Source organism: Bacillus cereus group sp. Sample62 (assembly GCF_036851315.1).
GTDB classification, from domain to species: domain Bacteria; phylum Bacillota; class Bacilli; order Bacillales; family Bacillaceae_G; genus Bacillus_A; species Bacillus_A wiedmannii.
The window spans coordinates 173,014-230,684 of record NZ_JAFLPK010000002.1; the positions used below are offsets into that span (position 1 = coordinate 173,014).

Here is a 57,671-nt window from a genome sequence, read left to right on the forward strand (position 1 = left end):
TTTTGTTGACCTTTTTGCATGACATTCACCGTATCTTTTGTATCTGTTTGAATCAATTGTATTAAATGATTAATTTCATTTGCGGATTCTTTCGACTTCTCTGCTAAATTCCTTACTTCGGCTGCAACTACTGCAAACCCTTTTCCATTTTCTCCAGCACGCGCAGCTTCAATAGCAGCGTTTAATGCGAGAAGATTGGTTTGTTCGGCAATGTTAGTGATAGGTTCTTCCAGTTAATTTTTCATTAGAGAAGATTTGAATAATTGTACCTACTTTTATTGTATTTCCCACAAATTTCTCCTCCGCACTTAAATATGATACTTACTATTTTGTTGATTATTATAATCATTTGATTTTTTGTCCTAATAGCACCTCTATAAGGGTATTTATTCTTTTATCTTGCACACTATAATAAGTTTCGTATCCCTTTCTATTGCTAGCTAGTATTTTTTGTGATTTCATTATGGCTAGATGTTGAGATGTGGTAGACTGTGGCCTTTCTAAAAAGTCTGCTATTTGATTTACATTGCATGGACCTCTTTTAGTAAGTTCTATTATTATTTTGATTCTTATTGAATGTGATATTGCCTTTAAAAGGTTAGCGTATTCTTTGTAAATAGACATTTAAATTTTTCTCCCTAACGTGTATTTCTATTGCTGTTTAAATAAAAAATATAAAACTATATATAATGATTAATAACTTTATAAAAATATATTATAGAATGTTAACATTTTTATAAGTGAAATTGTGCTTGCCCTTTATCAAGTAGAGGATGAAAAAGCGTTGGTATTGTAAAGTAAGAGCGAATTTTAATAATTACTTCAAGGTATTTACTGATTCCTTTTCTATAAATAAAGAGAGGTCTTAAACCTTAAAGAACTTTTAATTTAACACCTATAAAATATGGTTATAAAACAAAATCCAACTATAAGGATAATGGATATTGTAATAAATTGATTGTAGTATCTTTGCAATTATTGTATTTATTTGAGGGGATGATATTATCCCCTTTAGGTAGACAGTGTGAAAAAGACCATGTATGATATTATCCCCTTTAGGTAGACAGTGTGAAAAAGACCATGTATACACATGGATGTTACACTATTACGTGGAGGGGATTTTTCATGGCGAAAAAAGGTACAACATTTAATACATACTCAAATGAGATAAAGTTATCAGCTGTTCAAAGTTATTTAAACGGTGAGGGAAGCTACGATATGATAGCGAAAAAATATCAGATTAGAAGCTCTACACAACTTAAAAATTGGGTGAAAAAATATAAAGAACGTGGTGAAATTACAGATACTCGCGGGGAAAATAATAAAACGAAAGGTATACCGAACCCTTTAAAAGGCAAACGGATCCATTTTAAAACTGTTGAAGAAGAGCGTGATTACTATAAGGCTCAGGTTGAATATTTAAAAAAGCAGTATCCAAATCTGTAAATGGGGGCGTACTAAAATATAAAGAACGATATCATATCATTGAATTACTAAAGAGAAAATATCCTGTTATATGGCTTACTAAATTTGCGGGTGTACATCGCTCAAGTTACTATAAGTGGGTTCATACAAAAAGTATGAACAACATGCGACTAGAATCCGATAAACGATTAAAAAAGGTAATTCAATCTATTCACGTAAAGCACAAAGAATATGGATATCCACGTATGAAAATCGCTTTAGAAGAAGAGGGATATTTTATAAATCACAAAAAGGTATATCGATTAATGAGTGAGCTTAACATTCAGTCTATTATTCGAAAGAAGCGTCGCTTCTTTAAAGGGAATTATTCTAATACTTTTCCAAATGTTTTAAACCGTGAATTCAAAGATCGCCAACAAAATGAAGCGCTTGTTACAGACATTACCTACCTACGATTTCAAGAGGGCTTCCGCTATCTTTCTGTTGTACAAGATATTTATAATAACGAAGTTGTTTCTTGGAAAATTTCCAAGCGTAATGATAATGAACTTGTATTAGATACAATTGAAATGTTGGCACAAAAAAGAGATGTGCGTGGAACCATTCTCCATTCAGATCAGGGGTTCCAGTACACATCTCATGCCTACAACAAACGACTTTTAGATTTAGGTATCATTGGCAGCCACTCTCGCAAAGGAAACTGCCATGATAATGCCTGTATCGAGTCATTTTTCTCCCATTTTAAATCGGAGATGTTGTATTTGAATCATTTTAAAACAGAAGCGGATTTAATACAAGCAATTGAAGAATATATTTACTTTTATAACTATAAACGTTTCCAAAAACGACTCAACCATCGAGCTCCGATAGAATATCGAATCTCGATGGCTGCTTAGTCTTTTTAATGCTGTCTACTTGACAGGGATAAGACCAGGGAAAATTATAGTCCATTGTATCTACAAGAAAAATATTCTAAAAGACGAAAAGATTATAAGATTGCTGCGGAATCATTTAAAAACGTAAGTGATAGTTTGTTATCAATTGATACAGATGATTTATTAGAAATAATGACCTATAAAGCTAAAAAATTCAAGATAAAGGATATCTCCAAGTTAGAAGTAATGCTTGAAGGTGTAAAGGAACATGGAGAAGCAGTAAAGCTTGTTCAAAATTATAAAGCGATAATTAGTGAAATGAAAAATAATATGGATATAAAGGTAGATTTATGGAAAGAAATTTTCAAAGAATATTTCTCTGAGAGCTTTATTGAAGAATGGCGACGTTTTTGTAAAAATCGAAATCATGTTGCACACAATAAATTATTAGATCTCAACGCATTTAATAAAATTAGCGAAAATATTAGTAATGTTGAAGGGTATTTGGATGGAGCTAAAAAAGAATTTGATAAGGAATTATCTGAAGAGGAAGAAACTGAAGTATTAGAATATATTGAGGAGGAAGAGTATAAAAAAGAATTGCATGAATTGTATATTATGGAACAAGAAGCAGGAGTTTCAATTTTAGATGCAAATATGATATTTGATAAATTCGAAGAAGTAACTAATCAATTTATAGAGGACATTGATGATACATATTATTTTAGAAATGATATAAAAATTGAAAAGAATAAAATGTCAATTGCAGAGTCAGAACAAGACATCCTGAAGATTTCTAGTAAGATTAATGATGATATTTTAGAAGTTAAGAGTAAATTAAATATCGAAGAGGTACAACAGGGGGAAAGTGAGGTATTACTGAAATTAATTATAAACGGGAAAATGATAGAAGAATGTAGCTTAAAATATATAAATGGAGGAGCAGAGTTTCAGAGCGATCTGGGATATTATCTCCCTACATCATATAATGAGTTTTCTCAAAAAGGATTCGAGGAATTTGTAGAACATATAAGTGAATTCATAGAAGACTATTTTCCTGATTTAAAAGAGGAAATGGAGATTGAGATGTATATTGCTGCAAAAGATGGGGGGAATAACCCAGTTGCTGATTTCTCCTGTGAAGAATGTGGAGAAGAATATGTATGTGTTAATGACGATATAGGAGAACAGGGTATGTGCTTAAATTGTGGAGCGAAACATGAAGTTTCTACGTGTGAAAGATGTGAAGTAACATATAATCAAAATATTGATGGTGAAGAATATCTATGTGAAAATTGTATGGAGCATTATTTAGGTGAATAGGGAATTTGATGATAAGTTCAAAAAAATGCTCTACAAATTAATAGGTGTAAATAATTTAAGGGGAATTTTGTTTCTTATAAAATTAATAATCAGTTCTAATTGGTATCAGCAGAAAATTTGTCAATATAAATACGAGAATAAATGTAATTTAAGAGATAGAGAAAAGGAAATAGAGATATCACCTTTAAATTTTTCGAAGTTGCTAACTGGTAAGATAAAAAGATTAAGTGAGGAAACACGTAATAAATTAGGTAAATGGATTGAAAGATAAAAGGTAGTTAATCTGTTGTAATGCGGGTACATAAATATATTAATATAATCGGGCTTAGTCAAAATAAAGGTTAGGCCCTTTTGATTTTAGTTAGTAATCGTATTAAATACTCCATATACACTTTTTACAAGTGCTTTCTAAGCCTTGAAACATTAAATGATTTTCTTTATCCTATTAAAAGGAAAGGGGGGGTATATGGATACAAAAACAGTATTAACAATTATTGGCTCATTTTTAGCAGCATCTACCGCACAATTAATAAGTCACATTCTTACCCTAAGAAGAGAAAAGAAAAACTATAAGAAAGCATGTTATCAAAACTTATATTCACCAATAATTTTTAAATTAACCGATTATATAAAATCTGAGTCATATTATGATGATTTTTATGAACTGAACACTACTTACCAAAAACCTTCTGATATTTTTCATGAAGTAATGCAACACATTGAAAAGAATCTAGTTTATACAAGTGTGGATATTATTAATATCTATCAAGTGTGGAAAAGAGATTACTCGCATCCTTCAAGTAAAGATGAATTACCTAGCAACGTGAAACTAGAGAATCAAATGGATTTAAACATTTCATTTGCTAATATTTTTTTTGCACAGTTTTTAAAGATTAACAAGTCGTTAAAGTTTAAGCACAAAATAGTTAATGAGGAACTAAGAGCGCCTTATTTTTTCACTCACTTTTTCTTATTAATTAAGGAATGTACAAGGCCTTATTCTGTAACATTCGAGGAAATATTTTCTATATATGATTTAATAGAAGCTATCTTATTACCAAATAACAATTATACAGAGAGAATTATTTCTATTAGGAATAATTTAGACAAAGTTCAATCTACAAATCTTTATAAAAATGATGATCGGGTTCATGAAGCGTATCTTTCTGCGTACGAACTCTTATATGAAATCGTAAATGAGATGGCAATCATTAGTGAAGAAAGAGCAACAGATTTTAAAGATTTTCTCGACTCTCAGATTCAAAAGTAGTTTCCTTAGATGAAAAGGTTAAGAGATTAGAAGAGCAAATTTATAATATAGAAAAAGAGGCCTTTAAAATGCCTCTTTTTCTATGTGTCGTCTAACATTACTTAGAAGATGTACTTCTTGCCAAAATGCTGAGAACTGATATGAAATACATTGGAAATAGCAGACTTTTCACCATTGAGAACCTAAATTCATTGCCCCCATTGATTTTTATAGTAAAATTTGTAAAAATGTGGGAAGTATTTTTCTTCTACGATTTCCCTTGGTACACCAAGAGCATTCATTAAAAATGTAATTATTTCTTCTTTTTCCTCCTTGTTTCTCTTATGGAAAAGTATTGCTTGAGAGAATCTTCTTTCAAGTGCTTTCAGTAACTGTATTGGTGTCAAGAGTTCAAGATCCTTTGTATGTTGAATAGCTTCTTCTTTATAATCAGAAGCCTTTCGTTCAGACGCTGCACCATGACTACGATTTGGGCGGGATTTAGCTAATATTAACCGTAAATAAATGCTTTCTGACTTCGCTTCTTCAACTTGTTTTTTACTAAACCAATGGTCAACATCAAACTTTTTGTCTTTTAGTTCTGTTGTTGATTGAAGTGTAATCTCCATTAATTTGATAAATTGGTCTTTATAATTATCATATGAACATAATGCCCATACTTCAGGAATTAGTAATGGACTACTAATATTATCAAAGTTAATTTTTGCAATTTTATTATCATTATAGTATTCCACACACGTTTGAAATTCCTTTGCGTATAATTCTAATTTTTCTCTAGTAGCAGCAACTGGAACGCCCCAACATAATTGATCTGTGGCTGATAAAAATACTCTTTCTCCTTTTGTATTCATTACTTTACCTGGGGGCTCAACTACTCTACTAAGAATATTTTTTGTTTGTAGTGCATAATACTCTTCTAATAACATATTTTTCACTCTCCTCATTCGGGATTATTCGACAATTTTTGGGTATACCCTTTATTTTAAGTTATATTTAGTAGTAAGTACGGATATGTAATAAAGTATTACGTTTAAAGCCCAATAGTTTTTTAAGATTGGAAGAACCAGATTTATAAATTAGAAAATATCTTGCTATCATTATATTTAATGTGTAATATATAGTTATAATGTTAGTTTAATTGATTCCGTTTATTCCCACACCTTTTTTTGTGTTGTGGTTGAGTTGTAGAAGCAAGTTGCGTCTTGTTTCAATTTTGAAAGGGCTTCTTTGAGCCGATTAGTGTATATAGCTTATTTTGCTATGCACATATTTAATCGACTTGAAGAAGCCCTTTTTGTGTTGTTTTCAAGTTTGCAGGCTGGGTTATGAATCATAACAAATTACAAAATAGAGGAGATATGAAAATGAAGAAAGATTGTAGACACTTACAACTAGTACCAACAGTAGAGGAACATAAAACACGAATGGAAAAAAATCAGAAATCATATGCTGCGTCAGCCATGTCATCTGAATTCAGAGCAAGAGTGAATCAAATGAGAGGATGTTTTGAAGCTGAAATTATATTACCAGATGGGAAATTTCAATACTTTAAACCAGATACTCTTAATGAAAAGGTGGCCATTCAAGAAATCGCTTTATACATTGAAGGCATACAGGAAGCAAAAGAAGGCTACGTAATCTTATGGCGCTTTGTCGGGCAACAAAGTTTTTACCATGGTACAAAGATCGTAGCTGAACCGAAGATTCGTACATTCCTACGTAAACTGAAAGACTATTTTTTTGATTACGAAGAAGTTGTATATGAACCTGAAAAATAAGAAGGATAGAGGGAAATGAAAATGAAAAAAGATAACACTTGGACAGAATTAGATGATCCAAAAGAGCAGGAAACAAGAAAGCAATCCCAAGAGCCGGATGATATTTTTGCTGGTATGGATGAGCTATCGGAGATTAAAGATGAAGAACTACCATTTTAAAAAAGTCGAGGTAGTTTATAGAGGGTAAAAGGAAGAACTAAGTGATGTATTTACTTGGATCTTCCTTTTTTTATTGTAAAAAAAGAACTTGGAGGGAACTATTATGCGGTGCGAGACGTTCTCGAGTAAGTAATGCGGGAGCATAGGCGACAACGAGGACTATTCTTAATTGTAGAAACATCGAAAACAATAAAGAGTAGGATAACTGTTCAGGCGAGTGAGAGGAATGAAGGAGTAACGCCCCGAAACTCTCCCAGTGAGATTCCCAACTGCATACACTCGGCAGAGTGAGATGTTGGAAGCAGGGTAAAACATGCGGTTACGGTTCGTAGTGTCTATATGGATAACCGAAAGCCAGCAGGAATAATAAACCGGCTGGAACTAACTAAGTACCGTATGCTGTCAACCGACAAGGTGAGAATGTGTAAACACTGACGAACTTGCGAATGTACACCTCGATAGGTTTACGGGTCAGAAATGATTCGGAGTCTGAAAATAAGACTTGTCTAATGGATTGGAAACATCGCATAGTGACCAATCCTAACGTTGTTACAGGCAACGGAGCTAGACACGGGGTAAAGCAAGCACCTAAATCGGAGATTGAAAGATCTTTAAAACAACGATAGTCTGAACGGAACGTCGAAAGCCACTAACGTTGGGTCTATGACTCTATCGGCGGATATAGTTGAATACGAAACGGGTAACCGAGGGAAGTATTCTTAATAGTGGTGAGAGTAGTGGCACGACCGTTGAAGATTCTGTAATGGAATTGGAGGAACAGCCACAAGCCTATTTGTAGGAACTGAAATTTCATCTAATCTTGCATGGATTCTGGTAAGACTCAAAAGGTCACCAAATCAATATGAGAGTAGGTGATAGACCATGAATGATAGAACTAAGTCCACGCCAAAGAATAAGAAACTAAGACACAACGAATACTACGGTATCCAAACTTTCTTAGATAACTTATACCAGAAGGCAACAAAGAAAAATTCTTTTTAAAATTTAATGCCTATCATTATATCAGATGAAAATATACTCCTCGCTACCATCATCAAGCCAAGTGTCCATACACTAATACACGCGACCAATATAGAAACCATAAACCAATTCCTCAATAAATTAAAACTCAACGAGGAACAGTTAGGCAAACTTAATAAATTGCGGAAATTAGTCAAAAATGAGGAAATCTGTATGTAATCACAAAATGAAGTGGATATGGAACATGAACAACTAGCGTTGTTTGCTTAGAGCTTATCATTATTAGATGAAAAGAAAACTACAATATAGGTGGACCGCGGTATGCCGTGAAAGTGGCACGTACCGTGCGGATCGGGGGAAAAGTTGGAGATAACCTCAAAGACTTACCTATCGACAATTTTAGGAAATGATTTAGCGGCGGGATTTTATCCAACACCACTAACAGAAGGGAATCATTTAATACAGTTATTACAAATGGAATCAGAGCGAGCTTATGCTTGCTTTGATCCATGTTGTGGAGAAGGTACAATTTTACGAAGTTTTGCGGATGCGGTGAAACAAGTTGGTATACAACTTGATACATATGGTGTGGAATTAGATGCAAATCGATATAACAAAGCAAAAGAGCAATTAGACGTAGTGATACGTTCTAGCTTTGAAAGTATGATGATTAGTCATGACTATTTTCCACTTATCTTTTTAAACCCACCGTATAATACAGAGCTTCGGACGGAAAAAAAGAAATCAGAGAAAATGGAATTTAACTTCTTAAAGCGTGCACACCATTATTTACAAGACGGTGGCATTATGGTGTATGTCATTCCATACGATCGTTTTGCTCGAGATGAAATTAGCTACTTTTTAGCTAAGAATTACGAGGAAATCGGATTAATGCGTTTTGGTGATGAAAATGAAGAATTTGAGCAATTTAAGCAATGTGTCTTTATTGGCCGTAAGCGTGCAGCTACGAAAAATGATACATATTTTAACGATCGATTCGCTAATTTTTGTGAGAACATGTCAGAACTTGATTTTGTTAGAGAACATGTAAATACATTAGCGCAAATGGTAAATCGTAAAAGTTGGGTTATACCTGAATTGCGACATCAAAACAAATTGATTTTCACATCTCGCGTGGATTATAAAGATGCTTATGAAGGTGTAGGCAAATCAGAGGGGATCTTAACATTAAAGAAACGATTAAATAGAGGAAATGGTTACTCACTTCAAGCTGAAAAAACAGCTGCAGAGAGAGCAAAAATGCCAATTGCTTCTGGACAATTAGGACTATTGCTGATAACAGGTGTGGCAGATGGATTGCTAGGTGAAGGTGATACACTCCATGCGGTTCGTGGTTCTGAAAATGTGTTTTTTGAAACTTCATTCGAGAAACTGGAAACAACAACGAAAGAAGTTGTATTACAAAAACGCCGCGCGAAATTTATCATCGCAACACCAACCGGTGAAGTCAAAGAACTTGTCTAGGAAAGGAAGAGAGATATGTCTGTACTGTTAGGGATAGGAGCACTATACATTGTATGGGAGTTTAGCAATCGTATATTTCGTATTGCTATTGTACTTACAGTCATTTGTTTATGTGCTTCTCAATTAGGTGCAGGTACATATCTGGAAGTATTAGAGCAATTCTCTGTGTTTCAAGGTGCAGGTGATATGCTACATGCGGCTGAACAATCATTACCAGAGTGGAAACAGTTTATAGATTTTTAACCAATAAATTGAATGAGTAGGACATGAAACGTATCGAATAAGATGCGTTTTTTATTTTAGGAGGGAAATTTATGTTACAAGAAATAATTAAACAAGATACATTTGACCAGGAACAAACACCAGCGATGTTGCAATTGGAGACAGGCACTGCTTCACATTCAGCTTTCTGCTTTGCTATGGCAGTTAATCATAACAACCAAATGCAATTTGCAGTGTTAGGTGCGAATGACAGTACATTAAAGTCATTCAGAGCAGCCATATCAATGGGGACTCGTCGTTTGTATTTTGGAGAGGGACAAAAAGAAGAATTACATTATGTATTAGGCAAAAAAATGAATGTAATCTCGACTGGACAATTTGAGTTTATAAATACACAAACAGTAAATAGAAAAAAGGCAATTATTACGTTTTCTAAAGAATTAGAAGAAAAGTATATTGTTGCAATTGATGAAGCACCAGAAATGCAAGTAAGAGATTTCTTAATGGCTCCTCCATACGGTCTCCCAATCTTAGAAGAATGGGCGAAGCCAATATACGAAGAGATGCTGACTAGAAAGTTATTACAACCATTAGATGTGTATTTTGATAAGAATGAATTTACTTCTCTATCTATTGCGCAGGTAGTGCTAAAAGAAGAGGATTGTAAAGAGTTTTTATCAGAAATGATACGCACTGGAAAATGTAAATTCCCACAAGATGGTACAGGTGAAAAAATCAATGAAATTAATGATTTAAATGAATATCTATTGGAGTATTCACCTGTCATGCTTGATAAGGTAACGAAATTAGATGAGCCTTTACATCAACCGATGAAAGAACAGGCATTATCTCATTTTGATACGTACCAAAGACCATTATTCCCTGTACAGGCACATGTAGCAACAGGTGCAGCAAAAGCGTTACAAGTACAAAAAGGAATCATTATACAGGGGGAAATGTCGAGCGGAAAAAGCGCAATCATGACAGCGACAGTAGATGGATATTTCCATTTAACCGGAAAAAAAGGGTATCGTACCTGCGTATTTGTTCCACCGACTCTTACTGAGAAGTGGGCAAAAGAAGAAATACGACACTTAATACCAGACGCAGACGTACATCTGATTAAACGTACGGAGGATTTAATTCGCATTCATCAATCTTGGATTCAGGCAGGAAGACCAAAACCAGAAAAACCAACCTTCTTTGTCATTAGTTTTACAACGATGCGAGGAGACTCAATTAAACAAATGCCATTACCTTATAAACAAATTGCACTTTCCAAGAAATCGAAGGAAGATGTGCAAAGATATTATAAGAATGGCTACTACTGTCCAGATTGTGGTGCTAAGTTACGTAAAAAAACGTCTTCTATTATGGTTCAACAAGCTAATGGTGATCAGAAAGAAGTCTGCCAGTATAAAGATTTCACAGGAAGTGACTTAGATTCAAAAACAAATAAAAACAGTGTATGTGCTGATTGTAATTCAAACATTTGGAGTCCAAAAGTAAAAACGAAATATGCGAGTTTTAAAGATTGGACCAAATATGAAAATAAATTAGTGCAAGCAATAAAAGAGGGAAATAAACCGTTGCAAAAGCAACTAGAGCTAGAGAATCGTGTCAAGCCATATGAAGCGAAACAATCAGGACGAGCATATCGAAAGGTAGCTACCGTTGAGTATATTCGTCGAAAAATGAAACACTTCTTTGATGCTTTAATTTGTGACGAAGTCCACGAATTAAAAAGTGAAACAGCGCAAGGAACTGCACTAGGAAGTTTAGCAAAGGTTTGTAAGAAAGTTGTAGCTGGAACAGGTACATTATTCGGTGGGCGCGCGAGCGACGTATTCTATACTTTATGGCGTTTATTCCCACAAAAGATGGTGAAAAGGGGCTTTGAATATAGTTCTTTAATGGAGTGGAATGAAACCTACGGAAACATAGAGAGAACGTATTATCATGACGGTGAAGTGGTATCCAACGTTGCTTCACGTGGTGCACAAGGGATGTTAGATAAAACAAAAGTTGTTCCTGGTATTTCACCATATGTGTTTACTCAATTCTTAATGGATACAACCATTAATGTACGCTTAAAAGATGTTTGGCCAAATCCTGTAGAGTTAATTAATGTACCTACGATTCTTGTCGAGATGTCGGAAGAACAAAAAAAGGCTTATGAGCATATGAAAGGGTCTTTTGAGAAGGCGATTGAAGGGGCGAAAGGTACACCAGATGTTGGGAAACTATGGCTCTCTTATATTCGTACAGGAAATTCGTATCCAGATAATATGAACCACTATCCAAACTATCACTTAGATAACGCGGAAAAAGAATTGGTTTGGTCCAACGAGGAATTCAGATTTGATGAGGATTGTATACAGCCGAAGGAGAAGAAGTTACAAGAAATATTGCAAACTGAAATCTCTGAAGGCCGTCCAACCATCATTTATGTATCTGATACAGGATCTACAGTGAAAGAACGAGACATTCAGCCTCGTTTACAGAAGGTTGCAGAGCAAGTACCTGGTGCAAAAGTATCTATTCTTCGCACGAATACAGTTGCTCCGCCAAAGCGCAGTGCATGGTTAAAAGAGCAAGTAAGTAGCGGTGTGAATGTAATCATCTGTTCACAAGAATTAGTTAAGGTAGGATTGGACTGTGCGACAAGAAGTTGCTAACAGATAGTGCTTCATAAGAAGTCATCTTAGTCGTTAGAGATGTTCCCGCCCAAAACTGCTTTTCGAGTAATCGAATTGTTGGGTTGCATGAGGGTTAAATGCTTAATGGAGGACTTTACACAGAAGCTCAACAGAGCTAGGGAAAGATTGAGAAGGTATAAGCGAAGCTGAACCTTTGTAGACTCCGTCACCGACAGCAGACGTACTGTGGTAGAAAAAGTCTGTAGAAGCGGATAGGAAAAGTTCTACGGTCGAGGGACTGTGCGACGACCCATAGATCCGCCGGAGGAAAGAAGGATGCCTAACCCAATCGTATCTATCGTTAGTGAAACTTGGTAAGCCCTATGTATTCCTCTCATTCGAGGTAGGAGAATCGTAAGAGACTTACAACATACAGAGGGTAAAGGATTGTGGAAAAAGCGAATGCCAACAGAACGAAAGTTCAGACGAAAGCTCATTTGTATAAGTCGTTGGATAGGGCAATACCCGAACTGAAAGGTTGCTGACTTCCACATGGTCTTCAACACGAAAGAAAGCGAAAAGAATAATCCTATAGAGAGGGAGATATGTTATGAAAACTAACGAGAGTGTTAAGTCGGCTGTTTCCCCACTAGTGGAGAATTGGCACTCAATTAATTGGGTGAAAATTCAACGCTATGTTAGGAAACTTCAACAACGAATCTATCGTGCCGAACAGTTAAACCAAACAAGGAAAGTAAGAAAACTTCAAAGATTACTTTTAAGAAGCAAGGCTAATCTACTTCTAAGTATTAGACGAGTCACTCAAGAGAATAAAGGTAAAAAGACAGCAGGTATAGACAGTTATATCTCTAACACGCCTCAAGAAAGAGTTGATTTATTCAACAAATTAAGCAGATATAGTGTTAGAAATATCAAGGTTAAACCAGCTAGAAGAACCTATATTCCTAAGAAGAACGGTAAACTTCGTCCACTAGGTATTCCAGTTATAGTTGACAGAGTATATCAAAATGTATTCAAAAACGCATTAGAGCCACAATGGGAAGCAAAATTTGAAATGACCTCTTATGGATTCAGACCTAAACGCAGTACGCATGATGCAATGAGTGATTTATTCACTAAATTAAGCAAAGGTAGTGCTAAGGGATGGATTTTTGAGGGGGATTTTGAAGGTTGCTTTGACAATTTGAATCATGATTACATTATGGGTTGTATTAATAACTTCCCTAATAAATCAATAATTCGAGACTGGCTCGAAAGTGGATATGTAGACAATGATGTATTCAATGAGACAACAAAAGGAACGCCACAAGGTGGAATTATCTCACCATTGTTAGCAAACGTGGCACTACATGGAATGGAGAAAGAAATCGGTGTTAGATACATCCATACAACACGACAAGGAGATACATTGTACTCAAATTCAGTCGGTGTTGTTAGATACGCTGATGACTTTGTAATTGTCTGTCCTACAGAAGAAGAAGCATATGGCATGTACGATAAGTTAGAACCATACCTGAACAAACGTGGATTAAATCTTGCGAAAGACAAAACAAGAGTAGTACACATTAGTAAAGGGTTTGACTTCTTAGGATTTAATTTCAGACAATATCCAACAAAAGACGGAATGCGCTTGTTCATTAAGCCTTCCAAAGATAGTGTCAAACGAGCTAAACAAAAGATTAAAGAAATATTCGAATGGGGTAAAGGTAGAGAAACGTCGGTCCTAATTGATAGATTAAATCGTGTCGTTAGAGGAATAACGAACTATTGGTCTCCTACGGTTGCCAAGAAGATCTTCAGAGATATAGATAGTTATATTCTGAAAAGAACGCTAATTTACTTGAAACATAGACATCATCGTAAATCAATTAAATGGATTAGAAAGATATATTTCAAACCCGACCATACTGGTGTGAGCAAGGACAAATGGATTCTTACGTGTCCACATGATAATACAAAACAACTCATGAAAATGAGTTGGGTAAAAATCGAAAGACATATTAAAATCAAACAATATAACAGTCCATTTGACGCTTCACTAAAAGAGTATTTCGAGCGACGAGATAAAAAAGAGTTCGATAAGGAGAACACTTTAGCGAAACAAAAACTTGCTAAAAAGTCTAAATACAAATGTAGGGTCTGCCATGAATCGCTTGTTGGAGACGAACCATTAGAAGCAAATCATATAATACCGAAAATTATAGGTGGTCGTGACACTTATGAGAACCTTGAGTTACTTCATAAGTCTTGTCATAAAACACATCATGCATTATTAGAGAGATATGGTAACGGTAAGCAATTACCAAAAGTTCAGTCTTACCTTAAAAGAAATAATGTGGATGTAAACAGTAAACAAGCGGTCAAATATATGATGGATGCATTTAAGAAGTTTGCATACTAATTGTCTTCGGATGAAAGAGGGCTTGAGCCGGATGTGCTGAAAGGTACAAGTCCGGTTCTTAGGGGGGAAAGAGATGGTAACATCTTTGACCTACCCGACTGCTGGCCACGCCAACAATAATTTTCTACCAACTATCATTTAGCTTATTTACGTTAAACCAGGCTGCAAGAAGACACTGGCGTATTGGACAAACTAAGCAATGTAGAACCTTCTACCTGGGCTACAAAGAAACATTCCAAGCTCAGATGGCACAGTTAATTGCTCAGAAGAATAAAGCTGCTGAAGCAATGAATGGTGATGCAACAAGCGATGGACTGAATGCAATGCTTGGTGATACAGGAGATCTACAGACTCTATTAATTCAAAACATTAAGAGTGGAAATCAATTAAAAGGTTCAACAGAGGAATGGACAAAAGCAGCATCTGATGAATCGAAACGCGTCCTTGCGAACATCGGTAATGTCATTACACCTGTATTTGAATCAATTGAAAATCAATTTACGAATTGGGTGGAGAAATTACCAGAAACGATGGACGTAGCATTTATGAAAGAGCCTCAATTTGTACAAAGGGCCGTTGAATGTATTAAAAAAGAGCAAGTACCTGGAGTTCGAGTGAAGCAGAATGTACTTGAAGTAGATGGAGAGATAGAGGATATCATTCGAGCTTTAACAACACTGAATACTGATAAGCGTATGCTTGTACAAAAACAAGATATCACATTCTGGGATTCAGTTATTGTTGAAGTGGATTCCTCAAAAAAGAAAGAAAAACGAAAAAACAAAGTAATCGATGGACAGTATGAGTTTGATTTATTTGGATGATCGAGAGGGGAATATTATGTTTACGAAGATTTTTATTGGTCTATTTTGTTATGTGTTTTTGGTAGTTCGTAATTCAAGGAAAAAATTTCTAATAGAAGAAGCCAAGAAAAAAGAAATGGAAAATAAACCGGTGGAACGCCCTGTTTATTGGTGCCCAAGAGAAAATAGACCTATTGGAAGGGAACAAGAGCGTGTTACTGTTCCAACAAAAGAAATCACCTTAGAAAAGGATGTAGCAAATATTTATGATTTAGTTGCTACATCTGTTCATAAAAATCTGGGTGAGGAAGAGAGTAACAGGTTAAAACATGAGGATATAGAAGAAGTGGAGTATGCTGATGCTTTTCATCATACTCCTACTCCTGAAGTTGTTTATGATATTCCTTTTCCAAGTGATGAGGATATACCAGAAGAATTATTAGAATATGAGAACATGTATTCACAACAAGAATATGTTTCAATTCCACCGGAAACGGAACACGTTTTTCCTGTTCAACAAGGAGTAGCTGATGTTGAAGATATGGATTTTGTGAGGTGGACTGCAAAAGTAATAGAACAAGAACAAGGACTAGCACGTGTCATAAATATGTCTAATAAAAAGCGTTATTGGATTCATACAGAGGGAGAGATATTACCGAAAAATCAATTACTGTATATGAAATTAGAGGTCAATTCACCTTATTCTTATACACTAGTTGAATGGAGTAATAGACAACTAGGGAATATATAATTCTATTTCCTAGTTGTATTTTCTTAGTTAAATAGCATGAAACACAGCATTTTCTCACTCATTTGTACAAGAATAAAACATTTTTTTATTTTTGTACAAATGAGTGGGACAGAATGATTCACCATATAAGGATATTCGACTATAATGAGACATTGTACGTCATTGTAATATTGAAATGTTTTGAGATTCAAGTGATTAACAGTCTTAAAACAGGGGAATTGAGAACTCTTCGTAATATTACAATGCTTAAAATAGATTAAATCCATACATGAGGATTAAATGAAGTAAGAAATATTTTGAGTTGAAAAAATAACAATTTTGAAAGGTGAATGTAAATGAATATTAATTCCATAAGTAACAATGTAGTAGAAAAATTAGAACAAACGGTGCGCTATGAAAAGAAACAAGTCCAGGTATTACGTGTAAGTAAAAGTAGTTCTAATATACACGCTTACATGATTTTCCCGGAATTCTCAGAGGTTAAAATTTCAAATACCGAACTGGATGAATATATAGAAAACCTGTCAACAAGCGTGAAGTATGTCATTGATCGCAAGTTGAGTCAACAAGAAATTGAAAAACAAAATCATTCTTTCATTATGACGTGTGAAGTCGAGGAAGATGGTGTGATAGATGATGAAACGATTCATTTTAATACGACGTATGTAAAACCACCAACAATTGCAAATAAAGTATTTAAGTTAGTATGTGGATTAGGCAATCGATTAGATAGCTTAAAAGAATTACATATTACAGTATTAAATAATAATATTAATCGAATTGAAATTGAGTTTTACAATGAAAATGAAACATATGTGGCAGTAGAAAAAGAAGAAATTGCAAATGCAATTATGGGGGCATATACAAAAGCAAATATCTATTATGCAGCAGATCTTTTTTATGCTGCGGAAGGAAATGAAATCAAATTAAAGAGCATCAAACCAAAATTAGCGGGTGATGTGTGATGAAACAAGATAAAGGAATGATAGGAGTCTTATGCACGCTTATTTTAATGATTTTATTACTTGTACCCTTACAAGCAGCTCAAGCTTCTGTAAAAGTAGATTTTAATGAGTTAAAAGGAAATGATGTTTCGTCATCATTTAAAAATGGACTAAATAATCGGACGAAAACAACAGAGAAAGATGATTCCTTTGGATCATCAATCATACAAAAGATTGAAGGATTGTATGCACCGGCTTTTAAAGTAGGAGTCAATATCTTTTCTATATCATTCGTATTAGGCGTTATTGTCATGGTTATGGCATTAATTACAAAGAATGGTCAATGGATGAAGTGGGCAACTGGAAGTATGATTTTCTCATTTATCAGCATGATGTCGATGAGACTAAGTGTATACTTCTTGTTTAGTTCCGATGTATTTTCGTTTATGAACATCTTTACGGATTTTTTAGACCTGTTTAAAGCAACAGCACTTATTTTCACACCATTTATGTTAATCGCAGGTATTCGTTTAAGAAGAATTCATGAGAGTACAAAACAGCCCGAATATTACCGTTGGGCCAACCGTGTCATAACAGGATCTTGTTTGCTGTGTATGTTAGCCGTACTCGCTCCATGGCTATTTGCTAATATGTAAAGAATTATATATAAAAATAGAAAAGGTACTGAATTTACATTCAGTACCTTTTATCTACCCATTAGGTTCTTTCTTTCATATTCTTCAAATACTTCTTCTGAAATTGGTGATAGTATGCCGCTCAAATACACAGCGGTATATAAAAAGTATTGCTCATCCCTTGTTTTAATTGTATGGGTACCGTGTTCCTCATTGTTTGGAATAATTCGTTCAATTTTGAGTTGTTTTTTATCACAAATGATCTCTTGTACTCTATATAAATTATGTATCGGTAAACGATCAATATACAAACAAAGGTACTCTAGTAGAAGTAGAATAACAGTCATTTGTAGAATGAAAGCAATTTTTAATAGAGTTGGTATGGATGCAAATAATACTAGAAATATAGAGACCAAGAAAATATTTAATTTTGAAAACCACTTTTCGTGTTGATTTAAAGAAATAATACTTTTCTTATTCTGAAACACCTGGAACCTCGTTATAAGAAAAATAATTGCAAAGATTCCTTCATAACTAAACCAGGTTTTCCACTCCGTATCAGTAAGTTCTAGCAATATATATATGATACCGGTAGATACGATCAATGGTACCAGCTGTACCAAACTAAATAGTATGGTATGTTCTAACATTCTTTTCTTGTAGATACGATTAGTAATTGAATCCAAGTTTCTTAACTCCTTCTGCAATTTTCATGATGACACCACCAATAAGAAGATGGTATTCGCCAATTCCTTTTTCATTTACGTACCAACACATATAGTGCCGGATACCTTCTTTTGCACCATGGTCATGTAAAGGAAAAGGAGATGCGTATTTTTTAGATGACATATTATTATCACCGAAAGGTACCTGTTCTGCAAGTGCAAAACGTTTCTTCGAATCATTTATAATCCAACAACCATAGTTTACTGACCCATACCATATTGCGTCTTTATGGATTGGATCAATAGCAGGTTGTGCTGGATAGCTTTCATCTAGCATTTGCGCTTTCTCTTCACGAAGTTGTTGATGAATGTGTGAATTCAATGGATCTTCCGTTCCGATTTCATAGGTTTCCTCAAAGTTGCCACACTCATAAGGGACAAGGGGGTTATCTGAATCAGCTGCTAATCGTAGACTGCAAGAATCTGATTTTGAAAGATAATACACACAGTCTTTGCAGGTGAAATAGTTTGAAAAAGCTGAATCTGTTTTTGGTTCTGGTTCTGTTACGGTATTATCTACTACAAGTTTTAACATATCTATCACAATCCTTTATAGGCTATTTCAAAATTTAATATAGACGTATCATATCATGCTTATTTTTAAATGTAAATATTTTCCATTTAAAAATACCCTAATTTATTTTGAAAGGAATGTTTGTTTTGAAAAGAAATCGAGAATATATTGCTTTGCGAAATTCTATATTAATAGGCTGGTTACTGACATGCATCGTAATAGGCCTATCTATCTATTTTTCTTCTGTTGTTTATTTATTAATCGGATGTTTCATTCTATCGTTAAAATACGGATTAATGGGTACTGTGAAAAATGTGGAAAAACGTTTGCCTACCTGGGCTAACTTTGGCGTCATTGAAAAACCAGTAAATAGAAGGGTGACCAGACCTTTTCAGTTTCGAGGTGGGCTCCTTGTTTCATTAGCATTAGGATTCGTAGAGATGGTGATAAAAGGCTTATGTATCTCATATTTTATTTTAGGATTAGAAACGCATGTATATCGTTTAATGCGCAGAAACGCAAGGGTGTAAAAAGGGGGTTTCTATTATGAAAGTATTAATATTTGAATTAGTTCTCATTGCGATTCTGATTCCGTTAAATATAGTTGTGAAAAAACATGTACCAAAATGGAAGGGGAAAGCTGGAGAAAAATTAGTGAAACGTATATTGAACAAATTGGATTCCGAAAGTTATTGCGTGTTACATGATGTTACGGTTCATACGGAGTATGGTGATACAACGCAAATTGATCATATTGTTATCGCGGAAACCGGTGTATTTGTTATAGAGACGAAGAACTACGAGGGATGGATCTATGGAAATGAGAAATCTGCAAGGTGGACACAGGGTATTTTTAGAAAAAAATCCTCTTTTCAAAATCCATTTCGACAAAACTATAAACATATAAAAGCAATTGAATGGGTGATGGAACAACAGCTGCCTTGTATCTCTATTGCAGCATTTCATCCAAAATGCAGTCTAAAAAGAGTAAATGTTCAATCTAAAGATAAACATGTCCTGTATTATAACGATCTACAAAAATGTATTGAATCATATACTGAAACGCAACTAACAAATGATGAGGTCCAGCACATCTACCAAACAATATTGCGAGCGAACATTATGGATAAGGATATTGAAAAGAAACATGTGAAGTATTTACATAATAAGTTCGCTAAACAATAAGAAATGGGGAAAGAGAGACATGTTATATGTAATAGGATTTATTATAATTTCTGTAGTAGCTATTCGTCTTAACATGAAGTATTACAAGTTAAAAGGAGATCAAAAAGATTTTGTGAAAAGAGTAAATAAATAGTTGTGAACATTTATCTTAACATATAAAAAAGGCCCAGTTGATTGGTCTTATCCCTGTCAAGTAGACAGCATTAAAAAGACTAAGCAGCCATCGAGATTCGATATTCTATCGGAGCTCGATGGTTGAGTCGTTTTTGGAAACGTTTATAGTTATAAAAGTAAATATATTCTTCAATTGCTTGTATTAAATCCGCTTCTGTTTTAAAATGATTCAAATACAACATCTCCGATTTAAAATGGGAGAAAAATGACTCGATACAGGCATTATCATGGCAGTTTCCTTTGCGAGAGTGGCTGCCAATGATACCTAAATCTAAAAGTCGTTTGTTGTAGGCATGAGATGTGTACTGGAACCCCTGATCTGAATGGAGAATGGTTCCACGCACATCTCTTTTTTGTGCCAACATTTCAATTGTATCTAATACAAGTTCATTATCATTACGCTTGGAAATTTTCCAAGAAACAACTTCGTTATTATAAATATCTTGTACAACAGAAAGATAGCGGAAGCCCTCTTGAAATCGTAGGTAGGTAATGTCTGTAACAAGCGCTTCATTTTGTTGGCGATCTTTGAATTCACGGTTTAAAACATTTGGAAAAGTATTAGAATAATTCCCTTTAAAGAAGCGACGCTTCTTTCGAATAATAGACTGAATGTTAAGCTCACTCATTAATCGATATACCTTTTTGTGATTTATAAAATATCCCTCTTCTTCTAAAGCGATTTTCATACGTGGATATCCATATTCTTTGTGCTTTACGTGAATAGATTGAATTACCTTTTTTAATCGTTTATCGGATTCTAGTCGCATGTTGTTCATACTTTTTGTATGAACCCACTTATAGTAACTTGAGCGATGTACACCCGCAAATTTAGTAAGCCATATAACAGGATATTTTCTCTTTAGTAATTCAATGATATGATATCGTTCTTTATATTTTAGTACGCCCCCATTTACAGATTTGGATACTGCTTTTTTAAATATTCAACCTGAGCCTTATAGTAATCACGCTCTTCTTCAACAGTTTTAAAATGGATCCGTTTGCCTTTTAAAGGGTTCGGTATACCTTTCGTTTTATTATTTTCCCCGCGAGTATCTGTAATTTCACCACGTTCTTTATATTTTTTCACCCAATTTTTAAGTTGTGTAGAGCTTCTAATCTGATATTTTTTCGCTATCATATCGTAGCTTCCCTCACCGTTTAAATAACTTTGAACAGCTGATAACTTTATCTCATTTGAGTATGTATTAAATGTTGTACCTTTTTTCGCCATGAAAAATCCCCTCCACGTAATAGTGTAACATCCATGTGTATACATGGTCTTTTTCACACTGTCTACCTAAAGGGGATAATATCATTGATGGAGCCTTTTTTATACCTAATCAAAATAGTTAGCTTAATGTTTTTTTAATGGTTAAGTAATGTAGTTAGCAATGATTCACTATTAATATCCTCGCCCTAGTAAAAGTACTTACCTTTCAGGAGACTCATACTTCAAGTGTTTGCTATGTGGTGAGTAGTTCACGAAGATGTTCGAGCAAATTTAAATTGAAATTAAATTTTTATATAAATGGTATATAGGATACATTTTAATTGTATCTTGTTCATCTTTTTTTAGAGATTCATATAATCTTTTGGATTTTAACCTATTTTGTAATAAAACTTCACAAGCATAGTCTAAAATTTTATCATTTTTATTTTGAGCGTTTTCTTGGATGGTCAAGATATCGTTAATTTCATCATCTGATAGCTCATTACCTAGTCTAAGATTAATTTGATACAGATTAATTTTTTGTATGATATCCTTAGGATTCTTTAATAGGTATCTTTGGATAAGATCTTGTGCAATTTTTAAATATTTTTCGTCAGAATATTCATCAAAATAGCTAATATATTTTAGATGGGTATCTATACTATTAAGTGAATCAATATCATGGTGTTCATCTTGAAAAGAAAGTTCTAGAATTTCATATTTAAAGTTTGCAGCTCTTTCCATATTCTCAATACTCTGATTAAGATATAGACTTACTTTCCAAATTTTCTCCCTCCAATTAGCATCATCATAATCAATAACATGCCCATCTTTAGGAAGGAATGCACCCATTGTTTTAATTGCTTTAACACTGAAAAAGTCGATAGCAGTATAGCCATCAAATAACAATGTTACCATCACGTAATCAGAGAGTTCAATGTTACAAAATACCATACTGTTTTTATCTAAAGGAGGAGTAAAATTAATTAAATCATATTGCTTATTTTTAAATATATTAATAATTTTATTAAAAAGGATGAATAGATTTTCCTTCTCATCAAAAATATAGTCCTCACTAATTCCTATCTGTTTGCATATTTGAATAAGTTCTTCATGGATCTTTATATTTTCATCAATATCTTTAAAAGTTTCCTTCTCATTTAATGTAGTGTCAATTTCGAAAGAGGATAAAGGAATTTTATTATATGTTAATAGATATTTAAGTAACTTTAAGCTTTTTACATAGGATCCGAGAGTTTTTAATTTACTTAAATGCACCTTACCGTTTATTAATCTTAATTTGCCATCAACAAATTTTTTACTAAATTCAAATGTTAAAGAATTTTCAATTGTAAGACAAATAATTTCTTTACTTATTTTTAATACAGATTTTATACGGAGTGTTTCATTACCTATTGTTACTATTTCATCTGTTTCTTTGCGCATTTCTTGTAGTTGAAATATATCTATTGGAAAGTCTACATCATTTAATACACCATATACATATGCTTGTTCTTCAAATAAATCTACTAAAACATTATTTTGAACATGTCCATATTCAATTTTGTATTGTGAGAATGCTATGTTTTTAGCATCTTCTATAAATCTTTTTGACTGTTTTTCCAATGAGTTCAGAAAAGATTTACAGATATTCTCTAACTCTCCATATTCTAGTTTTTTAAAATTAACTGTTATAGATTTTTGTCCAGTTAATTCTATCTCATCTAATAGTTTCTTTAAATCTAATGGAGCTAGAGTTTTATAATACGCTTGACTTACATATGTTTCAGGGTGAATAGTAACTACAAAAAATAGTACCCCATTATCATTCTTGTAGTATACATCTAAATCTTCTTTACTTATTGAATGAGCAATTTTCTGCTGCTTTTTGATCTTCTTAAATTTAGTTGTACCTTTTATTTGTATTGGTACGGTGCCTATAAAATCTGTTTTCTTAATTTTATTTGTATAAATGTTAATATCTCCATCAAAGGAAAGTCCTTTGTCATTCCACTGTACATTACTTTGTAAATGAAAAGGGGGTTGTAGTATGCATTTATTTATTTCCAAACAAGCTAAGTGTTCAATAATTGTATTATCTAAAGGGTTTAATTTTTTCATACTTCTTTTTCTCCTCGTTAATTTATAAGTAAATCAATTATAGCAAGTATTGATACATCTTTCTTATCTAGTATAAATTTGAAACTAAACGGTTATATTGCGATAATGAGCAATATAACAGTGAGGTGACCTATTTGAGTACAGTTGTAAAAGTCATGAAATACCAAATAGTCTGTCCTGTAAATATAGAATGGAAGACGTTTGAAATATATTTACGTACACTTTCATATCATTTTAGAACTATTGGGAATAGAACTATACAAAAATTGTGGGAATATGATAATCAATCATTGAAGCACTTTAAGGATACTGGCCAATATCCAAGTGCCCAACAATTATATGGGTGTACTCAAAAAACCATAAGTGGATATATTTATGATCAGTTAAAAGAAGAATATCAAGATATTAATAAAGCCAATATGTCCACTACTCTACAGAAGACAATTAAGACCTGGAATAGTAGAAAAAAAGAAATTTGGAGTGGTGAGATGTCCATTCCTTCATTCCGAAACAATTTACCAATTGATATTCATGGAAACTCTATTCAGATAATAAAAGAAAAGAGTGGTGATTATATCGCAAGCGTATCTCTTTTTTCATCAAAATTTATAAAAGAAAACGATTTACCCAATGGTAAAATTTTAGTGAAATTATCGACAAGAAAACAAAATAGTATGAAGGTAATTTTAGATAGAATAATTGATAGTACATATGCCAAAGGCGCTTGCATGCTCCATAAACATAAAAAGAAATGGTATTTATCTATTACTTATAAGTCAAATATAAAAGAAGAACTTAAATTTGATGAAGATTTAATTATGGGCATAGATATGGGGAAAATAAATGTTCTCTATTTTGCGTTTAATAAAGGTTTGGTAAGAGGGGGAATTAGTGGTGAAGAAATTGAGGCTTTTCGAAAAAAAATTGAGCATAGACGTATAAGTTTATTACGCCAAGGTAAGTATTGTAGTGGAAATAGGATAGGGAAAGGCCGTAAAAAACGAATTAAACCAATTGAAGTACTAAATGATAAAATAGCCAAGTTTAGAAATGCTACGAATCATAAGTATGCCAATTATATAGTGCAACAGTGCTTAAAATATAATTGTGGCACTATACAATTAGAGGATTTACAAGGAATAAGTAAAGAACAAACATTCCTAAAAAATTGGACGTATTTTGATTTGCAGGAAAAAATCAAGAATCAGGCAAATCAATATGGGATTAAAGTGGTGAAAATTGACCCATCCTATACAAGTCAACGATGTAGTGAATGTGGGTATATCCATAAAAATAATCGGCAAAATCAATCTACCTTTGAATGTCAGCAATGTAGTTTTAAAGTTCATGCAGACTACAATGCTGCCAAAAACATTTCTGTGTACAATATTGAGAAGGTAATACAAAAACAATTGAAGTTACAAGAAAAATTAAATTTAACAAAATATAAAGAACAGTATATAGAGCAGATGGAAAATATTAATTAAATAAGGTAGTAGGTAGTAGTTTGGCGGATTTCCACGCCATAAATGGAGAAGTGATACACGGTAAATTTACCAGGTGTATACGCTCCATAAGGTAGTATCGAATGTTAAAAAACATTGATACATAGGCATCTTGAATGCTTTGAAGGGTGTAACACAAAGACCGTTACATAATACATTAATTTGCTGGTAAAAAAGCAGGATGTTGTTGATATACAAGGGATTGTCACAATATTCGTTATTAATCATCTATCTATTATCGGGGTTAAAACATAACAATAGATGTATTGAAATTGATCCACCTCTACAATGTGATAACGGCCATTATCCGTTAAAACATAACAATAGATGTATTGAAATTTAAGTCATTATATGACACCGTATGCTATGTGGATTGTTAAAACAGAACAATAGATGTATTGAAATCAAACAAGATTACAACTATTGAACAATGTCGTCAATCGTTAAAACAGAACAATAGATGTATTTAAAAAGATAACAAATCATTAAGAAACCCTGGTTGCAAGAGTGTAAATTATTAAATTTTTGGTGAATTTCCACGCCATAAATGGAGAAGTAATACAAGGTGAATTTACCAAGTGTCAACGCTCCATAAGGTAGTATCGAATGTTAAAAAAACATTGATACATAAGCATTTTGGATGCTTTGAAGGGTGTAACACAAAGACCGTTACATAATACATTAATTTGCTGGTAAAAAAGCAGAATATTGTTGATATACAAGGGGTCATCGCAAAATTCATTGTTAATCATCCATATATTATTGGGGTTAAAACATAACAATAGATGTATTGAAATTGTATAGCGACAGATAATTCATTCGTCTCAGTATTTCGTTAAAACATAACAATAGATGTATTGAAATTGTATAGCGACAGATAATTCATTCGTCTCAGTATTTCGTTAAAACATAACAATAGATGTATTGAAATATGTATTGTTTTTATAAGGCGATAAGAGAAACTGGTTAAAACATAACAATAGATGTATTGAAATTATTACCCACAATATATTTTGCTCCTTTCTATTCCTTGTTAAAACAAAACAATAGATGTATTGAAATTGGGGAGACGCTCGGCACTTCACAAAATCATTGCGAAGTTTAAACAACACGATAGATATATAGGAGTCTCATTGAACTTTGATTCGATTTGTATATAAATAGAGTAAATGTTATTATATAAGTAATCCAATACTGAAAAAATCATATTGCAAAAGGACACACCTACGCATAACCATAGCGTAGGTGTGTCCTTTTTTTGTTTAAGGAGGAAAAAGTTATGGGGAAAACATTATTTATTGCAGAAAAATCAAAAGTGGCCAATGAAATTATGAAATCGCCACGATTCCGTCACTCACAAAAGTACATTGGTAGCAAGCCTTATTATGGTTATTATGAAAATGATCATTATATTGTCAGTTGGTGCCGTGGACATTTGCTGGAACTAAAAAATCCGGAAGAGATGGATCCAGAGTATAAAATGTTTAAGTTAGAACATTTACCTTTAATTTATCAGCCAGCTTATAAAGTGATACAAGAAAATGCTGAACAATTACAAATCCTTGTTAAACTACTGCAACGTCCTGATGTTGACCATGCGGTGAACGTATGTGACGCGGACCGAGAGGGAGAGTTAATCTATAGGGAAGTGTACGAATATGCAGGTGTGAATAAAAAGCAATCTCGCGTATTTAAATCCTCTTTTGAAGCTGCAGAACTTGAAGCAGCTCTCAATCGATTAGAAAGCGCATCTAAATACGATGGACTGGCGTATTCTGCTAAAGCAAGGCAGTATCTGGATTATCTATTAGGGATGAATATAACCAGGGGATGTACCACAAAATTAGCACAAAATAAATTCTTATTGTCATCTGGCCGTGTACAAATGTGTTTATTAAATGAGATACGCCAACGCGAATTAGCAATTGAAAACTATAGAGAGCAATCTTATTATCATCTGCAGCTAATAACAGATTTAGGACTTACACCGGTTATGAAAACAGAAGATCAAGTGTTAAACCCATCGCCATTAAGAAGTTTGGGAGAAAATTTGAAAGGGCAATATCTTGTAGTAGAAGAATTTAAAGAGGGAACCAGGAAGAAAAATCCTAAATTGCTATATAACTTAACAGATCTGTATAAAGATGCCCATGCGCAATTGCAAATTAATGCTGAAACTGTAAAAAAACATATTCAGAACTTGTATGAAGAAGGGTTTATTACATATCCTCGTTCATCTTCTAGGCATTTGCCTACAGAGCAAGTAGAGCGTGTAAAAGGTGTTATGCAGGCACTAGCTAAGAGTCAGTATTCTTTACTGGTACAATCCGTAGATATTGAAGCAATTGATGTGAAACATAAAACATTCAACGATGAGCTTGTATCAAGTCATTTTGCTATTATACCGACGACTAAACAATATCAAGAGGAAGGTCGTCCAGAGATTGAAAAACAACTATATAGCCTCGTGGTAAAACGTTTTGTGGGTAATTTCATGCGTCCTGCAGTATACCTGGTAAGAGAAGTATCGCTTATTGACGCGATGGGAAATATCTATCAAACAAAAGAAAGTGTACTTCGAGAAAAAGGGTTTCTAGAAGTGTTTCAAGAGGAAGTAGAGGAAGAAAGTGTGGAAGTATTTAAAATTCCTATCATGCAAAAAGGACAGGAACTTCAAATCTGCGATTTTGAGTTACAGGAATCCAAAACAAAGAAACCAGCTCTACACACAGAAAGCTCAATTCTGACTTTCATGGAAACAGCAGGACGGAAAATTGACGATGAACATTTAAAAGAATTAATGAAAGGGAAAAGAATTGGAACCGTTGCGACCGAAGCGACCTTTATTCCAGCTCTACACGAGAAAAACTATATAGCCATTGAAAAAGGGAAAATTACAACGACTCCAATTGGCCGTTCCTTTATTGAGCAATTTCCTGTCTCGCAAGTCAAAGATCCATTATACACAGCTGAAATGGAAGGGATGATATATCGCATTGAAAAGAATGAGATGAGTTATAAAGAATTCATTGTACAAACCAATGAATTTATACAAAAAATAACGCAAGAAATTATAAAAATCCCTGACGCGGTTTCGTACAATTTAATAGAGAACTGGAAGCAACAAATAGAAGTATGCAAATGCCCTTGTGGAAATGGAATAATTTTAGATAGAGGGAAATTTTTCGGGTGTAGTAACCATCCAAACTGTAACGTTGGATTCCCCAAAAGAATAAAGGAAAAAACAATTCCTGCAGCACAAGTTAAAAAACTGTTTGAAGAGAATAAAACGGATGTTATAAAAGGATTTAAATCAAATGGCAAAGAGTTTTCTGCTTATCTAGCATTTATAAATGGTGAAGTAAGCTTTAATTTGCCTACAGTTGAAGAATTATCACTCGGACGTTGTCCAAAATGTCAAAATGGACACATTTTAAAACGTGATACGTTTTTTGGGTGTTCAGATTATCAAAGTGGATGTAATTTTGCAATATTCGCTAAAATTAAAGGAAAGAAATTATCTGATAGCCAGATTAAGAAATTATTGAAGAATCGTGTTACAGACTTTATTCATGGTTTTAAAGGAGATTACGGAGAATTCACTGCAGCTATCCGATTAAAGGAGGACCTTAGAATTTGTTTTGAACGTCCAACAACGGCTGATCGTACAGTAGGTAAATGTCCATTATGCCAGAGTAGGGTTATAATAGGGAAAACAAACTATCTATGTGAACAATACAAGAAGGACTGTGATTTCATCATTTCAGGAATGATACTCGAAAAAAAAATTACAGCTAATCAAATTAAGAAATTACTAGAAAAGAATATGACTGATACAATTCAAGGATTTAAATCAAAAAAAACGGGGGAATTATTCGGTGCAAAATTAACATATGACTCCGCACAGAAGAGACTTACGTTTATAAATGAGAAGAAGAAATAATATCGCAAAATCTTAAATTTCATATATAAAATTAATAAGAACTATGATATGATGAAAGTAACAAAATACTTCTAAAACTATCTTGCAAAAGGACACACCTACGCATACATATGCCATAGGTGTGTCCTTTTTTATGTATTTTTAAGATTTCAAGACTCAAAAGGGGGATATATATTGTGTACCAGTAATATAACATCTACTAATGTATCTTTTGAAAAATTGAAAAGTCAGGAAGAGAATGAAAAAAGCATGGCGTCGATATGCCCGAATTGTAAGAAACGTTCATTTAGAGAACTATATAATGATTATCCAAAATGGATACAGTTTTGCCTATGTTGTAATTATCGAGAAGTAAATACATTGGAAAGTCCGTTTGTTTATTAGACACAGCTATTTTCGTATTTTAAGTAGGAGGAAGAAATTTCGATATGAAAATATGGATTAAAGCTATTTGTATAACATCATTCGTAATTCAAATGTCAGCATGCAGCAGTTCCGCGCAAACAAAAATTGATTCGAGACCTGCCCAAGCAGTACAAAACGGAATACAACGGCACGTAGAAGGGAAAGGTATTGTTGATATTCCAGAAGCTTATAAGGGGAAATTAAAAGGCTTAGAGACCGTTAAAGGGAAGGTATTACATATAAAAGACGGAGATACGATAGACGTAAACGTAAAGGGGCAGAAACAGACGGTAAGGTTACTGTTATTAGATACCCCTGAGTCTGTATCTCAAAAAATCCCACCACAAAAAATGGGAAAAGAAGCTTCTTCCTTTTTAAAGAAACAGCTAGATGGGAAAAGTGTAACCTTGGTTTATGATCAAGGACCAAAAGAAGACAAGTACGGTAGGAAATTGGCTTATATATTTTGTAATGGTATACACATCAATGAATTAATGGCCAAGTCGGGTTATGGGATTGTAGCCTATATTTCTAAACCTAATACTACATTACTACCCGAAATGCTTGAGGCAGAAAAAGAAGCAAAAGAAGCAATGGCAGGAGTGTGGAGCATTAAAGGGTTTGTAAATGAAAAGAAACGGCATTATAACCGTAATGATGCAGCTTAGCACCCTAATCCATTGCAATACAAATATTTTTGTAAAATGGAGGTTTTTTGAATGGATGAAAACAAAAGAAATATGCTCTTATCCTTTATCATTTCAATTTTATTTATTTTCGCGAGCCTATTACCATTTAGTAATAATGAATATGTGTATGTTATCTCCAAAATCGGTGCTGCAGCTGGTGTAATAAATATTGTGACGATGAGCGTTTTCTTGTATTTTCAAAGCAAAAAAACGGGACATTTATTAAATCAGTAAATTAAAACTCAATAGTTTTCCTTACTCATATCTTTTTAAGCTAGGTAAGGAAAACCAAAAAGGAGTGTGAAAGGTGAGTCAAGTACCTGGATTTTTGAAGTTTGTTTTAGCGAAAGAAAGACGGTATGTATATTTAGTTGTAGCAGAAAAGAAAAACAAAAAAATACATACACACATGGTATATAGATTTGGTCCGCTAGAAAAAGCATTAGAAACAATGTACGAAATGCGTGGTGATTTTGAAAATCTTTTCCCTCTAGAATTAAAAGAGAGGGGATACGACTGGGAAGATATCAACGATTGGATACTTTCTATTGAAACAGGGTACTCGAAACACGGAAATAAACTAGTCATATATTAGCAAATGTTTTGCATTTTAAAAAAACACGTGAGGCGAAAATAAGATGTCGATCATTCAAAAGTATCACATTGCAATTGCTTGGACGATAGCTACTAGCGCAATGCTTATAAGTTTAATTTTTAGTGAATGGATGAAGCTGCCTCCATGTAATTTGTGCTGGTATCAAAGGATGGCCATGTATCCATTAGTATTAATATTGGGTATAGGAATGTATAGGAAAGATCCTAATGTAAGTATATATGCATTTCCATTTGCATGTATTGGATTAATAATATCTGTCTATCAAATTACGATTCAGGCTTTTCCAACAAGTGAAATGAAGATATGTTCAGTAGGTGTTTCTTGTACAGAAGATTATTTGAATTTGTTTGGTTTCATCTCGATTCCTATGCTATCTTTTGTTGGATTTTTAGCCATCATAATACTTTTATATATTAAACCAGATAAAGAGACAAAAGAACAAATAACACAGCGATTATAATCGATATACTCATACAAACACAAAATACTTATAACTGAAAATAAAAAAAGAAACTAAAAAGGAGAATTTAAAATGACAACTATTCAAGCAAGTAATGAAATGCACAAAATCCCAGAGGCGGATGTAGAATTATTAAAGATTATGGCCCATCCAGTTAGGTTACAAATCGTGAAGGAGCTAGAACACCGCAAGATTTGTAATGTAACACAATTAACGGAGCTATTAGATATTCCTCAATCTACCGTATCTCAGCATTTATCTAAAATGCGTGGGAAGATTCTTCGTTCGGAAAGAAGGGGATTAGAGATGTATTATCATATTGTAAATTCAAAAGCATGTCAGATTGTTAGTGTACTAGGTTTATAATTAGCTCAAACTAAATAGCAGATTATGAGATTAAAAATAAAATAAGGGCAGCCTGATATGGCTGCCCTTATTTTATTTGTGATTTTGCATATATTTTTGCACATTTAGTTTAGCAAATATTATTCTTTTCTATCAAACTTCAATCTTATTTTTTCTCAATATGTTTCGTTTACTTTTATATTATAATAAACTTAATTCTTTTTATTTATGCATATTTCCTGGGGTGAATCCTTGTACTGAGGATTCCTTTTTTATTTTACACTACTGCAAAAATAAACGTAATTCAAATTGGATTTTAAACTGGTATTCATAAAGAAACTGTTGAAATAGCCTGTTTGTAAATGAACTGTTGCTTTCCATGACTGGAAACTAGCACTGAAAATTTATCAACAGCGATAATTATCCCTGGCACCCTTATTCCGTTTAATAAAAATATCGTTACTAATCTTTTTTCCTCTATTAATTTTGTGTAAAAATCTTCTTGTGTATGCATTAATAGTTTCCGCCTCTCTTTAAATGTTCTAATCTTTTTAAATCCTTCTTATGGATGCAAAAGGAATAGTTTAATAGTATCATTTTTGTATTATATAAAGATTTTTAAATGATGTTTTTATGATTCTTATTCGGAGCAATTTCGTATAAAACAAAAGCCTTCACCATAAAGTGAAGACTTTTGTTTATTTATTATCCACCATGATTTCCGTGTGCATATTGAATAACATCAATAGCTTTTTGTGTTTCTGTAGGGGATTGGGCACCAAACATTAAAGTAAAAATAGTAATTACACCAGCTAAACCGAGAATTGTCTTTTTCATTTTAATGCCTCCTTCTCAAAAGCTTTTTTTCCTGCTTGAGAACATGAATAGAAATAACAGCTTGCTTTAACATGGTTATTTTCTTTATAAAATGCAGTAGCAAGATATTCTTCATACTCTTTGATGTATTCAAAAAGTTCTTGCTCTTTAAAATATGATACGCCTTCTAACACTGTCCTTTCAAGTGCTTCGGCAGGAAAATCTCCATTCATTGCATCTAATATTTTAAAATGGTGCAGATACTCTATATTTGCAACCTCTTCACAAATGGAATGTCCTTTTACTATGAGATCTTTTGCAACGGAGTGATTTCCTTCTTTCATATGTTCTCTTGCCTCAATAAATAGTGCTTTATAATTGTTAGGCATTTTTTGATTTACTTCTGAAAGATATCTAATAGCTAATGGCGAAAGGTTTTGAGTAGCATACATTAACCCTAAATTTTGACGAACCATTAAAATAAATTGCTCTTCGTTTATTTTTTGGAACATATCCATTGCTTTCGTGAAATATTCTTCAGCGAGTTCCCATTCTCTCAAATGAGTACAAGCTAAGCCTATAAGGTTATCACAAAAAGCGACATTAATTTCATACCCAGCATGTTGAGCAAAGATTTCCCTTGCCTCTGATACTTTTTTATAAGATAAAAGCCCTTGATATATATCATAATGGAAAGCTCCAACTTTATAATAAAATTCCGCTTTTTCCAATTCATCAGGAATGCAGTCTAAAAGTTTTTCTGCATTTTCATAACTCTCTTTTGCGATTTGATATTCTCCAATAGTAGAGGCATGAATTCCTTTGAAAAAGTGATAATAATAAGCTAAGAAATTATCTGTAGGCATATCAAAAGCCTCAACTTTGTCAAAACTGCTTTTTGAAACGCTTAAATTATCAATTACAAATTGATATCTAAAATCTAGTAGTGAGTAGTAGAGCAATAAATTCTGATCCTCTTCAATACTATGAATCTTAGTATCAATTATTTCTTTTAATTGATGAGCATTACCTATACGTCTTGAGCGGATTTCAAGATACCAATCGTTTAGTAGCTTTGTAATTTCATTGTTTCCCTTAGTTGAAACAATCATTATTTATTCCCCCATCCTATAGAAGTCTACTAATGTTATATATTACCATTATAGCGAAATCTATATTTTATTTAACAGTTTTAAATTTATTTTTCAATAGAATTCAGAAAAAACAGTTAATTTAAAATAACTGACTTACATTTAATTCACAAAAACGTAATATAGTTGAAGTGAGTTTAATTATCACATTTGCGTAATAGAAGAATTAATAAATATATAAGCAGAAAGAATTTTTGAGGGTACTAATGCAGATGGTGTATGGAGTAAGGCTATATTCAAAGTAAAAGAAGGTAACTATTATTATATATCTGAGAATAGTACGTTCGAGGTAACTGACAATGAGTATCTAAATGTAGAAGTGTTAGAAGAAATCCAGCGGGGGGGGGGATCATAATTTGTTTGCGGTAAAAGGGGACGAAAGAGACATGCTGCAGCAGTTAGAGATGGACGGATTTAATTTTGAAGATGTAGAATGGGGAGAGCTTAATCTATTGGATAACGAAATTATGAGTAGTACGGATGCAATAGAAGAGTGGGGAATTAAATCATCAACATTACGTAAAAGAATAAATGATTTCCCAAAAGGCTCAATCCGTAAAATTGGCACGACATATGCTGTGACTCGATTTGGAATGCGCTGTGTTTGCGGTTCAAATAAAAAGTGAGTAAAAATAAATTAGGGGAGGTAGCGTTCGATGAAGAATCACACAAGGAATTCTAAGGGACAATTACTACAAACTAATAAGGAAATGGTCTGACCTAAAGCAAAAACAGCGTGAAACCATATCAAATTGGCTGAGAGAGGCTTATATAGAGAAGATTAAGGTTCATAACCGTAGATTGAAACCGAGAGAACATGAGGATGTTTTAGAAAGTGTTATGAGTAAAATCTATAATCGTGAAATTTGGATTCCGGATTACGAAGTCGAAAAGTATTACAAAGGAAAAATAAATAAATGGTATAACAAACATATTTCATTGAAAGAAAAAAATGAAAAGGAGGAGAACAAATGAAACATAGTATCGGAAATGTGAGTACTTCCTATATAATTCGTCTAATTTTAAATGATTTAGACACATTTATCACAGGAGGAAAAAGGCAGTTTAATTTCTGCTCAGAATCTGGAATATCCCCTGTGGAGGAGCTAATTGCGGATTGGTTGGAGTGGTTTAATGATTACCCGCAAGGTATATCGCCCGATGAATTAAAAGGAATTAAAAGGGAGATAGGCGAATTGATGGGGAGTATGTCTATATGGTGTCATCATATTGAAGAAAGAGAAGGATTTATAAAGCAATTTAGCGATTATTTCGGGGAATATATAGGTTTCTGTAAATTAGTTAGGGATGTATATCTCGAAGAGCTAAAAGATGAGTCGTCATATTAGTATCATCTATTCCTAATATTTTTATAAAAGGAAATTCATATAAACGTTCTTCAGATGATGAAAAAGTTAAAGGAGAAAAGAAAGTGAAATTAGAGATTGAAAAGTTTATTAGTGAAATAGAATTTCCGGAAGCTGCTATGAGTCTTATTGAAGAGGGAATATTATGTTATAAAGCAGGAGCTTATAGATCAGCGTATATCATGTCATATTTATTTTTTTTAAGTATAGTGAAGTACAGAGCATTAGAAAGTTCATATGTTCCCATTGGGTATGGTAGGGAATTGAAGAAGAAAACAGATGAAATTTCATACGATGAATTCTGGGAAAGAAAAGTATTCGACTTAATTACTACAGGAAAATTACATAGTGGTTATTTTGAATTTAGCGAATCGATAATTAATCAAATGGAATATTGGAGGACTTTGAGAAACGATTGTGTACATTCTAAAGGTAATCAAATTGTAGCAGCGCATGTTGAATCATTTTGGTTATTTATACAATCAACTCTTCCTGAGTTAGTAAATAACTATAGGAAGAATGTCTTATCTAGAGAGCTCGAGGAATTCTTCGAAAATTAGTGATTTTATAATCCTAATGTGGATTTGCCATATTTTAAAGAAGTTAAGGAACGAGTTAATGAAAATACAGAATGGCATGTTTATTATTACAGTGAGAATGATATTGAAAATTTTAGAGATAAATTGACTCAAATAGGCATAATTGAACAATATATAAAATTTATACACTGTGACACATTTTATGATTTACCTTTAGTAAAGCAAACAATAGAAAATTAAACCCACGCTTTTTGATTAATCTTTATTCCAAACCAACACCTAATATCGGAAAATGATAAAATAAAATATAAGAAAACCATCGTGATTTTCTCTACGATGGTTTTCTAAATATATAAAAGCCCTAGTTAATTAGTGATGAAGAAGATATTGTAACATACGTTTCGTATTACGTAAAATATATGAATTGAATATATATTGCATAATATCATTTATAAAATGTCCTTTTTAATTTACTCAATCAATTGTTGAATTTTAGAGGAAATATATATTTTAAGATATTAGCATAGCAAATTCTGTATAAATAAATTCTACTTCTTTCATTATAATTTCTAAAATTCAGTACTGCGTTAATATGCTTATTATGATGTGTATCGCAAGCAGGGCATTTCCACTTAAAAGATATTAGTGTTGGGATAAGATCTAAACGCTTTATTATTTTAAAAAAATAATCAGATAATTTAGATAATTCATTGACATATTTTTGGGAATTGCATACAATATTTACTATATTATAGATTGATTACCACTAAAGATTTGCTAGAGTTCATAAAACATCCTTAGTAATATCATTCGGCTTAAAGGAGCTAATTAAATGAGAAATAATAAAAATTTGTGGATACTTATGTTTGGAGTACTTGGTGCAGAGCTTGGGATGTGGCTGGGACTTATAGGGAATTTAGAATTTCTTCAGAAGAATGTAGAATCCAGTTTCAATCAGTCACTCATATTAATAATAGGTATAGCAACTGGTTTCATTTTTGGCCCGTGGGCAGGTACCCTTATTGACTCGTTAAATAAAAAGTTTGTACTTATTCTATCAGGAGTAGTTCGAATTTTTGCGGTCTTATTTATGTTAATGGCTGTAAATTTAAATTCTGTAATTTGGATGCTGGTATCTATGTTTTTAATAGGCATAGCTTCATCATTTTATTTTCCAGGAGTTCAATCAATAATCCCCTTAATCGCAAAAGAGGAAAAATCCTTAATAGAAGCAAATGCCATTCAAATGAATGTAATGACCTTTGCAAGAATTATAGGTACTGCACTAGCAGGTGTTTTACTTTTATTAATCTCTTTAAAAGAAATATATACATATAGTTTAATAGCCTATTCAATACTGCTAATAAGTACATTCTTTTTAAAATTTGAAGAACCAAAAAAAGTAGTTAGTAAAAGTGGAAAAAAGAAATTTGCATTCAAAGAAGTATTCCCAATTATTAAATCAAATCCTCTAGTGTTTAAATCGTTAGTTTTATCGATTATACCTTTTAGTTTCATTTCAGGATTTAACCTAATAGTAATAGAAGTCAGCAATATTCAAAGTGATCCCTCAATTAAAGGTTTATTATATACAGTTGAAGGTTTAAGTATGATATTAACAGGGTTTTTAGTGAAGTCTTTAGTGAAAAAAAAGGATATTATAAATTTTATAATCCTATCTTGTGTGCTAATGTTTATCTCTGAATTTTTATTGATTTTTTCATCTGCAATAATTATACCTTTTATCTCATTCTTCCTATTTGGTTTATCTTGTGGGATATTTATGCCATTAACAGCTACTTTATATCAACGACAAATTGAGAGTGAATTTCACGGGAGATTTTTTTCTTTTAAAAGAATTGTAGAAACAGGTATTGGACAAATTGCATTGTTAACCCTAGGTGCGGGTTTAGATATATTTGACTTAACTGAATTAATGATTTTTGTAACTGTAATTTCTTTAATAATAATTATTTATACTATTGCAGCCCCTTCATTAAGAGATGAAAAAGAAAAAGATGTTGATGAAGTTTCTTGGTAGTAAATCTGAATTGAAAGGAGGTGAAATATTATGAAAAAATTCAAGCCAGCTTTTGAGGTAACACAAGTAGGATCCATGCAATGGAATCGTACGAACCCAGGTTCAATTGTTGAAGCAACAAATCAAGGGAAAGCGGTAGATATTCCTCAGGATGTTCTAGAACAAGTGAAAAATGCAATTAAAGCTGAAATTAGTAAAAGATAATGAAAATGAATAAGATTTATACTTAGTTAATAATAAAAATTCTTAAATATAAAGGTAGGTACTTTATTAATTTTATAAAGCCTGCCTTTATATTTTAAAGAAGGAGAAATATTATGAAATTTAGAGGACCTGTTCATGTAGATTTCAATTTGACTAATGGGTGTAATTTAGCTTGTTCTCACTGTCACAGTTCTTCAGGACCAAAATTAGATAATGAACTTAAGACAGAAGAAATTTTAGATGTTATAACTGAAATTTATTCTATGGGTGTTCTAAGGATTGCTTTTGCTGGTGGAGAGCCTTTTATTAGAAGAGATATTATTGATATTCTTTCACATGCATGTTCATTTCCAGGATGGCAGGTATCTGTTATATCAAATGGATTGTTTTTTACGGAACGAAACATTAAATTATTAAAGGAAAAATGTCCGAACTTAAACGTTAATATTAGCTTAGACGGATCCACTGCTGAAAATTATAGTATATTAAGAAAGCAGGTTAACAATCCTAATTTCAATCCTGTTCCCTTATTTGAAAAAGTTGTGAAAAGTATCAAGGATATGGTGAAAGCCGGATTTAATACATCTGTTAACTTCACTTTAACTAAAGCCACAATTGAAGATTGGATACCAACATATGAGTTAGTAAACGATTTAGGTGCACATGCTTTGGTTGGAATTAAATTTTTCCCAGGAGGGTATGGTAAAGAGCACTTAGAAAAGTTTGAGTTACCTTATGATCTTTGGAGTAGTTATTTCACAGCAGTAACCAGAGAAAAGTTAAAAGGTAAGTATAATAAAATGCAGATTTCAGTTCCTGCTGCCTGGGAGTTTTATTTACCATTTATTCAAGGGAATATAGATATTAAATCAGGCGAAGATGTTTGGAATTACCGAAGTCCATTACAGGAGAAAGAGTATCGAAAAGATAGAAGTGTTGGGGATATCGCGGGAGTAGCAGAGTTATCTATTTCATCAAATGGCGATGTATATCCATCAATACTTTTGATTGGGGAAGATGAATTATTGTGTGGGAATTTGAGGGAAGAAAATATTCGAAATATTTGGAATGGTAGCGAGGTATTAAGAAGCTTTAAAGATTTGGATATAGAACTAATACGAGGAATGTGTAATAAATGTGGAATTAAAGAAATGTGTGGTGGAGGTTCTAGATCTAGAGCCTTTGCAGGTATTGGTAACATTTTGGCTGAGGATTATACATGTCCACTGGTTAAGGGGAGAGAAGTAATAAATGTATAACATGAAGATAATTGGAAATAGTTGCAATGCCATTAGGATTTATAGGGATCAGTTTGGTTGTGAGATTCGATTTGGAAGCGCATTAATTACTTGTAATGAAGATGCTGCAAGGATATTAGATATTGTTACAACTAGCAGCCCTAACGAGGGTTTAAAAATACTTGCTACATTAACTGGTGAAAATGAGATTTTACAAAACTATAAAATGGTTAAGGAAGTCTTATTAAATTTAAACAAAGCAGGTGTTTCACTTGAAATTTGGAATGAGGAGTGGTTAAACTTTGATAAACAAAATTCCGGAGTATAGAGATGTATTAGTATTGGCACCATTCCGAAGAGCTGTTTTCAGAAACGCTGTATCCTCACTATACCCTTTTATAGAACCTATTGATTCTCCCCCGTTACTTGTTGCTGGAGCAATACAAAGTAAAGGTCTGGGAGTAAATTATTTTCCATTAATTAATCTTTTTAATGGTTACAACGAGGAAACTGACTACCCGAAATTATACGAATTATTAAAAAACAACCCTTCTAAAATGGTTGTTTTTAGTGCAGATAATTTTATACCAAGTAGAAGCACAGCTTCTGTGTATGGAATTAGAACTATATCTCGTATTCTACGAGATATTAATCCTAGAGTAATTGTTGGGGTTACTGGAAGAATGGCCACAGTTCTTAAGGAAAAATTATATAAAATAGTTCCAGAACTTGATTTTTCAATAATTGGTGAGCCGGAAGAAGTGATAGGGGATATTGCTGCAGAAATATTAATTAACGGATTAGGAGCAGCTGATAAAAAATTTAATTCTTTATTAACTAAAAATAATGTAAATAAAGTTCCAGTTCCTGCAATGGTAATGGATTTAGAAAATATGGCTTTACCAGCATATGAATTGTTGGAACATACATTTGAAATATATGAGGATTTAACAGGTATTAAGCCTAAAAACATCCCATTTAGTATCAGAACAACTTTAGGTTGCAAATTCAGGTGTAGATTCTGCAGTGGGGTTCCCAACTGGTTAAATTATAGAAAGAAATCACCTGAAAGGATAGATAAAGAAATTAAAAGATTGAAAAGATCTTTAGGAGAAATAGCTACAATCTCATTTTTAGAAGATGAAATCTTTACAAAAGATATTGAACATGTGAAAAAAGTAACAAATATATTCAAAGAGAATGGAATTTTCTTAGAAGGATTGTATACACACTCCTCTTTAATGAGTTCTGAGATAGCTCAATTATTATTACCCATAACAAATAGAGTATATTTTGGTTTAGACAATGCAAATGATAATATTTTAAAAAAAATGGGGAAGGGGCAAAAGTTAGATACAGTTTTACATGCCATTGAATTAGCTAGGGATAAAGGGTTAAAAGTTCACTTAGAATGGATTATTGGTACGCCAGAAGAAGATATTGATTCCTTATTAACTTCTTTGACTACAATTTTTAATTTGTTAAGTACAGGAATAGTGGATAATATAAATACTTATGTATACTGTCCACATCCGGGAACAGAGTATGCCATGAATCCAGAGAAATATAATTTAAATATTGTTGAAGATTATGATTATATGCAGGAGTCAGGAGGATATCCCACATACTCTACCGATAAACTGAATAGGAATCAAATATTTACGGCTTATTTAATGAGCCAACTAATCATTATAGAGGCTAAGCAAGCAAGAGAACACTCTGGAATCAAAACTTCTGTAAGGTTTCAAAATAAAAAAGAGCTTAGATATCTTTTTAATTCAATTAGTGGCACCCAAATGGTAGATGGTATAGGAGGAAGACGATGAAAAGTAATCATGTATATATTCTCGGAGTAAATATGTCAAATCATGATAGGTCCGCTTGTTTATTGAAAAACGGAGAGGTTTTAGTTGCAATTTCAGAAGAGAGACTAGATAGAAGGAAGAAGTCCGAAGGATTCTATGAGAACAATCCTAGAAGTATAGTTATTCCTCCGTTGGCTTCAATTACATATGTACTGCAAGAAGCTAATATATCTTTGGATGAACTAGATTTAGTTGTATGTGGAAGATCAATAAATTCTTGTAAAAATGATTTCCTATCTTATTTCCCTATAGACTCTACAAAAGTAGTTGAAATTCCTTTGCCTGGTCATCATCTAGCTCATGCATATAGTGCTATCGGGACAGCACCTTTCAAAGAGGCCGCAATACTTGTCATAGATGAGCAAGGTCATCATTTAAATGGAAATTTCGAAAAATGTTCCTTATATCATTATACCTCAGGAGAAATCCAAGAAGTAAGAAAATATTTCGGTAATAAAGAAGATATTTCTTTAGGAATGTTTTATGATATTTTTGCCTCACTGATTGGTTTAAGTGAAGCAGGGACCCCTGCTGCTGGTAAACTTATGGGATTAGCTCCTTATGGGAATAAACGTGAAGAATGGCCAGAATTAATAACTCTCATAAATGGAGACACTTATATTTCGCTAACAAGAATTGATAATTTTTTGTCAAATATTCTTCCTATTAGAAAAGGTATGGAAGATTATTTGGTAACTCATATAGATGGACTGCTAAAAAAATATATTGCAATTCATTGGGATACAACCCTAGCATATGATTTAGCATATAAAGCTCAGGAAGAACTTGAAAGGGCTATCTTATATTTATCTACTGATTTATTAGAGCGTACTAGTGCAAAATGTTTATGCTATGCTGGTGGAGTAGCTTTGAATTGTACTGCTAATGGAAAATTATTAGATATCGGGTGGGAGGACATCTTTGTGCACCCTGCGGCAACTGATGATGGTAATGCAATTGGACTGGCTTTATATGGTTGGCATAAAGTACTCAAAAATCAATTAGATGTACCCATGGAATTTAATCCATTTCTAGGAAAAAAATATAAAATTGATGATATTATGCTGAGTTTAAAAAATTACAATCTAGATGGATATGTTGAAAAAACTAATCCCATAACTATAGCTGTAGACTTATTATTAAATAATAAAATTATTTGCTGGTTTCAAGGACAAAGTGAGTGGGGACCTCGGGCATTAGGTGCGAGGAGTATATTAGCAAACCCTTTGATGAATGGAATAACCAAAATACTAAATTCTAAAATTAAGCTTAGAGAGCATTTTAGGCCGTTTGGTATTAGTGGAACTGAAAAAGGTATTGAAAAATTACTTTATACTGATAATGTTGCTACTTCCTTAAAGCCATATATGCTGGCTGTGGGTAAAGTGAAAAATAATAGTTTAGATGAGATTAAACATAAAGATGATACAGTCAGATTTCAAGTGGTTAATCCAAATCTACAACCTAACTATTATAAGCTTATAAGAGAATTTGGGGAAATAACAGGTATTGAAGCAGTAATTAATACATCTTTTAATGTATTGGGTGAACCGTTAGTAGAGAGCCCAAATGATGCAGTAAGGCAATTTCTGTTAACCGAGGCTGACGTATTAATTATTGATAATTATGTGATAAACAGAGAGAATATACCAACATCGCTCTATAAAGAAATGCAAAAGGAAGCTTTTAATCAAACTTATGTGGATAAGTTAAAGTTATTACTTAATTTAGAGTATTTAGGGTACGAAGAAAAAGCAGATAATATTCTATCGAATTTTGGTTTGTGCGAAAAAGATTATCTTTCATTAGGTGCTAGTGATTTTCGTTCATATTGTGAATATATGCTAAAACTAGCTGTAAGACAAAAAAATTTCAATATGGCTGAAAACTATGCGAAAAATATATTAGAATGGAGTGCTTATTCGAAAGAATCAGCAACTGCGATAGAGTTTTTAGTAAATTATAAAAATGATGAGTATAGAGATATTGCGTACTTAATTAATCAGATAGCACCCCAAGGGGAGGCAAGTAATTTCTTTAGAAAACTACTTAGTGAGCAAATATAATTTAGAAAGGAGAGAATATTTTTGGAAGAAAAACAAAATGGATGCCCATTTTCTAATAAAATTTATTTTTCTATTCAAAAAAACAAATGGATAGTAGATGACTTGAATATAGCGAAAAATATACTAAATTCTAATTCTGTAAGAACTCCTCACTTAAGTGAATTTGATGAAGAAACCGCTAGTTTTTTTCTAGCCTTAACACTGTCGAATGATGAAAGTTTACCAAGATTAAAAAAAGTATTTTCCCGCTTTTTTACTTATAAAAATATAATATACCTATCAGACTTATACTTTATTCCTATAGCCTCTAATATCCTAGATATGCTTGAGGATGGGGAAATACATGATGTTAAAGAAACATATATTTCGCCTTATATAAAACAGGCTATCTTTTCGTTATTAGGAATCTCGGATCGTAAAGGATTTGAGCTAATGGCAGGTGTGAACTTTACTAGAAAGCAAGATGTGAGCGAAGAGTATTCAAAAGCAGCGTATCATATTGTTTTTGAACAAATTAGAAATTTAATTATTTCAGAACCTGTTAGTTCAGACGGTTTTGTATTCTTTTTAAGAAATTCAGAAACTTTGACGCTAGAAGAAAAAGTAACATTTGTTTACCCGTTTATTGAAATGCTTTGTGCAGAGATGACAATGGAGCTTCCTGTGGTTTTTTTGAAGAATTTATTGGAAATGAAGGAAGGTATAAATAAAGTAAATTTAGATAATTCTTTGTTTGAGAAGGTATTTGAAGAATCAGCAAGGTTATTAAATAATATATGCCTTACTAGGGTAGCAATACAAGATATTGAAATTAATAATCATGAAACCATAAAGAAAGGAGATAAAATAAATATTTTAGTTTCAGAAGCAAATAGAGATGAGAGCTATTTTAAAAAGGCTAGTAAATTTATATGGAATAGAGAAAATATGTATCAAAGTCTTTCTTTTGGACATGGAAGTCATTTTTGTTTAGGGAAAGATACAATTAAAGCAATGTCTCTGATTGCAGCCGAACAAATTCTTTTAAGAAATATAGAGTACTTTGCAGATTCTAACTCTTTTCGAACTATTACTTAGGGGGGAGAATGTGGATTTTTATAAAGAATACAGAAAAGATTTTACCCTTGAGTTTAAAATGGAGTTAAATCAAAGTGCATATTCTATTTCTAATTATTATTTTGATGCTTCTTCCTTTTGTAGAATATATAAATTTGGAAAGTGGTTTAGCAAACTAGAAGTAGATCAAATGAATATAAGTGAACATATGACTAATTACTTTAAAATTGATTTTAAAGAAGTTGAAAAATGGAACGAGTTCTTAAGTAAACAAAAAGAACAAGACTTTGAAATAAATATACATGTGACTCATTTAAGAAGGAATTATGCTAATAGTGAAGATATCCAATTTGAAATTGTGAAATCTTGGTTTGACTTATATTTTTCATTTAATTTAAATGGAAAATTAATAAAACTTACTGATGGCACAGATTCCATATATAAAATACTAGATATGATAAAAAAGAATTTTTCTTTTTATTATACAAATTATATTTTAGATTATCCTAAAATCAATGAAGACTTAGATTTAAATCAAAGTGCGAATTTGTTGTTACCACCAACCCCTGCATCAATTCTAATTCATGAAATGATAGGACATTTCTTAGAATCAAATTCAAGTTACAATCTTGATAGAATTGGAATTAAAGAGCTTAATGTAAAAAATTTGTGTACTAGATTTTATGATGATGAAGGTATTAAAGTAAGAAATAATTTCTTTATAAAACAAGGATACATAGCAAATAAAATATACGAAAGAAAAAATAATGTTAACAAACCTTCTGGACTTGTTAAAGCCGCACCGCATTCTGGTCTAGGCCTCATCAGGTGTACAGAATTAATGACGCTTTCAGGTGGAGTGGAGGTTGGAGATTTTTACAACTTTGATAGAGAAATCATTAAATGCATTAAATTGAGTGGTGCAGAATATACTAATGGCTTTGGAATATTTCATGTTGAACATGCAGTTAAATATATTAAAGGGAAACCAGAGAAGAGTATATATCCATTTTACTTTTATATTCCTATTACTCAATTATTAAACAGAATTAGTGGAATAGGGAATGATGTAATGCTTGCTAATTCAGCACGTTGTACTAAAAATGGAATTTCAATACCAACTATCAATTATTCACCTTCAATTCTATTAAATCAAGTTACTTTATTAAGGAGATGATACAAATTCAATGGGAGTTTTTAACTGTACAAACTAACATTAGCAAAGAAGGTAATAATTATCTCGAAGAAAAAAACGAGAGTTATCGACGAATGCGAATTATATACAATAATATGATTGGGACTTTTATAACGAATCAATGTGTAGACGAAGATTTTTTAATAAAAAAAGCTTTTGAAAATTTATATCCTCTTGATGGCTTGGAAATTTCTTTCTCAAGCCATCAGTTTAATAGCGATAATCTCCATAGAAAACATATAGATGGCCCAAACAATCGCTTAAGTGTTTTGTCTAGTACAAAAGAAGAAATTAGGTATTCATTAGTTACAAGTTTTGATGGTAATATACGAGAAAAAATTATCAATAATTGGTATGAATACGATTATTTGAACCCTAAGGTAATTGCTGAGGAATTAAAATTGACTGTTACAGCTTGTATCAATAGTGTTGCTAATTTACCATGGTTGTTTACTCCTTATGCGGCATCTAAACTACTACATAGTCTGCTATTAAATATTATTATTGGAAATACGAATCTCGATTTTTCTCTAGGAAATTTAATAATTAAAGATCCAGGAACATATTCTAATTTTGATTTTGAAGGGACTAAGGTTAAAGCTATCACTTTTGTTGAAAATGGGAAGTTAATTACACCTGCATTTGATTTATTTACAGCAAAGAAAAGAAAAGTAGAGGCAACAGGTCATGGTGGGTTAAATGGTACTAGTATTCAAAATTTAATTGTAGATTCAGAGGAATTAGATATGGATAGGGTATTAGAAGATAATAACCATGTACATTTAATTTATGATGTTAACATTATTAATAATGATCTTAAGACAAAATATGTTATTTTAACTTTTTATGAATTAGGAAGTTATATGTATAAAATAGTAGACATTGAAAAGCTATTTAATAAGGGAAAGTGGATTGGTACCATTAGTATGGGGATAAAACCTTTTAAAATTAAATGGCTTTTATTAACTAAACCATTATTTATATTTGATTATTTCCAATAATAAGTTTGGATATTTGTATGTTTAAATTTAAAGAAAATGAAAAATCAGTTATATTTAAGGGGGAATAGTAAATTTAGTAAAGGGGATTATTTATGGCTGTGGAAGCAAAAATTTTATCACCCAAAATACCTAGACAATTAGATGAGATTAAAATTAGTGATAGCCACAAAGAAGAAAGACATGTTAGTACAGGAATTGTAACTAACAGTGAAATTTCTGGAGAATCTATTGACAAAATGTGTTTTGAAAAAATATTTTTTCAAAACGTTACTTTTCAAGATGTTGCATTTAGATTTGTTGAGTTGACAGACGTTATTTTTGAGAAATGTGATTTATCAAATGTTGATTTTAGTAACGCTATTATTCATAGGGTAAAATTTAAAGGGTGCAAACTATTAGGGATAAATTTATCAGAGTCTACTCTAAGAAATGTATTTTTCGATGAATGCTTTGCAGATTATGCTTCTTTTGGTTACTCTAATATAAAGAATGTTAAATTTCAGAAATGTTCGCTTAGTAATGCTGATCTTTATGAATCTAAATTTAAAAATGTAAACTTCAATGAGTGTAAAATGCATCAAGCCAATCTTGCTGGTGTAGTTCTTAAAGGTGTTGATTTAAGCACTTGTCTATTTGATAATATCACTATTTCTTTAGGGAAATTGCAAGGGTGTATAATCTCTACTGAACAGGCTATTGGATTTTCAAAACTTTTAGGGGTAATTGTTAAAGATTCTTAATAATTCCAATGGAATTAATATCTTAATACTATTAATTCCATTGGAATATATAAATCAAAAAGAGGAGGATAATTAACAATTAATTTTACATTAAATCCGTGTTTAACTTACAATTGATAAAAGAATTATTTTCCAGTATAATATATTAAGAGATTTAGTAATCGTTCATTTACCAAAAGTATATCTAAGCTAGGAGGAACATATTTTGAGTGAAAGTAAAGAAAATAAAATAATGAAAGCTAGTAATATGTTATTTTGGGGATCATCAGGAGTTTATATACTTTTAACCGCGTTTATGTATATCCTATGGGATCAGCAAGGTTTATTCTTAGAAGCAGATGCTTATAAAACTATACAAGATTACACTAAAACGGTTGCCCAAACAAATCTTTCTGTTTCCTTAGGAATAGCAGCTTTGTTAGTAGGAGTAGCAGCATTAAATTCTAAATCTATTAAAGAAGTAATACCAAATAAGGATGCATTTTTAAGTACTTTAAAAGCTATGATATTATTTGTTTTTTCTAACTTTTGTATATTAATATTAAGTTATAGTAAAGATTTTGTGATGAATCATTATCTACACGCAGGGATAATGATTTACACCTCCTTTTCATTTAGTTATTTAATGCATACAGTTATTAATTTATTCCAAGTAACGTTAGGTAAAATTAAATTCCCGAAATAATTATGAATTAAATTTGTTTTATTTGGAGATGATAGATTGTTTTATAGAGTAGTAAACATGTATAGTATTATGACTTATGATAAAGACTCATTTAAAGTTATTCAAAAAAACATACAAAATTCCAAGGGGTATATTTCCCATATTGATTCTAAAACAAATATAAGAAATATAAATTCTAGATATAGGGAATATTTAACATATAAACAAGCTGTATATACAAAGTATAAAGCATTTGATCCCATAAAGAAAAAGGAAGATGCGACCTATTCCTATATACCCCTAGTACCAAAACACGTTGATATGAAAAAATTAGATAATCTATACCAGAAATTTGGTGTGCAAGATGATTACATAAACGAATATGAAATTATTCATGAGGATCAGTCAGGTAATTATACTGCGGTTCATATACCATCTCCTATAGAATATTTAGCATATGAAAACTTGCTTAATATGGATAAAAAGTTAGCAATAGTTGATAGCGAAAGTTTGAGTAATAATTTTGTAATGCAGAATTACAAAAGGATTATCTTACTTCCTTTTGTAATAAAAAATAATGAAAAATATTCTGAAGGTTACGTTATAGCAAATATTTATGATGTTGGTATTATAACATTGCAAGTGACTGTTACTTTTGAAGATAAAAACGTTATATCAGTGCCTACTGATACTCCTAGAAGTTTTAATATACCAGAGGTTCATTTTTATGAAGTGAAAAAAAATATACTTCTATAGATTTTTGGGAAAAATCTATTCAAAGAAATACTAATATCGATGAAATTATGTCTTACTATGTTAATCAACTTTCTACATTAAGTAAGGTAAATTTACAAGAAAATCGTATTGATCGAAGAATCAATTGGGTATTTGGTGATTATCAAATTAATAAATTTAATAATCATGAAGAATTCATTAATAGTAATGAAAGATTATATTATAGTTATTTATTTAATGGCACTAAAGAACATGTTAAAAGAAGTTTGGATAGCGAAATAACACAAACTTTAGCAGAAGCACAAATTGTAAAAAGTAAAGATAATACCTATATGTGTAGTCCTACATTTTCTATTCTTAGTTTTGGTTATACAGCTTTCCATGATTATGCTAAAAAGGTTTTAGAAAAAGATGAAAAACAACTCAAACGATTAAAAGTATATAATGAACAAATTATGCAAATATACAAAAATCAAACTTTAATCCAAATGTATGAGTATTTACGATTCTATGAATTAAGTTTTATAAAAAAACATTTTGTGCGTAATTTGTTGAATGGTATTTCTAATAATGTTTATACTGCACCAAAAGAATACAATTCTTTAAGGAGAGATTTTAATTTCTTAAAATTACGATATAATGAAGAGATTTTATTTAGTCTTGAGGGTACTGCTAAAAAATTATACAAAGATATCTTAGAAAAAACAAATACTACTCCTTTATTGAAAAATGCAGAGGATTTATTTAAAAATATTCGTGAAGATGTGATTGCTCAAAAAGAATTTAAAGTAAAATCGAATGAAACCCTAATACTTATTTTATCTTCTATTTTGACAATTGTATTAGGATATAATGGAATAAAGTTAATGGTGAATGACATACTAGTCAAAATCCCTTATATTAAGTGGTATGTAAATATGCACCCTTTACGTACCACTTTAGGGATATGGTGTTTTTTAATTTTAATTATGACATGGTTAAACTTAAAAAGGTGGAAAATGAATAGAAAGTAATTTGTGAATTAAAATTGTATTTAATGTAAAATTAGGCGAATTTAGACAAAACAGTACATTGATTATAAAATCCAATGTACTGTTTTGAAGTTTGAGGTGAAAAAATTGAGCAATCGAGAAAAACAAGTGTATCAAGCACGTGTAGAACGTCATAAAGAAAAAATGCCTTGGTATATTATTGAATATATTGAAGAGAAAACGAACCTCTCCCCTGCTACTTTGTATGGGTACTTAATTGAATATGAAATATTTTTACAATGGTTAATCTCCTCTCGTCTTGTTACAACAGATGGTGAAGTTGTAACGAAAATGCATGAAGTTCCAATTGAAACGCTGGAACACCTTCCTCTTAAACAAGTAAAAAGGTTTAAAAGTTATTTAGAGAGACAAGGTAATAAAACAAAGGCGGTTATACGAACATTTTCAGCTCTAAAGTCATTATTTAACTACCTAACAAGCAATACTGAAGATGATAATGGAGAATGTTACTTTTATAGAAATGTTATGGCCAAAATGGAAATTCATAAAGAAAAAATTGATGCTGCAGCAAGAGCAAAAGAAATTTCTGAAGTTATTTTCCACAATAATGATGACATTAAATTTATGCGCTTTTTATCCAATGAATATGAGCAAATGCTACAAGAAAATGCTCCTGGTAAGTTAAGATTCTTCAAACGCGATAGAGAACGTGATATTGCTATTCTAAGCTTAATCTTAGGTACAGGCCTTCGGGTATCTGAAGCAGCTAGTTTAACTATTTCTAGTATTAATTTTCGTACTCGTTACATTAAAGTTGTGCGAAAAGGAGATAAAAAATCATCTATTTTGGCTACACAAACAGCTCTAGATGATGTTCAAGAGTATCTTAAAGTACGTACTGCGCGTTATAAGTGCCCTGATGATGAAGATATTCTATTTGTTACGAATTATAAAGGTTCATATGCGCAAATTTCTGTTAATGCTATACAAAAACTCACAGAGAAATATACTAGAGCATTTGATGAAAAAAAGAGTCCACATAAGTTGCGTCATACATACGCAACCAATCATTATAATGAAAATAAAGATCTTGTTTTGTTGGCAAACCAAATGGGACATAATTCAATGGAAACAACATCCTTGTACACAAATATTGATGATTCTAAACGACGTGAAGCAATTGAGCGTTTAGAAAAACGGCAATTAGAAGAGAGTGATTAACGATATAATTTATTCCACTAACAAATATAAATCTAAAATTTTAGTCTATTTAATATAAAGAGTATGGTGCCATTCTAATTCTCTTTGTCTATCTTTTTCTAGTCCTTATATGTTTTTGCTGTGGCAATCCCTGCAGCTATTCCACAGCCAACGAAAGGTCTAATGATGGCTAAATTACCTGTCATACATATTGAATTTCATCCATTAACATTTATATGATAATATAAAGATATCAATGATATATAGGAGGAAGGTTTTGTTTACAAAATCAGTCATTTTAGCATAATTATTAATCTTATGATGGTTGATCTAAATCTCTCTTCCATTCTTAAATCATTTATTAAAATAAAGAAAGGATTGAAGATGTGAAATGTTTAGTGGTTTATCTATTGATACACTTGGAAAATGTTCAGCGATTATAATCGCATTTGTAGGAGCTTTGGTTTATGGAAGTAATCAATTTATAAGTATAGTGACGACTAAACCTCTCGATAAGCAACTTAAAGATCCATTCACTCAAGCTAGACTAAATTTATGGTTTTACGTTATTGGCATAATTTTGGGTACAATAGTATATTTACTTTATGCAATAATCCTTTACCAGGCCATAGGTAAATATTATAAACATAGTTTCTTTATTTGGAATGCTTTTGTTTGGTTTATACTTTTTATATATTTCACTATTACCTCAATAAGTGCAAAAAAATTACAAAATATAAGAAACAAAAGTTTACATTTTAAAATTTTAGTTTTCAATGTAATTACTAGTATTATCTTTTTCTTCTCCAGTTCGTCAGAATACCTTAATAAAGGGGAATACTTTAGCTACCTTTGGAATGGGATTCCTTTGGCATTTTTGCTTAGCTGTTTGTATTTTTTCATGCTGAACAAGATAAAGGTTGCAACAACTCAACAGATTAGCTACGATATTCAACCGATTACTGAGGATGACTTTAAAAAAGTTAAAAATTTAAAATATGAATACTCAATGGATGAAAAGAGATTAGTTTTTATTCCAAGAAAACAATCAGAAAAACAAATTCGATACGTGTGTGATTTTTCATCTAAAGTCTATTTGAAATGTACAGAAAAAATTAATCCCTAATTATATCTCGAAATTTCCCAATTAACTAAAGTCGCTAAAAGTTAACTCTTAGTGGCTTTAGTTAATTTAAGGGTCCTTTAAACTTTCACGCTACTCATTGGTGAAATAACAATTTAAAAAAAGGCGGATGTATCAATATATTCCTGATTCGCTCTAATATATTTAAATCCTACGAAAAGTCCTGAACAGTTCGTTAAATCGGAATTTAACGAACAGTTGAGGAAATGTGAGTTAAACTCCCCTCCTATCTTAATGTACTGTACAAAGGCATGAAACTCTAAACTCTCATTTTTGGGACTAGCTTGGGCCAAGAAAATCCAAACTAAAGTTTTATAGATTTACAGAACTAAATACATGTGATCTTGTGTGAACGTATATGTTTAAATACTACGTTACTTTTATTTATAAAAAAGGCATCCTAAGATGCCTATCTATTCTGTAACAAATTTAAATACATAGTACATAAAAAATAGACAAGATAGATAGGCTAGCCTGCCAGCAACGGATTCTCTCATAAATTTCATAAGTATGACTTTGACAAGCAATGCTAAGAATAACGGTATAAATAGTACCATAGCAAGTTTGATCGCTATGTCATTCATTATTGGATTAAATGGTTCGAAATTAATTATAATATTCACTTACCTTTCTCTTATCGTTCTATTTAAAGAATAAAATTATACAAATAAACTCGCTAAAAAGATACCATAAGGTTCCTTCCTCCAACTGAACAATCTTAATTTTAACCGGTTCTTTTGCAAATATAAGACGCATTTCAGGGAACAATCAGGATTCCTACCGAAATTGTTCTTTTTTGTCATATGCATGGCTTCTACTCCTATATAATATTATCCTTTATAACAAAAAAGCACTGCTATGATTTCTAGGAGTATTGAAAATGTTCTATCGTACTAAATTCACTTTATAAATAGAACATATAATAAAAGACCTTGCTACACAAAATAGCAAGGTCTAGATATAGTAAAATAAGCACCTTAGAGATTTATAGGTGCTTTTATTTAAATTCATTTCCACAAAATAAAATGTAAAAAACTAAAAAAGCAAAAAGGACACTTTTTTAGTTTTTTAGCTTCCCAGCACAAATTTGAAAAAAGATTTCAAGCTATCCTTCACTATCTTTAAATTTTCCTCTTAAATTCTTCTCAAAGATAACCCTATTATCTTCCATCTTATTATAAGTTTGAAATAAAGCTTCTCTTTTCTTTTTTCTTACCCTTGGTTCTGGAGGATAACATGACGGACATTTTGCAGCCCCTTCATGTCTAGCTTTGACCATTGCTTTATATTCATGTCCACACTTACCACAAATCCACCATGCTCTTTCGTTACATCTGGTAGATGTCTCCTCTGGTGTTGTTACACCATATACTTCTTTATTCTTTGTAGGATGCCATTCTTTTGCTATTTCTGGGTTATGAAGAGCAATTGACTGTTGATACTTTTCACAAGTTCTACATCCCTTACCATTTTTCACTCTTAAATTTATTTTTTCTCTCCACATATGACCTTCTTTACAAACCCACATTACTTCTTCATTTGAAGTATAAATTGCCTCATATGGATTTCGGAATTTCTGCCGATAACATGTGTCAAAGATACAAAACTCCTTTGCTATCTCTGGATACATTGTTGCTAATGAGTTGTCTTTGCAAACTTTCTTATTTGAACAGTATGGACACACAGTTTTATCATGAAGTCTACTTCTAACAGACTCCTTCCACTCATGACCCTTACCACATATCCACCATCTAACATTCCAATTCTCTTCATCAATCATCTCATTATCAGGTGTTACATCTGCATTTCTTTTGAAATTCCATTGCTTAGATAAATCTGGATCAATACATCTAAGTGATTTAGCTTCTATTTTATTAACATTGTTTAATTTATCTAGCTGCTGCTTTTTCTTCATACACTTTGGACAAAGCTCATCTTCAACTTTCAGCCTATCATTAGGAGTTGATCCCCAAACATGTCCCTCAGAGCACTCCCACCAAATATATTCGTAACTTCCATATGTAATATCTTCAGGATTCAAGTGACCATTCTTGATAGGATGCCATTCACTTAACAGCTTTTTAGAAAGACCTGTATTTATAAGTAAATTAATCATAGTATTCTCACCTCTATTTTTCTGATTCAATCCACCATTTGTCTGCGTTCAATTCTTCTGTAGTCATCTCATACTCATCTAATTTAACAATTTCATTTTCCCTATTAAAAAAGCAAGGCTTTACAAATATAGAAGCATTTCTATAACTATAACTTTCACCTTTATACGCTTCAATTTTAGAAATTTCTAGCTTATAAACATATAATGGATGTGAATATATTTGTCCAACTTTAAAAGTTTTATCACTATTGTTTTCCGAAGAAATCTCTTCAACTATCACTTTACTTGGAGTACCATGGAAATGACTATCCCACATTACGTTTCACCCTAACTTTAAATTTATTTAATTCTATTGTATCAGAATATTCACACGTGCAATTAGGAAAAAGGTATAATTTTATCATTATTTTCATCTATTATAATAAAATAAGTTAAAGATATTACTGGCTAAGTAGTTAAGAGTTTTTTGTCCTATGTTCAAAAGGTTTAGACTTTCATGTCCTGTTATTAAGACATGAAAGTACCTACAAAATTTATAATAATGGCTATTTATCAAAGATTCTTTATAAGTTTTTAGTTTAGAGTTTTTTGGAACTTGATTGGATAAGAAAATCAAGTTCCAAAACTTTATTGATATACAGAACTAAATACATGTAATCTTGTGTGAACGTATAGGCTTAAATACTACATTACTGTTATTTATAAAGAAAAGACATCCTAAGATGTCTTTCTACTCTGTAACAAATTTAAATACATAGTACATAAAAAATAGACAAGATAGATATGCTAGTCTGCCAGCAATCGATTCTCTCATAAATTTCATAAGTATGACTTTGATAAGCAAGGCTAAGAATAACGGTATAAAAAGTACCATAGTAAGTTTGATCGCTATGTCATTTATTGTTGGATTAAATGGTTCAAAATCAATTATAATATTTACTTACCTTTATGCAACTTCTTATTTATATAGTTTAATATAAATAAACTCGCTAAAATGATACCATAAAGTTCCTTTCTCTAACTGAACCACCTTAATTTTAACCGGTTCTGGTGCAAATATGCATGGCCTCTACTCCTATATGATATTACCCTTATATAACCAAAAAAAGCAACGCTATGGACGCTTTAGCCTACATATTCTTCAACTTTACTAAAGATACCATTAATAGATGGAGGGGTATAATTATAATCGTTATCAGTGAACATTAAAAAAGATGATTCCGATTGAATATCGGAACCATCTTTTCCGGGCTTGATTTTTCAGTTTTTTTTTATTAAACTGTCCATTTTAAAGGGTACATTTCAGTTGACTCCGCACCTTTTTAAAAATAATTTATATGAATGTAAATCGCCTTTAACACCACAGTAAAATCTATAATATCAATGTTACATCTTACTACTTTGTATCCCATTTTTCTAAATGGAAGTAGAACAATACCCCATCTTTTGTATTAGTTACACCGTACTTTACATTATGTAAATCTAATATATTTTTTACAATTGAAAGTCCAAGACCCGTTCCACCATATACTCTTTTTCTTGATTTATCCACTCTATAGAATTGATCCCATATTTTATCTATGTTTTCTTCTGCTATATGTGCCCCTTTATTTTCAAACCCTATATATACGTCATGTTGTTTCTCGTTTACATCTATCACAATGGTTCGATTCGCATCTGTATAGCGAATCGCGTTGGTAAACAAGTTTGTTATGACCTGTTCTAACAGATGTGTTTTACCTTTAACACAAACATTATCTATATTTAATTTGATGTGTAGTGATTTTTCTTTAATTTGAACTTGTAAATCTTTTGCTGCCTTTTGAATTAAATTCCCTATATTAACCTGCTCCATCTGTATTTGGTACGTTCCGGATTCATATTTAGCCAAATTCAACATTTCATCTATTAACACATTCATTTTCTCTATTTCTTTTTCTAATGCTTCCCAATAATATTGATTCATTTCAGGCGCGATTCCATCTTGCAGCATAGATGCAGATATTTGCATGACACTGAGTGGCGTTTTTAATTCATGCGAAACGCCTGCAATGAAATCTTTTCGTGTCTGTTCTAATTTTTTCTCTTTTTCTAAGTCTGTTTTTAACTGATTGATATATCCTTCCATTCTTTCTGAGAGTTGATTAATATTAGAGGAAAGCTCACCAATTTCATTTTTTGATTTGATAGAAAGCTTATCTTGAAATTGAAATTGCATTATTTTTTTCGTTGCTTCATTAATTTTTAGTAATGGTTTGGTAATAATTCTTGAATAATATAAACATACAACCAGCGATAGAATCAGCACAAATGCTATAATATATATAATAATCACTCATTACATCTGTCACTTTTGTAATCGGTTGTAACGAAGACAATGTATAAATGAATTCATTTACTTGTCCATTTTGCATGAGTGGTTTTATCGTTTCTAGATACTTGATTCCATCTATACTGATTTCATTCTGAACCCATTCGTCTCCTTGTAATTTCACTTTATCGCTGATCCATTCCGATTGAAATTGCAAAATACGATTTGCAAACACCTCATTACTATACAATGTATTATTCATTTTTGAATTGAAGTAAACTGGGAAATTTATCTCTGTTACAATTCCCTCTAAGAAATAATATTTCTCACTTTCTTCTTTTGAAAAAACCTTCATACCATTTTTAGCACCAGACATCATATATTTATCAATCTGATAATAAGTAGGTGCAACAAAATTTCCATCATAACCTTTTATTCTCAATGTTGTAGGAATCACTATGTCTTTATTCGATCTTTTACTTACTGTATCCATGATAGCTAGTTTAGTCGTTTTATTGAGTAAACTTGTAATTAATATACTGAAATTAGGATCCATATCTTTCTTTGCATTGATTAAATTATTAAACACAACCTTAGAGGATCGACTCGAATCATTTTTATCAACTGTTTTTATATAATGATCTCCTGATGGTAATTTCTTGATATTGGCTTCTTTATCGAGCCTAGCAATCATAATACCCTGCTGATTAGCATACGAGAGTTCCTTCCTCTGGAGTGTATTTTCATCCTGTTTATGAGCTTCATAAAATGTATAGTACCGTTGTAATTGCTTCTGAACATTTTCTTTTTCTTTATCTATATATAAGTATTTCATCACATACATTTGTCCGAAAAAGATAGCTGCGATAATCATGCAACATAGTAAAAAGGTAAGAGAAAATAACTGAAACACAATCTTCTTTCTCATCATTTTTCTACCTCAAATTTATAACCCGTACGAACAACTGTAATAATGTGTTTTGCTTTCTCACCAAGTTTTAATCGTACATTACGCATATGTGCAGTTAGTGTTTTATCATCTCCATCATAATCGTATCCCCAAATATTTGTGATTAACTGCTCTCTTGATAGTACTTGTTCCTTGTGTTGCATTAAAGAGTGTAAAATTTCATATTCTGTATGTGTAAAATCTATTTTTTGTCCATCTATTGAAACAGAACGTGCTGATTTATCTAAGCGAATACCACATAAATTAATACAGTCCTGATATTGTACTTGTTGATTTGTATCTTTGAACAAACGTTTTGCTCTCGCTAATAAAATAGACGGTTTAAATGGTTTTGTTACATAATCGTCTGCCCCAAGTTCAAATCCAAGTAACGTATCATCTTCATCACTTCGTGCCGTTAATAGGATAATAGGAACATTAGAATTCTTTCGAATACGTCTACACACTGACCATCCATCCATTAATGGGAGCATAATATCCAAAATAACTAAACTGATATTATGCTCTTGTTCAGCAAACAAATCTAGCCCAATTTGACCATCTTCCGCTGTAATTACTTCATATCCATCATGCGAGAAATAATGGGCTACAGTCTCTCGGATAATCTGTTCATCTTCAACTATTAAAACTTTTTTCATCTCTATTCTCATCCA

At 31.9% G+C, this 57,671-nt stretch carries 53 protein-coding genes and 5 pseudogenes (1 of these 58 running past the window's edge); 42 read left to right on the forward strand and 16 right to left on the reverse strand.

Features of this window, described 5'->3' with window-relative positions; translation table 11 throughout:
- Both J0835_RS27925 and J0835_RS27930 read right to left on the reverse strand, forming a co-directional pair.
- Positions 1 to 221: pseudogene (locus J0835_RS27925) on the reverse strand (methyl-accepting chemotaxis protein); its annotated part reaches 337 nt to the left of the window's first position; the annotation flags it as partial.
- A 124-nt stretch (positions 222 to 345) separates the two neighbouring features.
- On the reverse strand, positions 346 to 624 hold the full coding sequence (locus tag J0835_RS27930) for an ArsR/SmtB family transcription factor (RefSeq protein WP_000029764.1): 279 nt from the start codon (positions 622 to 624) through the stop codon (positions 346 to 348).
- A 501-nt stretch (positions 625 to 1,125) separates the two neighbouring features.
- Between J0835_RS27930 and J0835_RS27935 the strand changes: the two genes are divergently transcribed.
- The 4 genes from J0835_RS27935 (at position 1,126) to J0835_RS27950 (ending at position 4,893) form a co-directional block, all read left to right on the forward strand.
- Positions 1,126 to 1,446: a helix-turn-helix domain-containing protein gene (locus J0835_RS27935; RefSeq protein WP_001074673.1), complete on the forward strand. Its 321-nt coding sequence runs from the start codon at positions 1,126 to 1,128 to the stop codon at positions 1,444 to 1,446.
- Between the two features lie 38 nt (positions 1,447 to 1,484).
- A complete protein-coding gene (locus J0835_RS27940; RefSeq protein ID WP_230305710.1) occupies positions 1,485 to 2,321 on the forward strand; it encodes an IS3 family transposase in 837 nt (278 codons plus the stop codon).
- 54 nt (positions 2,322 to 2,375) lie between these two features.
- Positions 2,376 to 3,623, forward strand: a complete 1,248-nt coding sequence (locus J0835_RS27945; RefSeq protein ID WP_002073827.1) for a hypothetical protein — start codon at positions 2,376 to 2,378, stop codon at positions 3,621 to 3,623.
- Between the two features lie 466 nt (positions 3,624 to 4,089).
- Positions 4,090 to 4,893, forward strand: coding sequence for a hypothetical protein (locus J0835_RS27950; RefSeq protein WP_000380116.1), 804 nt, complete (start codon positions 4,090 to 4,092; stop codon positions 4,891 to 4,893).
- A 188-nt stretch (positions 4,894 to 5,081) separates the two neighbouring features.
- Here J0835_RS27950 and J0835_RS27955 read toward each other — a convergent pair whose 3' ends face one another.
- A complete protein-coding gene (locus J0835_RS27955) occupies positions 5,082 to 5,819 on the reverse strand; it encodes a hypothetical protein (protein ID WP_000923475.1) in 738 nt (245 codons plus the stop codon).
- 438 nt (positions 5,820 to 6,257) lie between these two features.
- Between J0835_RS27955 and J0835_RS27960 the strand changes: the two genes are divergently transcribed.
- From J0835_RS27960 to J0835_RS28005, 10 genes and pseudogenes are all read left to right on the forward strand, one after another.
- Positions 6,258 to 6,671 carry a DUF6018 family natural product bioysynthesis protein gene (locus tag J0835_RS27960; RefSeq protein ID WP_000710695.1) on the forward strand — a complete coding sequence of 138 codons (414 nt, stop codon included), beginning with the start codon at positions 6,258 to 6,260 and terminating at the stop codon, positions 6,669 to 6,671.
- Positions 6,672 to 6,692: 21 nt separating this feature from the next.
- Positions 6,693 to 6,830 carry a hypothetical protein gene (locus tag J0835_RS27965; protein ID WP_012614925.1) on the forward strand — a complete coding sequence of 46 codons (138 nt, stop codon included), beginning with the start codon at positions 6,693 to 6,695 and terminating at the stop codon, positions 6,828 to 6,830.
- Between the two features lie 1,344 nt (positions 6,831 to 8,174).
- Positions 8,175 to 9,296: a DUF6094 domain-containing protein gene (locus J0835_RS27970; RefSeq protein ID WP_000406896.1), complete on the forward strand. Its 1,122-nt coding sequence runs from the start codon at positions 8,175 to 8,177 to the stop codon at positions 9,294 to 9,296.
- A 15-nt stretch (positions 9,297 to 9,311) separates the two neighbouring features.
- Positions 9,312 to 9,539: a hypothetical protein gene (locus tag J0835_RS27975; protein WP_000114819.1), complete on the forward strand. Its 228-nt coding sequence runs from the start codon at positions 9,312 to 9,314 to the stop codon at positions 9,537 to 9,539.
- Between the two features lie 71 nt (positions 9,540 to 9,610).
- The gene (locus J0835_RS27980; RefSeq protein WP_000938771.1) at positions 9,611 to 12,196 is read left to right on the forward strand and encodes a hypothetical protein; all 2,586 of its coding nucleotides are present in this window, start codon (positions 9,611 to 9,613) and stop codon (positions 12,194 to 12,196) included.
- Between the two features lie 571 nt (positions 12,197 to 12,767).
- On the forward strand, positions 12,768 to 14,579 hold the full coding sequence (ltrA, locus tag J0835_RS27985; protein ID WP_046648629.1) for a group II intron reverse transcriptase/maturase: 1,812 nt from the start codon (positions 12,768 to 12,770) through the stop codon (positions 14,577 to 14,579).
- Between the two features lie 98 nt (positions 14,580 to 14,677).
- Positions 14,678 to 15,403: pseudogene (locus J0835_RS27990) on the forward strand (hypothetical protein); the annotation flags it as partial.
- A gap of 16 nt (positions 15,404 to 15,419) precedes the next feature.
- Complete coding sequence (locus J0835_RS27995) at positions 15,420 to 16,133, forward strand: hypothetical protein (RefSeq protein ID WP_062822359.1); 714 nt, start codon at positions 15,420 to 15,422, stop codon at positions 16,131 to 16,133.
- Positions 16,134 to 16,468: 335 nt separating this feature from the next.
- Positions 16,469 to 17,098, forward strand: a complete 630-nt coding sequence (locus tag J0835_RS28000; RefSeq protein ID WP_001024815.1) for a hypothetical protein — start codon at positions 16,469 to 16,471, stop codon at positions 17,096 to 17,098.
- A complete protein-coding gene (locus J0835_RS28005) occupies positions 17,098 to 17,733 on the forward strand; it encodes a hypothetical protein (RefSeq protein ID WP_142242789.1) in 636 nt (211 codons plus the stop codon). Before J0835_RS28000 ends, J0835_RS28005 begins: the two co-directional genes overlap by 1 nt.
- A 50-nt stretch (positions 17,734 to 17,783) precedes the next feature.
- Here the strand turns inward: J0835_RS28005 and J0835_RS28010 are convergent, their stop codons facing one another.
- Positions 17,784 to 18,362 carry a hypothetical protein gene (locus J0835_RS28010; protein ID WP_080454410.1) on the reverse strand — a complete coding sequence of 193 codons (579 nt, stop codon included), beginning with the start codon at positions 18,360 to 18,362 and terminating at the stop codon, positions 17,784 to 17,786.
- Positions 18,363 to 18,381: 19 nt separating this feature from the next.
- The gene (locus tag J0835_RS28015; RefSeq protein ID WP_062822362.1) at positions 18,382 to 18,972 is read right to left on the reverse strand and encodes a hypothetical protein; all 591 of its coding nucleotides are present in this window, start codon (positions 18,970 to 18,972) and stop codon (positions 18,382 to 18,384) included.
- Between the two features lie 125 nt (positions 18,973 to 19,097).
- On the opposite strand from J0835_RS28015, the gene J0835_RS28020 reads away from it, so the two are divergent.
- Together J0835_RS28020 and J0835_RS28025 are read left to right on the forward strand one after the other, a co-directional pair.
- Positions 19,098 to 19,481 (forward strand): hypothetical protein, encoded by a 384-nt coding sequence (locus tag J0835_RS28020; protein WP_071713414.1) that lies wholly within the window; start codon positions 19,098 to 19,100, stop codon positions 19,479 to 19,481.
- Positions 19,482 to 19,497: 16 nt separating this feature from the next.
- A complete protein-coding gene (locus J0835_RS28025) occupies positions 19,498 to 20,136 on the forward strand; it encodes a nuclease-related domain-containing protein (protein ID WP_277507437.1) in 639 nt (212 codons plus the stop codon).
- A gap of 212 nt (positions 20,137 to 20,348) precedes the next feature.
- On the opposite strand, the gene J0835_RS28030 is transcribed toward J0835_RS28025, so the two are convergent.
- From J0835_RS28030 to J0835_RS28040, 3 genes are all read right to left on the reverse strand, one after another.
- A complete protein-coding gene (locus J0835_RS28030; RefSeq protein ID WP_113712782.1) occupies positions 20,349 to 21,254 on the reverse strand; it encodes an IS3 family transposase in 906 nt (301 codons plus the stop codon).
- Complete coding sequence (locus J0835_RS28035) at positions 21,224 to 21,544, reverse strand: helix-turn-helix domain-containing protein (RefSeq protein WP_001074673.1); 321 nt, start codon at positions 21,542 to 21,544, stop codon at positions 21,224 to 21,226. The genes J0835_RS28030 and J0835_RS28035 overlap by 31 nt, the downstream gene beginning before the upstream one ends.
- Positions 21,545 to 21,814: 270 nt before the next feature.
- Positions 21,815 to 23,644 (reverse strand): DUF4365 domain-containing protein, encoded by a 1,830-nt coding sequence (locus J0835_RS28040; RefSeq protein ID WP_000735890.1) that lies wholly within the window; start codon positions 23,642 to 23,644, stop codon positions 21,815 to 21,817.
- 125 nt (positions 23,645 to 23,769) lie between these two features.
- Between J0835_RS28040 and J0835_RS28045 the strand changes: the two genes are divergently transcribed.
- The 7 genes from J0835_RS28045 to J0835_RS28075 all read left to right on the forward strand — a co-directional run bounded on the left by J0835_RS28045 (position 23,770) and on the right by J0835_RS28075 (position 31,628).
- Positions 23,770 to 25,131: an RNA-guided endonuclease TnpB family protein gene (locus J0835_RS28045; protein WP_002073819.1), complete on the forward strand. Its 1,362-nt coding sequence runs from the start codon at positions 23,770 to 23,772 to the stop codon at positions 25,129 to 25,131.
- Between the two features lie 1,297 nt (positions 25,132 to 26,428).
- Positions 26,429 to 29,092 (forward strand): type IA DNA topoisomerase, encoded by a 2,664-nt coding sequence (locus J0835_RS28050; protein WP_333728190.1) that lies wholly within the window; start codon positions 26,429 to 26,431, stop codon positions 29,090 to 29,092.
- Between the two features lie 428 nt (positions 29,093 to 29,520).
- Complete coding sequence (locus tag J0835_RS28055) at positions 29,521 to 30,165, forward strand: thermonuclease family protein (protein WP_042512116.1); 645 nt, start codon at positions 29,521 to 29,523, stop codon at positions 30,163 to 30,165.
- 51 nt (positions 30,166 to 30,216) lie between these two features.
- Positions 30,217 to 30,420, forward strand: coding sequence for a hypothetical protein (locus J0835_RS28060; RefSeq protein WP_042512115.1), 204 nt, complete (start codon positions 30,217 to 30,219; stop codon positions 30,418 to 30,420).
- A gap of 73 nt (positions 30,421 to 30,493) precedes the next feature.
- Positions 30,494 to 30,781, forward strand: a complete 288-nt coding sequence (locus J0835_RS28065) for a hypothetical protein (protein ID WP_000084559.1) — start codon at positions 30,494 to 30,496, stop codon at positions 30,779 to 30,781.
- Positions 30,782 to 30,824: 43 nt separating this feature from the next.
- On the forward strand, positions 30,825 to 31,262 hold the full coding sequence (locus J0835_RS28070; RefSeq protein ID WP_042512114.1) for a disulfide oxidoreductase: 438 nt from the start codon (positions 30,825 to 30,827) through the stop codon (positions 31,260 to 31,262).
- Positions 31,263 to 31,334: 72 nt separating this feature from the next.
- On the forward strand, positions 31,335 to 31,628 hold the full coding sequence (locus J0835_RS28075; RefSeq protein ID WP_000207868.1) for an ArsR/SmtB family transcription factor: 294 nt from the start codon (positions 31,335 to 31,337) through the stop codon (positions 31,626 to 31,628).
- 307 nt (positions 31,629 to 31,935) lie between these two features.
- Here J0835_RS28075 and hfq read toward each other — a convergent pair whose 3' ends face one another.
- The 3 genes from hfq to J0835_RS28090 form a co-directional block, all read right to left on the reverse strand.
- Entirely contained in the window at positions 31,936 to 32,121 is a 186-nt protein-coding gene (gene hfq, locus J0835_RS28080) for an RNA chaperone Hfq (protein WP_042512113.1), read from the reverse strand.
- Positions 32,122 to 32,312: 191 nt separating this feature from the next.
- Positions 32,313 to 32,444 (reverse strand): hypothetical protein, encoded by a 132-nt coding sequence (locus J0835_RS28085; RefSeq protein WP_000751014.1) that lies wholly within the window; start codon positions 32,442 to 32,444, stop codon positions 32,313 to 32,315.
- Entirely contained in the window at positions 32,441 to 33,535 is a 1,095-nt protein-coding gene (locus J0835_RS28090; RefSeq protein WP_042512112.1) for a Rap family tetratricopeptide repeat protein, read from the reverse strand. Before J0835_RS28090 ends, J0835_RS28085 begins: the two co-directional genes overlap by 4 nt.
- A 229-nt stretch (positions 33,536 to 33,764) precedes the next feature.
- Between J0835_RS28090 and J0835_RS28095 the strand changes: the two are divergent.
- From J0835_RS28095 to J0835_RS28185, 19 genes and pseudogenes are all read left to right on the forward strand, one after another.
- Positions 33,765 to 34,200: pseudogene (locus J0835_RS28095) on the forward strand (helix-turn-helix domain-containing protein).
- Between the two features lie 30 nt (positions 34,201 to 34,230).
- Positions 34,231 to 34,549, forward strand: a pseudogene (locus tag J0835_RS28100) (transposase).
- A complete protein-coding gene (locus J0835_RS28105) occupies positions 34,546 to 34,923 on the forward strand; it encodes a hypothetical protein (protein WP_042512111.1) in 378 nt (125 codons plus the stop codon). Before J0835_RS28100 ends, J0835_RS28105 begins: the two are co-directional and overlap by 4 nt.
- A gap of 83 nt (positions 34,924 to 35,006) precedes the next feature.
- Positions 35,007 to 35,501, forward strand: a complete 495-nt coding sequence (locus J0835_RS28110) for a hypothetical protein (protein WP_042512110.1) — start codon at positions 35,007 to 35,009, stop codon at positions 35,499 to 35,501.
- Positions 35,502 to 36,312: 811 nt separating this feature from the next.
- Complete coding sequence (locus tag J0835_RS28115) at positions 36,313 to 37,521, forward strand: MFS transporter (RefSeq protein WP_052494312.1); 1,209 nt, start codon at positions 36,313 to 36,315, stop codon at positions 37,519 to 37,521.
- A gap of 30 nt (positions 37,522 to 37,551) precedes the next feature.
- The gene (locus tag J0835_RS28120; RefSeq protein ID WP_154696215.1) at positions 37,552 to 37,725 is read left to right on the forward strand and encodes a hypothetical protein; all 174 of its coding nucleotides are present in this window, start codon (positions 37,552 to 37,554) and stop codon (positions 37,723 to 37,725) included.
- A 113-nt stretch (positions 37,726 to 37,838) separates the two neighbouring features.
- Positions 37,839 to 38,984 (forward strand): radical SAM/SPASM domain-containing protein, encoded by a 1,146-nt coding sequence (locus J0835_RS28125; RefSeq protein ID WP_042512109.1) that lies wholly within the window; start codon positions 37,839 to 37,841, stop codon positions 38,982 to 38,984.
- Positions 38,977 to 39,291, forward strand: a complete 315-nt coding sequence (locus tag J0835_RS28130) for a hypothetical protein (RefSeq protein ID WP_042512108.1) — start codon at positions 38,977 to 38,979, stop codon at positions 39,289 to 39,291. Before J0835_RS28125 ends, J0835_RS28130 begins: the two co-directional genes overlap by 8 nt.
- The gene (locus J0835_RS28135) at positions 39,266 to 40,789 is read left to right on the forward strand and encodes a B12-binding domain-containing radical SAM protein (protein ID WP_061529248.1); all 1,524 of its coding nucleotides are present in this window, start codon (positions 39,266 to 39,268) and stop codon (positions 40,787 to 40,789) included. The genes J0835_RS28130 and J0835_RS28135 overlap by 26 nt, the downstream gene beginning before the upstream one ends.
- Positions 40,786 to 42,894, forward strand: coding sequence for a carbamoyltransferase C-terminal domain-containing protein (locus J0835_RS28140; protein WP_042512105.1), 2,109 nt, complete (start codon positions 40,786 to 40,788; stop codon positions 42,892 to 42,894). Before J0835_RS28135 ends, J0835_RS28140 begins: the two co-directional genes overlap by 4 nt.
- A 21-nt stretch (positions 42,895 to 42,915) precedes the next feature.
- Positions 42,916 to 43,971 (forward strand): cytochrome P450, encoded by a 1,056-nt coding sequence (locus J0835_RS28145; protein ID WP_042512104.1) that lies wholly within the window; start codon positions 42,916 to 42,918, stop codon positions 43,969 to 43,971.
- Between the two features lie 10 nt (positions 43,972 to 43,981).
- The gene (locus tag J0835_RS28150; RefSeq protein ID WP_042512103.1) at positions 43,982 to 45,127 is read left to right on the forward strand and encodes a hypothetical protein; all 1,146 of its coding nucleotides are present in this window, start codon (positions 43,982 to 43,984) and stop codon (positions 45,125 to 45,127) included.
- A complete protein-coding gene (locus J0835_RS28155; RefSeq protein ID WP_042512102.1) occupies positions 45,124 to 46,146 on the forward strand; it encodes a metallopeptidase TldD-related protein in 1,023 nt (340 codons plus the stop codon). Before J0835_RS28150 ends, J0835_RS28155 begins: the two co-directional genes overlap by 4 nt.
- Positions 46,147 to 46,238: 92 nt before the next feature.
- A complete protein-coding gene (locus J0835_RS28160) occupies positions 46,239 to 46,886 on the forward strand; it encodes a pentapeptide repeat-containing protein (RefSeq protein ID WP_042512101.1) in 648 nt (215 codons plus the stop codon).
- 205 nt (positions 46,887 to 47,091) lie between these two features.
- Complete coding sequence (locus J0835_RS28165) at positions 47,092 to 47,571, forward strand: hypothetical protein (protein WP_048520025.1); 480 nt, start codon at positions 47,092 to 47,094, stop codon at positions 47,569 to 47,571.
- 36 nt (positions 47,572 to 47,607) lie between these two features.
- Positions 47,608 to 48,306 carry a hypothetical protein gene (locus J0835_RS28170; RefSeq protein WP_333728191.1) on the forward strand — a complete coding sequence of 233 codons (699 nt, stop codon included), beginning with the start codon at positions 47,608 to 47,610 and terminating at the stop codon, positions 48,304 to 48,306.
- Between the two features lie 47 nt (positions 48,307 to 48,353).
- A complete protein-coding gene (locus J0835_RS28175) occupies positions 48,354 to 49,298 on the forward strand; it encodes a hypothetical protein (protein ID WP_277507442.1) in 945 nt (314 codons plus the stop codon).
- Positions 49,299 to 49,403: 105 nt separating this feature from the next.
- Positions 49,404 to 50,498 (forward strand): tyrosine recombinase XerS, encoded by a 1,095-nt coding sequence (gene xerS, locus J0835_RS28180; RefSeq protein ID WP_042512099.1) that lies wholly within the window; start codon positions 49,404 to 49,406, stop codon positions 50,496 to 50,498.
- Between the two features lie 370 nt (positions 50,499 to 50,868).
- The gene (locus J0835_RS28185; RefSeq protein ID WP_048520026.1) at positions 50,869 to 51,603 is read left to right on the forward strand and encodes a hypothetical protein; all 735 of its coding nucleotides are present in this window, start codon (positions 50,869 to 50,871) and stop codon (positions 51,601 to 51,603) included.
- A gap of 431 nt (positions 51,604 to 52,034) precedes the next feature.
- Here J0835_RS28185 and J0835_RS28190 read toward each other — a convergent pair whose 3' ends face one another.
- The 5 genes and pseudogenes from J0835_RS28190 to J0835_RS28210 all read right to left on the reverse strand — a co-directional run bounded on the left by J0835_RS28190 (position 52,035) and on the right by J0835_RS28210 (position 57,656).
- Positions 52,035 to 52,244, reverse strand: a complete 210-nt coding sequence (locus J0835_RS28190) for a hypothetical protein (protein ID WP_001021329.1) — start codon at positions 52,242 to 52,244, stop codon at positions 52,035 to 52,037.
- 482 nt (positions 52,245 to 52,726) lie between these two features.
- A complete protein-coding gene (locus J0835_RS28195) occupies positions 52,727 to 53,737 on the reverse strand; it encodes a zinc-ribbon domain-containing protein (RefSeq protein ID WP_000609152.1) in 1,011 nt (336 codons plus the stop codon).
- 13 nt (positions 53,738 to 53,750) lie between these two features.
- Positions 53,751 to 54,053 (reverse strand): hypothetical protein, encoded by a 303-nt coding sequence (locus J0835_RS28200; protein ID WP_000263523.1) that lies wholly within the window; start codon positions 54,051 to 54,053, stop codon positions 53,751 to 53,753.
- A 1,080-nt stretch (positions 54,054 to 55,133) separates the two neighbouring features.
- Positions 55,134 to 56,976: pseudogene (locus J0835_RS28205) on the reverse strand (ATP-binding protein).
- On the reverse strand, positions 56,976 to 57,656 hold the full coding sequence (locus tag J0835_RS28210) for a response regulator transcription factor (protein ID WP_000756749.1): 681 nt from the start codon (positions 57,654 to 57,656) through the stop codon (positions 56,976 to 56,978). Before J0835_RS28210 ends, J0835_RS28205 begins: the two are co-directional and overlap by 1 nt.
- Positions 57,657 to 57,671: the final 15 nt, after the last annotated feature.

Excerpts from the sequence above, each read along its gene's own strand:
- J0835_RS27930 (WP_000029764.1), bottom strand. The coding sequence starts at position 624 with ATGTCTATTTACAAAGAATACGCTAACCTTTTAAAGGCAATATCACAT.
- J0835_RS27935 (WP_001074673.1), top strand. The coding sequence starts at position 1,126 with ATGGCGAAAAAAGGTACAACATTTAATACATACTCAAATGAGATAAAG.
- J0835_RS27950 (WP_000380116.1), top strand. The coding sequence starts at position 4,090 with ATGGATACAAAAACAGTATTAACAATTATTGGCTCATTTTTAGCAGCA.
- J0835_RS27955 (WP_000923475.1), bottom strand. The coding sequence starts at position 5,819 with ATGTTATTAGAAGAGTATTATGCACTACAAACAAAAAATATTCTTAGT.
- J0835_RS27960 (WP_000710695.1), top strand. The coding sequence starts at position 6,258 with ATGAAGAAAGATTGTAGACACTTACAACTAGTACCAACAGTAGAGGAA.
- J0835_RS27965 (WP_012614925.1), top strand. The coding sequence starts at position 6,693 with ATGAAAAAAGATAACACTTGGACAGAATTAGATGATCCAAAAGAGCAG.
- J0835_RS27975 (WP_000114819.1), top strand. The coding sequence starts at position 9,312 with ATGTCTGTACTGTTAGGGATAGGAGCACTATACATTGTATGGGAGTTT.
- J0835_RS27980 (WP_000938771.1), top strand. The coding sequence starts at position 9,611 with ATGTTACAAGAAATAATTAAACAAGATACATTTGACCAGGAACAAACA.
- ltrA (WP_046648629.1), top strand. The coding sequence starts at position 12,768 with ATGAAAACTAACGAGAGTGTTAAGTCGGCTGTTTCCCCACTAGTGGAG.
- J0835_RS27995 (WP_062822359.1), top strand. The coding sequence starts at position 15,420 with ATGTTTACGAAGATTTTTATTGGTCTATTTTGTTATGTGTTTTTGGTA.
- J0835_RS28000 (WP_001024815.1), top strand. The coding sequence starts at position 16,469 with ATGAATATTAATTCCATAAGTAACAATGTAGTAGAAAAATTAGAACAA.
- J0835_RS28005 (WP_142242789.1), top strand. The coding sequence starts at position 17,098 with ATGAAACAAGATAAAGGAATGATAGGAGTCTTATGCACGCTTATTTTA.
- J0835_RS28010 (WP_080454410.1), bottom strand. The coding sequence starts at position 18,362 with ATGTTAGAACATACCATACTATTTAGTTTGGTACAGCTGGTACCATTG.
- J0835_RS28015 (WP_062822362.1), bottom strand. The coding sequence starts at position 18,972 with ATGTTAAAACTTGTAGTAGATAATACCGTAACAGAACCAGAACCAAAA.
- J0835_RS28025 (WP_277507437.1), top strand. The coding sequence starts at position 19,498 with ATGAAAGTATTAATATTTGAATTAGTTCTCATTGCGATTCTGATTCCG.
- J0835_RS28035 (WP_001074673.1), bottom strand. The coding sequence starts at position 21,544 with ATGGCGAAAAAAGGTACAACATTTAATACATACTCAAATGAGATAAAG.
- J0835_RS28040 (WP_000735890.1), bottom strand. The coding sequence starts at position 23,644 with ATGAAAAAATTAAACCCTTTAGATAATACAATTATTGAACACTTAGCT.
- J0835_RS28050 (WP_333728190.1), top strand. The coding sequence starts at position 26,429 with ATGGGGAAAACATTATTTATTGCAGAAAAATCAAAAGTGGCCAATGAA.
- J0835_RS28055 (WP_042512116.1), top strand. The coding sequence starts at position 29,521 with ATGAAAATATGGATTAAAGCTATTTGTATAACATCATTCGTAATTCAA.
- J0835_RS28060 (WP_042512115.1), top strand. The coding sequence starts at position 30,217 with ATGGATGAAAACAAAAGAAATATGCTCTTATCCTTTATCATTTCAATT.
- J0835_RS28070 (WP_042512114.1), top strand. The coding sequence starts at position 30,825 with ATGTCGATCATTCAAAAGTATCACATTGCAATTGCTTGGACGATAGCT.
- J0835_RS28075 (WP_000207868.1), top strand. The coding sequence starts at position 31,335 with ATGACAACTATTCAAGCAAGTAATGAAATGCACAAAATCCCAGAGGCG.
- hfq (WP_042512113.1), bottom strand. The coding sequence starts at position 32,121 with ATGCATACACAAGAAGATTTTTACACAAAATTAATAGAGGAAAAAAGA.
- J0835_RS28085 (WP_000751014.1), bottom strand. The coding sequence starts at position 32,444 with ATGAAAAAGACAATTCTCGGTTTAGCTGGTGTAATTACTATTTTTACT.
- J0835_RS28090 (WP_042512112.1), bottom strand. The coding sequence starts at position 33,535 with ATGATTGTTTCAACTAAGGGAAACAATGAAATTACAAAGCTACTAAAC.
- J0835_RS28105 (WP_042512111.1), top strand. The coding sequence starts at position 34,546 with ATGAAACATAGTATCGGAAATGTGAGTACTTCCTATATAATTCGTCTA.
- J0835_RS28115 (WP_052494312.1), top strand. The coding sequence starts at position 36,313 with ATGAGAAATAATAAAAATTTGTGGATACTTATGTTTGGAGTACTTGGT.
- J0835_RS28120 (WP_154696215.1), top strand. The coding sequence starts at position 37,552 with ATGAAAAAATTCAAGCCAGCTTTTGAGGTAACACAAGTAGGATCCATG.
- J0835_RS28125 (WP_042512109.1), top strand. The coding sequence starts at position 37,839 with ATGAAATTTAGAGGACCTGTTCATGTAGATTTCAATTTGACTAATGGG.
- J0835_RS28130 (WP_042512108.1), top strand. The coding sequence starts at position 38,977 with ATGTATAACATGAAGATAATTGGAAATAGTTGCAATGCCATTAGGATT.
- J0835_RS28140 (WP_042512105.1), top strand. The coding sequence starts at position 40,786 with ATGAAAAGTAATCATGTATATATTCTCGGAGTAAATATGTCAAATCAT.
- J0835_RS28155 (WP_042512102.1), top strand. The coding sequence starts at position 45,124 with ATGATACAAATTCAATGGGAGTTTTTAACTGTACAAACTAACATTAGC.
- J0835_RS28160 (WP_042512101.1), top strand. The coding sequence starts at position 46,239 with ATGGCTGTGGAAGCAAAAATTTTATCACCCAAAATACCTAGACAATTA.
- J0835_RS28175 (WP_277507442.1), top strand. The coding sequence starts at position 48,354 with ATGTCTTACTATGTTAATCAACTTTCTACATTAAGTAAGGTAAATTTA.
- J0835_RS28185 (WP_048520026.1), top strand. The coding sequence starts at position 50,869 with ATGTTTAGTGGTTTATCTATTGATACACTTGGAAAATGTTCAGCGATT.
- J0835_RS28195 (WP_000609152.1), bottom strand. The coding sequence starts at position 53,737 with ATGATTAATTTACTTATAAATACAGGTCTTTCTAAAAAGCTGTTAAGT.
- J0835_RS28200 (WP_000263523.1), bottom strand. The coding sequence starts at position 54,053 with ATGTGGGATAGTCATTTCCATGGTACTCCAAGTAAAGTGATAGTTGAA.
- J0835_RS28210 (WP_000756749.1), bottom strand. The coding sequence starts at position 57,656 with ATGAAAAAAGTTTTAATAGTTGAAGATGAACAGATTATCCGAGAGACT.